At 45.3% G+C, this 57,315-nt stretch carries 52 protein-coding genes, 1 tRNA gene and 1 pseudogene; 25 read left to right on the top strand and 29 right to left on the bottom strand.

The window, feature by feature from the left end:
- Position 1: 1 nt before the first annotated feature.
- Both QUA99_RS18255 and QUA99_RS18250 read right to left on the bottom strand, forming a co-directional pair.
- On the bottom strand, positions 2–1,990 hold the full coding sequence (locus QUA99_RS18255) for a carotenoid oxygenase family protein (protein ID WP_333239382.1): 1,989 nt from the start codon (positions 1,988–1,990) through the stop codon (positions 2–4).
- 170 nt (positions 1,991–2,160) lie between these two features.
- Positions 2,161–4,227, bottom strand: a complete 2,067-nt coding sequence (locus QUA99_RS18250; protein WP_333239384.1) for a carotenoid oxygenase family protein — start codon at positions 4,225–4,227, stop codon at positions 2,161–2,163.
- 716 nt (positions 4,228–4,943) lie between these two features.
- Here QUA99_RS18250 and surE point away from each other — a divergent pair.
- The 3 genes from surE to QUA99_RS18240 all read left to right on the top strand — a co-directional run bounded on the left by surE (position 4,944) and on the right by QUA99_RS18240 (position 8,130).
- Positions 4,944–5,621: a 5'/3'-nucleotidase SurE gene (surE, locus tag QUA99_RS18245; protein ID WP_333239386.1), complete on the top strand. Its 678-nt coding sequence runs from the start codon at positions 4,944–4,946 to the stop codon at positions 5,619–5,621.
- 682 nt (positions 5,622–6,303) lie between these two features.
- Positions 6,304–6,423, top strand: a complete 120-nt coding sequence (locus QUA99_RS33200; RefSeq protein ID WP_445251025.1) for a hypothetical protein — start codon at positions 6,304–6,306, stop codon at positions 6,421–6,423.
- An 834-nt stretch (positions 6,424–7,257) separates the two neighbouring features.
- Positions 7,258–8,130: a pentapeptide repeat-containing protein gene (locus QUA99_RS18240; RefSeq protein WP_333239388.1), complete on the top strand. Its 873-nt coding sequence runs from the start codon at positions 7,258–7,260 to the stop codon at positions 8,128–8,130.
- Between the two features lie 147 nt (positions 8,131–8,277).
- Here the strand turns inward: QUA99_RS18240 and QUA99_RS18235 are convergent, their stop codons facing one another.
- The 9 genes from QUA99_RS18235 to QUA99_RS18195 form a co-directional block, all read right to left on the bottom strand.
- Positions 8,278–9,492, bottom strand: coding sequence for an FAD-dependent oxidoreductase (locus QUA99_RS18235; protein ID WP_333239390.1), 1,215 nt, complete (start codon positions 9,490–9,492; stop codon positions 8,278–8,280).
- Between the two features lie 179 nt (positions 9,493–9,671).
- A complete protein-coding gene (locus QUA99_RS18230) occupies positions 9,672–9,860 on the bottom strand; it encodes a hypothetical protein (protein WP_333239392.1) in 189 nt (62 codons plus the stop codon).
- 6 nt (positions 9,861–9,866) lie between these two features.
- Entirely contained in the window at positions 9,867–11,399 is a 1,533-nt protein-coding gene (locus QUA99_RS18225; RefSeq protein ID WP_333239394.1) for an NAD(P)/FAD-dependent oxidoreductase, read from the bottom strand.
- 368 nt (positions 11,400–11,767) lie between these two features.
- Entirely contained in the window at positions 11,768–12,253 is a 486-nt protein-coding gene (locus QUA99_RS18220; protein WP_333239396.1) for a CRR6 family NdhI maturation factor, read from the bottom strand.
- 212 nt (positions 12,254–12,465) lie between these two features.
- A complete protein-coding gene (locus QUA99_RS18215) occupies positions 12,466–14,436 on the bottom strand; it encodes a DUF3685 domain-containing protein (RefSeq protein WP_333239398.1) in 1,971 nt (656 codons plus the stop codon).
- 47 nt (positions 14,437–14,483) lie between these two features.
- Positions 14,484–16,703, bottom strand: coding sequence for a hypothetical protein (locus QUA99_RS18210; protein WP_333239400.1), 2,220 nt, complete (start codon positions 16,701–16,703; stop codon positions 14,484–14,486).
- 736 nt (positions 16,704–17,439) lie between these two features.
- On the bottom strand, positions 17,440–17,904 hold the full coding sequence (locus QUA99_RS18205) for a Fur family transcriptional regulator (RefSeq protein ID WP_333239402.1): 465 nt from the start codon (positions 17,902–17,904) through the stop codon (positions 17,440–17,442).
- Positions 17,905–18,151: 247 nt separating this feature from the next.
- The gene (locus QUA99_RS18200) at positions 18,152–19,216 is read right to left on the bottom strand and encodes an Hpt domain-containing protein (protein WP_445251024.1); all 1,065 of its coding nucleotides are present in this window, start codon (positions 19,214–19,216) and stop codon (positions 18,152–18,154) included.
- Between the two features lie 82 nt (positions 19,217–19,298).
- The gene (locus QUA99_RS18195) at positions 19,299–19,553 is read right to left on the bottom strand and encodes a hypothetical protein (RefSeq protein WP_172192057.1); all 255 of its coding nucleotides are present in this window, start codon (positions 19,551–19,553) and stop codon (positions 19,299–19,301) included.
- A gap of 179 nt (positions 19,554–19,732) precedes the next feature.
- On the opposite strand from QUA99_RS18195, the gene QUA99_RS18190 reads away from it, so the two are divergent.
- Together QUA99_RS18190 and QUA99_RS18185 are read left to right on the top strand one after the other, a co-directional pair.
- A complete protein-coding gene (locus tag QUA99_RS18190) occupies positions 19,733–20,944 on the top strand; it encodes a transposase (RefSeq protein ID WP_333239406.1) in 1,212 nt (403 codons plus the stop codon).
- A 129-nt stretch (positions 20,945–21,073) separates the two neighbouring features.
- Positions 21,074–21,733, top strand: a complete 660-nt coding sequence (locus QUA99_RS18185; protein ID WP_333239408.1) for a DUF1345 domain-containing protein — start codon at positions 21,074–21,076, stop codon at positions 21,731–21,733.
- A gap of 233 nt (positions 21,734–21,966) precedes the next feature.
- On the opposite strand, the gene QUA99_RS18180 is transcribed toward QUA99_RS18185, so the two are convergent.
- Together QUA99_RS18180 and QUA99_RS18175 are read right to left on the bottom strand one after the other, a co-directional pair.
- Complete coding sequence (locus QUA99_RS18180; RefSeq protein WP_333239410.1) at positions 21,967–24,018, bottom strand: hypothetical protein; 2,052 nt, start codon at positions 24,016–24,018, stop codon at positions 21,967–21,969.
- 260 nt (positions 24,019–24,278) lie between these two features.
- The gene (locus QUA99_RS18175; RefSeq protein ID WP_333239412.1) at positions 24,279–24,410 is read right to left on the bottom strand and encodes a hypothetical protein; all 132 of its coding nucleotides are present in this window, start codon (positions 24,408–24,410) and stop codon (positions 24,279–24,281) included.
- Positions 24,411–24,473: 63 nt separating this feature from the next.
- Here QUA99_RS18175 and QUA99_RS18170 point away from each other — a divergent pair, with 63 nt between their 5' ends.
- The 6 genes from QUA99_RS18170 to QUA99_RS18145 all read left to right on the top strand — a co-directional run bounded on the left by QUA99_RS18170 (position 24,474) and on the right by QUA99_RS18145 (position 28,922).
- Complete coding sequence (locus QUA99_RS18170; protein WP_333076422.1) at positions 24,474–24,734, top strand: sulfiredoxin; 261 nt, start codon at positions 24,474–24,476, stop codon at positions 24,732–24,734.
- A gap of 95 nt (positions 24,735–24,829) precedes the next feature.
- Entirely contained in the window at positions 24,830–25,381 is a 552-nt protein-coding gene (dps, locus tag QUA99_RS18165) for a DNA starvation/stationary phase protection protein Dps (RefSeq protein ID WP_333239414.1), read from the top strand.
- Positions 25,382–25,459: 78 nt separating this feature from the next.
- On the top strand, positions 25,460–26,164 hold the full coding sequence (locus QUA99_RS18160) for a helix-turn-helix domain-containing protein (RefSeq protein WP_333239416.1): 705 nt from the start codon (positions 25,460–25,462) through the stop codon (positions 26,162–26,164).
- 51 nt (positions 26,165–26,215) lie between these two features.
- Positions 26,216–27,106: a type IV pilin-like G/H family protein gene (locus QUA99_RS18155; RefSeq protein ID WP_333239417.1), complete on the top strand. Its 891-nt coding sequence runs from the start codon at positions 26,216–26,218 to the stop codon at positions 27,104–27,106.
- A 70-nt stretch (positions 27,107–27,176) separates the two neighbouring features.
- Positions 27,177–28,274 (top strand): MFS transporter, encoded by a 1,098-nt coding sequence (locus QUA99_RS18150; protein WP_333239419.1) that lies wholly within the window; start codon positions 27,177–27,179, stop codon positions 28,272–28,274.
- A 321-nt stretch (positions 28,275–28,595) separates the two neighbouring features.
- Positions 28,596–28,922 (top strand): STAS domain-containing protein, encoded by a 327-nt coding sequence (locus tag QUA99_RS18145; RefSeq protein ID WP_293148351.1) that lies wholly within the window; start codon positions 28,596–28,598, stop codon positions 28,920–28,922.
- 56 nt (positions 28,923–28,978) lie between these two features.
- On the opposite strand, the gene QUA99_RS18140 is transcribed toward QUA99_RS18145, so the two are convergent.
- Complete coding sequence (locus tag QUA99_RS18140; protein ID WP_333239421.1) at positions 28,979–30,115, bottom strand: SpoIIE family protein phosphatase; 1,137 nt, start codon at positions 30,113–30,115, stop codon at positions 28,979–28,981.
- Positions 30,116–30,536: 421 nt separating this feature from the next.
- On the opposite strand from QUA99_RS18140, the gene QUA99_RS18135 reads away from it, so the two are divergent.
- Entirely contained in the window at positions 30,537–31,007 is a 471-nt protein-coding gene (locus QUA99_RS18135; RefSeq protein WP_333239423.1) for an ATP-binding protein, read from the top strand.
- Positions 31,008–31,063: 56 nt separating this feature from the next.
- On the opposite strand, the gene QUA99_RS18130 is transcribed toward QUA99_RS18135, so the two are convergent.
- From QUA99_RS18130 to QUA99_RS18120, 3 genes are all read right to left on the bottom strand, one after another.
- Positions 31,064–31,831 (bottom strand): DUF1350 family protein, encoded by a 768-nt coding sequence (locus tag QUA99_RS18130; RefSeq protein WP_333239425.1) that lies wholly within the window; start codon positions 31,829–31,831, stop codon positions 31,064–31,066.
- A gap of 154 nt (positions 31,832–31,985) precedes the next feature.
- Positions 31,986–32,225, bottom strand: coding sequence for a hypothetical protein (locus QUA99_RS18125; RefSeq protein WP_333343460.1), 240 nt, complete (start codon positions 32,223–32,225; stop codon positions 31,986–31,988).
- Positions 32,226–32,420: 195 nt separating this feature from the next.
- Positions 32,421–33,464: a glycosyltransferase family 2 protein gene (locus tag QUA99_RS18120; RefSeq protein ID WP_333460391.1), complete on the bottom strand. Its 1,044-nt coding sequence runs from the start codon at positions 33,462–33,464 to the stop codon at positions 32,421–32,423.
- Between the two features lie 897 nt (positions 33,465–34,361).
- Between QUA99_RS18120 and ggt the strand changes: the two genes are divergently transcribed.
- Both ggt and QUA99_RS18110 read left to right on the top strand, forming a co-directional pair.
- On the top strand, positions 34,362–36,089 hold the full coding sequence (ggt, locus tag QUA99_RS18115) for a gamma-glutamyltransferase (RefSeq protein WP_333239429.1): 1,728 nt from the start codon (positions 34,362–34,364) through the stop codon (positions 36,087–36,089).
- 445 nt (positions 36,090–36,534) lie between these two features.
- On the top strand, positions 36,535–37,413 hold the full coding sequence (locus QUA99_RS18110) for a choice-of-anchor L family PEP-CTERM protein (RefSeq protein ID WP_333239431.1): 879 nt from the start codon (positions 36,535–36,537) through the stop codon (positions 37,411–37,413).
- A 432-nt stretch (positions 37,414–37,845) separates the two neighbouring features.
- Here QUA99_RS18110 and QUA99_RS18105 read toward each other — a convergent pair whose 3' ends face one another.
- Both QUA99_RS18105 and QUA99_RS18100 read right to left on the bottom strand, forming a co-directional pair.
- Positions 37,846–39,048, bottom strand: coding sequence for a pentapeptide repeat-containing protein (locus tag QUA99_RS18105; RefSeq protein ID WP_333239433.1), 1,203 nt, complete (start codon positions 39,046–39,048; stop codon positions 37,846–37,848).
- 108 nt (positions 39,049–39,156) lie between these two features.
- Positions 39,157–40,005, bottom strand: a complete 849-nt coding sequence (locus tag QUA99_RS18100; protein WP_333239435.1) for an alpha/beta hydrolase — start codon at positions 40,003–40,005, stop codon at positions 39,157–39,159.
- A gap of 123 nt (positions 40,006–40,128) precedes the next feature.
- Here QUA99_RS18100 and QUA99_RS18095 point away from each other — a divergent pair, with 123 nt between their 5' ends.
- The gene (locus QUA99_RS18095; RefSeq protein ID WP_333239437.1) at positions 40,129–40,599 is read left to right on the top strand and encodes an aspartyl protease family protein; all 471 of its coding nucleotides are present in this window, start codon (positions 40,129–40,131) and stop codon (positions 40,597–40,599) included.
- A gap of 125 nt (positions 40,600–40,724) precedes the next feature.
- Here QUA99_RS18095 and QUA99_RS18090 read toward each other — a convergent pair whose 3' ends face one another.
- Positions 40,725–41,450 carry a DUF3120 domain-containing protein gene (locus QUA99_RS18090; RefSeq protein WP_333239439.1) on the bottom strand — a complete coding sequence of 242 codons (726 nt, stop codon included), beginning with the start codon at positions 41,448–41,450 and terminating at the stop codon, positions 40,725–40,727.
- Positions 41,443–42,027, bottom strand: a complete 585-nt coding sequence (locus tag QUA99_RS18085) for a hypothetical protein (protein ID WP_333239441.1) — start codon at positions 42,025–42,027, stop codon at positions 41,443–41,445. Before QUA99_RS18085 ends, QUA99_RS18090 begins: the two co-directional genes overlap by 8 nt.
- Before the next feature lie 625 nt (positions 42,028–42,652).
- On the opposite strand from QUA99_RS18085, the gene QUA99_RS18080 reads away from it, so the two are divergent.
- Entirely contained in the window at positions 42,653–43,876 is a 1,224-nt protein-coding gene (locus tag QUA99_RS18080) for a ferrochelatase (RefSeq protein WP_333239443.1), read from the top strand.
- Between the two features lie 111 nt (positions 43,877–43,987).
- Here the strand turns inward: QUA99_RS18080 and QUA99_RS18075 are convergent, their stop codons facing one another.
- The 4 genes from QUA99_RS18075 to QUA99_RS18060 form a co-directional block, all read right to left on the bottom strand.
- The gene (locus QUA99_RS18075; protein ID WP_333239445.1) at positions 43,988–44,206 is read right to left on the bottom strand and encodes a hypothetical protein; all 219 of its coding nucleotides are present in this window, start codon (positions 44,204–44,206) and stop codon (positions 43,988–43,990) included.
- A gap of 72 nt (positions 44,207–44,278) precedes the next feature.
- Positions 44,279–44,680 carry a hypothetical protein gene (locus tag QUA99_RS18070; protein ID WP_333239447.1) on the bottom strand — a complete coding sequence of 134 codons (402 nt, stop codon included), beginning with the start codon at positions 44,678–44,680 and terminating at the stop codon, positions 44,279–44,281.
- A 27-nt stretch (positions 44,681–44,707) separates the two neighbouring features.
- On the bottom strand, positions 44,708–45,028 hold the full coding sequence (locus QUA99_RS18065) for a hypothetical protein (RefSeq protein ID WP_333239449.1): 321 nt from the start codon (positions 45,026–45,028) through the stop codon (positions 44,708–44,710).
- A 1-nt stretch (position 45,029) separates the two neighbouring features.
- On the bottom strand, positions 45,030–45,422 hold the full coding sequence (locus QUA99_RS18060; RefSeq protein WP_333239451.1) for a hypothetical protein: 393 nt from the start codon (positions 45,420–45,422) through the stop codon (positions 45,030–45,032).
- Positions 45,423–45,865: 443 nt separating this feature from the next.
- Between QUA99_RS18060 and QUA99_RS18055 the strand changes: the two genes are divergently transcribed.
- From QUA99_RS18055 to QUA99_RS18045, 3 genes are read left to right on the top strand one after another with little or no spacing between them, the layout of a single operon-like run.
- Positions 45,866–46,360 carry a helix-turn-helix domain-containing protein gene (locus QUA99_RS18055; protein ID WP_333239453.1) on the top strand — a complete coding sequence of 165 codons (495 nt, stop codon included), beginning with the start codon at positions 45,866–45,868 and terminating at the stop codon, positions 46,358–46,360.
- A gap of 3 nt (positions 46,361–46,363) precedes the next feature.
- Complete coding sequence (locus QUA99_RS18050) at positions 46,364–46,642, top strand: DUF433 domain-containing protein (protein ID WP_333239455.1); 279 nt, start codon at positions 46,364–46,366, stop codon at positions 46,640–46,642.
- 26 nt (positions 46,643–46,668) lie between these two features.
- Positions 46,669–46,980 carry a DUF433 domain-containing protein gene (locus QUA99_RS18045; RefSeq protein ID WP_333239456.1) on the top strand — a complete coding sequence of 104 codons (312 nt, stop codon included), beginning with the start codon at positions 46,669–46,671 and terminating at the stop codon, positions 46,978–46,980.
- Positions 46,981–47,020: 40 nt separating this feature from the next.
- On the opposite strand, the gene QUA99_RS18040 is transcribed toward QUA99_RS18045, so the two are convergent.
- Positions 47,021–48,172: an aminotransferase class V-fold PLP-dependent enzyme gene (locus QUA99_RS18040; protein ID WP_333239458.1), complete on the bottom strand. Its 1,152-nt coding sequence runs from the start codon at positions 48,170–48,172 to the stop codon at positions 47,021–47,023.
- A 95-nt stretch (positions 48,173–48,267) separates the two neighbouring features.
- Here QUA99_RS18040 and QUA99_RS18035 point away from each other — a divergent pair, with 95 nt between their 5' ends.
- The 4 genes from QUA99_RS18035 to QUA99_RS18020 all read left to right on the top strand — a co-directional run bounded on the left by QUA99_RS18035 (position 48,268) and on the right by QUA99_RS18020 (position 53,073).
- Positions 48,268–50,118, top strand: a complete 1,851-nt coding sequence (locus QUA99_RS18035; protein ID WP_333239460.1) for a TM0106 family RecB-like putative nuclease — start codon at positions 48,268–48,270, stop codon at positions 50,116–50,118.
- Positions 50,119–50,206: 88 nt separating this feature from the next.
- Positions 50,207–51,334 (top strand): esterase-like activity of phytase family protein, encoded by a 1,128-nt coding sequence (locus QUA99_RS18030; protein WP_333239462.1) that lies wholly within the window; start codon positions 50,207–50,209, stop codon positions 51,332–51,334.
- 56 nt (positions 51,335–51,390) lie between these two features.
- Positions 51,391–51,464: transfer RNA gene (locus QUA99_RS18025), tRNA-Asp, on the top strand.
- Positions 51,465–51,918: 454 nt separating this feature from the next.
- Positions 51,919–53,073 carry a GTPase gene (locus QUA99_RS18020; protein WP_333460389.1) on the top strand — a complete coding sequence of 385 codons (1,155 nt, stop codon included), beginning with the start codon at positions 51,919–51,921 and terminating at the stop codon, positions 53,071–53,073.
- Positions 53,074–53,221: 148 nt separating this feature from the next.
- On the opposite strand, the gene QUA99_RS18015 is transcribed toward QUA99_RS18020, so the two are convergent.
- The 3 genes from QUA99_RS18015 to QUA99_RS18005 all read right to left on the bottom strand — a co-directional run bounded on the left by QUA99_RS18015 (position 53,222) and on the right by QUA99_RS18005 (position 54,312).
- Positions 53,222–53,431 (bottom strand): hypothetical protein, encoded by a 210-nt coding sequence (locus QUA99_RS18015; RefSeq protein WP_333239466.1) that lies wholly within the window; start codon positions 53,429–53,431, stop codon positions 53,222–53,224.
- Between the two features lie 85 nt (positions 53,432–53,516).
- Entirely contained in the window at positions 53,517–54,014 is a 498-nt protein-coding gene (locus QUA99_RS18010) for a DUF393 domain-containing protein (protein WP_333239468.1), read from the bottom strand.
- Positions 54,015–54,027: 13 nt separating this feature from the next.
- A complete protein-coding gene (locus QUA99_RS18005) occupies positions 54,028–54,312 on the bottom strand; it encodes a hypothetical protein (RefSeq protein ID WP_333239469.1) in 285 nt (94 codons plus the stop codon).
- A 50-nt stretch (positions 54,313–54,362) separates the two neighbouring features.
- On the opposite strand from QUA99_RS18005, the pseudogene gltX reads away from it, so the two are divergent.
- Positions 54,363–55,805: pseudogene (gene gltX, locus QUA99_RS18000) on the top strand (glutamate--tRNA ligase); the annotation flags it as partial.
- 363 nt (positions 55,806–56,168) lie between these two features.
- Positions 56,169–56,603, top strand: a complete 435-nt coding sequence (locus QUA99_RS17995) for a CAAD domain-containing protein (protein ID WP_333239471.1) — start codon at positions 56,169–56,171, stop codon at positions 56,601–56,603.
- Positions 56,604–57,315: the final 712 nt, after the last annotated feature.

Genomic DNA, 57,315 nt, shown 5'->3' with positions numbered 1-57,315 from the left:
TCTACTCAGTTTTTAATCGCGGGTACAACTCTTTAGCAAACAAATCTTCTATCTCTTTCTCAAACTCCGGATGGGATTGGAAGTTTTTTGCTAATTCCTCGTAATCTTCTTTCAACGAGATTTTGTATGTAGTTGAGTGAGAACCTATCTCTTGTAACCAAGCTGTGTGCAATGTGAAGGCAAAGTTAACGGGTGAATCGGATGAATCGTAAAGTTTGCAGATTGCTCCTTGCGATAAAGCCTCAGCATTGAAAATCCAAATTTCATTTCTTTCTGGAGCGAAAACGGTGCATACAATATAACCATCTGTTGAACTCCCTTGGTTTCCACGGCGCGGCATAAACTGTGGCGAACTCACCATGTAGCCCGGAGGAAACTGGTATTGATCGGCGATATCCATTGAGCAAGTTTGTAGTCGGAACAAACAAGGTGGTATACCCTTTTCAGCGAGGCTCAAAACTTGTGAGTGTGGCACTTGCTGGTACTTATAGTTCCGGTATAAGTAGCACATAAACTGCGTCATCAAATCCTTCCAAAGTCCAAAAGAACTCCAGTAAATATTATCCAGATGTCCGGGAGTCATGCCGGAAGGTAGTCTGTCAAGATAGGTGTATAATGATGGGCCCCAGGTGTATTTTTGATCTGAAATAACTTTTGACTCAATGGGTGTTTCCTCCTGGCTTTTGCCATCAATTACGTAGCGTCCCAGGCGGCTGATATCCATCATATTGAGTTCCATCCCAGGCCAGGGAGAAGACACGGGATCGTGGGGCGGATAGGCGGAAAGGTCATAGGTGCGGAGCCATTCAGCAACATCCCAAGCACAAATATGAGAGATGTGGAGCGTAATTTTGTCGTCAGGATTGTCATAGTTAACCAGAAAGTGAGAAGCTTCGAGAGGAATCACCACTTTTCGCACGACAACTTTAACTTCCGGTTCATTCATCGCAGGGTGTTGTCCCTTTGTCAATTCACTGCGACTGACAATATAAAGGATAGAGTCGGGTGAAGGCGCACTTTCTAACAAGTGTCTGAGAATTCTTTCTCGCTCCTTGTGGTCTGGAAAAGGATTGTTGAGTATCTGCGCGAGTCCAGTACTAAAGGATGTATCCATCAACACCACATAATCTTTGGTTACTCCCATCTGATGGATGGTTTGCTTAATGCTGACGGGTGAACCATCGGGGTTGACAAGTGTCCACCGCTCTAAAGGATTTACGCCATCCCAACGAATCAGATAGACGAAATCTTCTAAACCTTTAAATTGTTCCCAAAATTGACGGACTTCTGGAAAAAGTTTGTCTACTTCCTCAAGGGAAGGAACGGTGTCAATAAAATTTTCTAATGACCTGCCGTAATTGACTGCAAACATCTCGTGGGTGTAAGTATCAAAGGCAGGATGTGCGGTACTAAAAATGGGTGGAAAGAGATAGTGCAGATTAATCTCAGGACGCCACTCTTTATTTGACCCAACTGGAGTAATCACCTCAAGGGTATCTGTATCAATTTCATAAGGACGACCCGCGTCATAAGTTACTAGCAAGCGCTCCGGTTCGTCTTGAGAGAATTTTACGGGCAGAAAAGCTGTATTTAACTCGTTGCGAGCGCCCAGAAGTAAGGAAAACCTTAAGATCCCATGATTGCGAAATCCCAACTTAGTGCCTTTAGTTGCTTCGTCAAAATGGTAATCTAGTGGCTTGGTAATCTGTGTCTTCAAAGTTACTTTACCTTTTTGATCGAAATCAAGTCGGTAAACCATGCCGTCGCCATTCAAGAATGAGTCTCCGTCTTTAAAGGGGAGCCCGCCTGATTCAACGGTGCCCACTGGCCCAATGAAAAAGACGTGACCCTGTACGTCGTCTGGTAAGTGTCCTTCAAAAATCTCTAGTTGCTTGTCCAGTTCTTCCCGACTGGCGGTCATAATCGACTGGGGAACTGGCGGACAGCCGCTCGTTACTGCTTTGGTGTTGCTCTGAGTTGGTTCGCTCATGTGACTCTCCTGAGTTGAGGTGTGCTAATGGTAACAGTGCAGGGTTGGGTCGGATGCGATCTTCCTTCGGAGACGCTCTGGCATCGCAAGACGCAATTTATATTATTTTATGGGTTCAATGGCAGGGAAAGCTCGCTTTCAAGAATTTTGCTGTTGCTACAATCCCACTTTTAAGTAGATTTTGTATCTCCATCAAAGTGCGGATACACCTCATTATCAAACAACTCCTGGATCTCTTTCTTGATTTCTGGAGGGTAAGGAAACTGTTTTACTAAGTCTTGGTAATCCGGCTTCACCGGAACGTTATACCTAGCTTGGCGAGCTCCGATAGTGGGCAACCATACTGCGTGCAAAGTTAACCCAAAGTTGAGTGAGGGATGACTCAGTTTCCACTGTGGTCCCTGCTTCAAGTCCCATGCCTCAAAAATCCAGATTTCGTAACTATTGCCAAACCAAACAGTACAGAGAATATAACCATTCGTTGAACTGTTACCATCCCCGCGCGGTACGAACTGGGGCGAGAGACCAATATGACCCGGAGGAAATTCATAGCAGTCAGCAATCTTCATCGAGTTGGTTGACGCCGTGTCCACTCGAAATAAACAACTGGGTCTGCCCTCTTTTTCAGCAATTCTGAGCAGTTCTTGCAACGGTACTTTTTGATTTTTATAGTGCTTGTACAGGTCGCATATAAACTCTGTTATCAAATCCTTCCACAGTCCCAAAGAAACCCAGTAGATATTGTCAATTTTTTCTGGAGGTAAGGTTGGATAAATGGGTGAAGGTAGTCGCTCAAGGTAAGCATAGAGTGCTATTCCCCAAGTACACCTGCATTCTTCCGCTTCTGGCGAAAAGACCTCTGGGATGACTTTTTGCTCAACGATTTCTCCAGTCTTTCCATCAATCTCATAACGTCCCAAACGACTGATGTCCATCTCGCTCTGTTCCATTCCAAGCAGGCGAGACGGTAAAGGTTTATAGGGAGGATAAGCGGATACATCATAGTCCCTTATCCATTCACCTACATCCCAAGCACAAGTATGCACCGCATGGAGGACAATCTTTCTATTTGGATTGTCATAGTCCACGAGAAAGTGAGTACATTCGAGTGGGAGTTCTAGCTTCTGGACGACAATTTTTACTTCTTGCTCATTTCGTACTGGACGTTGTCCTGCTTTCAGGCGATCGCGACGCACGATATATATCGTCGTATAGGGTAACATTGGACGATCCAGTTTTTTTCTAATAAATCTTGCTAGATCCTTATTTTTAGGAAAAGGGTTATTGATTGTCTGCCACAGTTCGCATTTGAATGATGTGTCCATTAGCACTATGTAATCTTGAGTTACCCCTATTTGATGCACGCATTGCTTAATCTTGACTGGTGAGCCATCAGGCAAAACTAGCCGCCATCGTTCTAGTTCTCCTTCACCATCCCAACGAATTAGATAAAATAAATCCTCGAAAGGCGCGAACTTTTCCAAAAATTGAGGAGCTTCTGGAAAAAGCTTTTCTCCTTCTTCAATCAGCTTATTGACCGCCTCAACAAAAGGGAAAGTTCCGAGAAAGCTACCTAATGACCTCCCATAATTGACAGTAAACATTTCGCTTGTACGAACATCAAAAACTGGATGTGCAGTAGTTAGAACTGGCTGAAAAGGAAAATTTAGTTTAGTCTCTCCTCGCCACTCTTTGTTCCACCCCACGGGAGTCACAACTTTAAGGGTTTCTGTATCAATTTCATAGTGACGACCTGCATCGTAATTAACCAGCAAGCGTTCCTGGGAGTCCTCAGCAAATTTCATTGGCATGAAAGCAATACTCAAGTTATTGCGAGAGCCAAGAGCGAGAGAAAAGCGAATTATACCATGATTGCCGAATCGGTACTTGGCATACTTTTTGAGAGACCAGGTGGCTTGATCGGCATAATAATCTGGTGGTTTGACAATCCGTGTCTTTAAACGTACTTCACTCTTGTTATTAAAGTCCAGTCGGTAAATCATGCCGTCGCCATTTAAGAATGAATCTCCACTTTTGAAGGGAAGGCCTCCAGAGTGAACTGTACCGACTGGTGCAATTATAAAGACATGACCCCGCAAGTCATCTGGTAAGTCTTTCTCACCCATCTTGGTAATATTTAGTTTGATGTCGGTGAGTTCATCCCGTTTAGCTTTGACAAGCGATTCGGGAACTGGGGGACAGCCTGCTTTGGTATTGCTTTTAGTGGGTTCGCTCATGTGGCTATCCAGAGTTAAAATGTAATAATGGTAACAGTGTAGATAAGTATTTGATTTATGAATGGGAAATGAGGGCTGTAACTTAGATACTATCTTTGATAAAGATTTAATATCTATTCTCCCATCCCCTGCGTCAAAGCGCAATTGGAATCGACATTAACTTATTATCGGCTCTCTCGTATTTATGGTGATAACGTAAGCTAATAATTTAGCACGATCGAGGGTTTGAACGTTCAGTCGTCAGATACTTAGTATCATCTGCTACTTTTAACACCAAGCATCGGGGAGAGCCGAGGAAAAAATGATGTGATTAGATGTTTGCATCGACACTGATGTCATGAATGCTGCACAGGGGCAAGCGTAACAAGTCGCTTTAGCTGTCATATCAAGGTGCGACAGGGCTAAAATGTGGCGCGCCACATTTCTGGGGCAACTGTTCAATCAATGCCATGATATAAATGTGTGGCAATGCTCCTACTGACAAGCGAATTTCAAAGGTGGTACCCGCCACGTGATTTATCCGTGGAATCAATCCCAAATCGAAAATCGAAAATCCTCAAGCCCCCGCATTTATCCGTGCGGTCAATCTAAAATCTCAAATCTCAAATCTAAAATCGATTGACTCCTGCCACCAATCAACAACCAATTTGGGCTAGAACTATCAGAAGGTTGCCATCCTCTGCACTCTCAAATCGGTTCTATAAAACCGACACATAATGACGATAATTTTAACCAACGACGATGGCATCGATGCTCCGGGCATTCAAGCACTTTTGCAAGCAGTAAAAGGCAAAATAATTATGGTGGCTCCGCAGGGGCAATTGTCGGGCTGCGGGCATCAAGTGACAGCCCACAGTCCGATTCATGTCGATCGGCGATCGTCCGTGGAATATGCTGTAGGGGGAACACCGGCTGATTGCGTGCGCATCGCTCTTCATCACGTTTGTGCGAAGCCGGATTTGGTGCTTTCGGGGATTAACGCGGGTGGAAATTTGGGGGTTGACGTGTATATTTCGGGTACGGTGGCGGCTGTGCGCGAAGCAGCGATGCACGGTATTCCGGGCATCGCAATTTCCCACCGGATTAAAAGGCCGCTGGAAATAGACTGGGATGTCGCTACTCGTTGGACATCGCGGGTGTTGGCCCATTTGCTGAAGCGGGAACCAAAGTCGGGGTGTTTCTGGAATGTGAATTTGCCGCATTTAGCGCCCGGAAGTGCGGAACCGGAAATTGTGTTTTGCCGGCCTTCGACGCAGCCACTGCCGGTGGTGTACCGGAGGTCGGGAGAATACTTTTATTATGCGGGAGAGTATGGATCGCGCGATCGGGCGGCGGGGACTGATGTTGACGTGTGTTTTGAGGGTAATATTGCGGTGACAGAGATATCGCTGTGATAGATTTGATGGGATTTGATGCGATTGGGCGATCGAACTATATTTTTTTCAACCAAGTCAAAAAAAATGGTGTTAAATTCGATCGGCGACGGAAGGTTTCACATTCATGGCTAAAAACAGATTTCTTGATACCTTGGGTTTAGCACTGCATATTCCCTAGATATAATAAACCTGTTTTCGGATCATCCCAAAATAGGATATTTAAATCTGTTAAAAATGGAGAGTATTGACAATAGAACCAAATTAATCACTATTCTGAGAGTGGCAGCTATTATCTCTACTTGCGACCCTCGGTGCTACCGTAATTTTTTTTGTCATCCTTCGGCTTAGCAACACCATCAGGTTGTTTCTTTGGCTTTTTGATTTCTTTGTTACTTTTTCTCTCTTTTGACATAATTATTCCTCAATTTTGACTTAGCATAACATAGATTGGCAAATCTACCTAACTGCCAGTAGAGAGGGGTGATCCCACACAAATATTACTCACTGTTAGTTTTGTACAATCTGCAATATATTATCAGCTAGGTTTTGAACGAATAGCCTCTACCGTTAGGCATATCGGTAAATCCCTCATAAGTACAATGTTAGGACTTACGCAACGAATCATTTTTTACAACAATATCTGTAGTGGTAAGGTGCGGTGTGCATCGCCCTACAGGTAGAGTCTATGCGTAAGTCCTGAATGTCTGAAATTACTCTCAACCCCCAACGACTTAAGGAAAGCTTGAAAAGCGCGATCGTAGAACTGCTGCAAGACAACAGAGAAGAATTATCGCTTGCTGTTAAGCTGTTTTACATCTAATTTTAATGAAAAATAACAGTAGATAAAATAGGGAGATACGACTATGCCAGCCTTCGCGACAACTGACGCCAATATCACCCATGAATTTGCAGTCTCAGTTTAAAAAAAGTTGTTCTCCATATTTGAAAACAAGGATATTGATGGTGCTATTAATGATGAAAAAAACTCTCAATAAATTAGTAATTTTTTAGGTTGTAAGCTAATCCGCATTTAAATTGCATAGTAAAATAAATCTTTCCTTTTGTGGGGTGGGCATCCTGCCCGCCCTCAACATATAAATTAAATGCACAACAGCTTAGCCATAGCACGGTAGTATATGGGTGTGTAGATCGAACGCCGAGCATCTAGAATCACTCCGCTACGAATGTGAAAAAGGTAATTATACAAAAGTCACCAATGAATATATAGCAATCCTCGCATCATTTGCATAATTATTGTAGGGGCAATCCCACGCCCGGTTGCCCGATAGATAGGGGGTAGGCACGGGGCACTACCCCTACAAATTTATCTGAATCATTTAGGATTGCTATATAGAGTTGTTAATCCAAAACTTCGGACAGTTTTTGATCGCCACCCGTAAAATAACGGTTTCAGCGCTCTCACTACGAGGTCAACCCTTGCCGATGCACAAAAGCTGCCAACGGTAAATCAATGGTTTCAGACTAAGACATCAAAACTATTGGGACTTGGGAAAAAGCACAAAGTATCTTTATAAAGATAAAGTTAATATTCAGTTTTCTTGAAAGTGCGATCGCGTCCGCTCACTTTGATATAAAATATTTATCAAGAGTGTTTATTTCTAAATAAATTTCCGCTATTAGGAATCTAACCCGTATGGAAGTAACCGAGCTGCTCAAAGACTACGAAAATGGAAACAGAGACTTTGCTGGCGTCAACCTCGCCGGAGCCAACCTCAGCGGAGTCATCTTAGTTGGGGTAAACCTTTCGAGGGCTAACCTGTCAGGAGCTAACCTGAGTCGGGCGCATCTGACCAAAGCAGAACTTAACGGCGCAAACCTTTACAGGGCAAATCTAAGTTTTGCCAAAATGGGTCAAGTCAGACTGGCGGACGCAGATTTGACGAAAGCCAATCTCAGCGGATCTTTTCTCGTTAAAGCAAAACTCCCTAGGGCAAAGTTGAGCGGAGCCCAACTAATAGGTAGCAACCTGCGCAGCGCCATCCTCTGGAATGCCAATTTGTGTACAGCCGACATGAAATTCATCAACCTGCGGGGCGCGAACCTCACGGGGGCAAACCTCAACTGGGCCAACTGCGGAGGAGCAAAACTCAGCGGTGCAAGGCTCTTTGGCGCTCAACTAACAGGCATCTATCTCAGGAAAGCTTACATCAACGGTATCGACCTGAGCAGGACGGATCTCAATGGCGTCAACCTGAGCGAAGCCAAACTCAACGCGGTCAACTTGGAAGGCTCGAACTTGATAGCATCCAATCTCAGCGGAGCTCAGTTGCGGGGCGTCAAGTTGATGGGAGCAGATTTAAGCAGAGCAAATCTGGTGGGAGTTTCTTTGGTGCAGGCAAATCTTGATTGGGCTAGGCTGTGCTATACAGACTTGAGCGAAGCCGACTTGACCGGGGCAACATTAATGGGAGCCAACTTTGAGGGTACTCAGTTAGCGGGAGCCACAATGCCGGAATCTGTAAGCAATGATGTCTACTTAACTGCGACGGGTACTGTCGCAGCTTAGCAAACGGCAAAAATCAATCTCGCATCCGAGTCGGCGACTCTGGCATTTGTCTAACTTTTGATGCAGACATCGTTACTTTCGGTGAGAGTGCTGCACCACCAAGAAATGTACCGATATTTGGGAGAGTTTGTAGAACCTTTATTGAGCTTACCCGATCAATTTTACGACTCGCAAAGCAGATGTAATAGCTCCTTCGTGCAAACCATCCCCCAAGTAAGCTCCCGCATGATAAGTATTGTTCTCACCATTAGTATCGATAACTTCATCTCGATATCGAAAAGACTCGACAGTATATAGTGGCGTGTGATGTTTCTGAATGTGAATAATGTCTTTTTTGGCGATCGACTCCTCAAGTTGAAAAGCTAAACTGTACTCTCGGGCCGATGAGATGCCGCAAAGCTGATTCAAGCTAGCATTATAGCCCCATCCCTTGTCCGTCTCGAAAAAATCAAATTCAGATAACTTGCGGATGCCGTAGCGATCGTACATTGATGTATCCGAATGCAGTACAGTGGTGGCATAATTGGCTTTCCACGCCGAAAACCGCTTCGTTTCCGCCTCGGTCGGATCAGACAATAGCCTCATAACTTGATCTGGTGGCATCGCAAAAACCACCTTATCAAATTCCTGGATTTCCCCATCAGAAAGCACGATTTTTACAGCATCTGCACTTCTAAAAATATTGGCAATCTCCACATTTAACAGTATATCGCCCTTAAATCGCTCCAAAATCTTTTCAATGTAAGAATACACCCCGCCTTTAATCCTCACCCAGTTGACCGACGCATATTCGCGCAAAACAGGCATCGCTAATTCTGCCGGAAAATTGTCGAGCAATTCAAACGGTATCGAGTAGCTGTACATGGTCAGCAACTTCAGCCAATAATTGCGGACGCACGAGCTTTTCAAAGACTCCGAAAGTGGCACATCGTAAAAATCGTGCTGTTTAGCAAACCGCATTTTTAAAATAAATCCCGCCGAACGAGCGTAAAGACTATCAAGTCGCAAATACTCGATCAGGCGTTGGATTCCGGTGAAATTCTTTCGGATAGAGACCGCAGACAAAAAGTGGGTGCCATCTTTAAAAAACAGCGCGGAACCAATCTGCACCGGTTCTAATTCAACGCCTAGCTCCTGCATAAAAGCCACGAAATTGTAAAACACCGTGGGAAATTCCAGCACCCCATTTTCTAATATTTCATTGCACTCCGATTGATTGGGTACAACATTTTTGTTCAGCGTCCGAATGTGTCCGCCTAAAATCGGCTGCTTTTCCAATACAGTGACGTGATGTCCCTGTTTATCGAGCCAGTATGCTGCTGCCATACCACTGGCTCCGCCCCCAACAATTGCAATTCTCATAGTTCACTCCTAGATTGATAGAAGGAAGAAGGAAGAAGGAAGAAGGAAGAAGGAAGAAGGAAGAAGTAAGAAGGAAGAAGGAAGTTCGGCAACGGATTCTGTAACGGATGTAACGGATGTAACGGAGGTCAGGAAGAAGGAAGAAATTCTTGTTTCCAGGTTCTACCTGGAAACGCATTTCAGTCTTGCTGTGCTTCGTCATTTTTAAGAGGAGGCAGAGCCTCCAGAAATTCATTTCTTGGCACAGCCAAGGAACGAGATAATGAGAGCAGAAACGAGAGATTTTTAAGAGCAGGCAGAGCAAGAGTGAAATTCATTCCTTGGCTTTGCCAAGGAACTAGAGAAACAGGAAAATAACCAATTGCCAATTTTCCTTAGCCTAAAATCGCATCGCCGGATAAACGTTGATAAAGCAGCGCCCCCGTCCAAAATGTCGGCGCAAAGCCTGGATAGCCCGATGAGGCGTTGCAGAAATAGAAATTGTTGAGGGATGTTTCATGATTTAGTCGATCGACCCCCATGTTGCGCGGCGTCAGGCTGGAACCGTAGGAATTACCGTTAGGACACCAACAGAAGCGCTCGTTAGTCGTCGGACTTCCGGTAATATGAAACACCATGTGTTTGCGGAAATTCGGAACATAGTGTTTTTCCACAACATCTAAAATCGAGTCCAGAATTTCTTGTTTCTTCTGTCTGTAAGCTTTGCGATCGCTCTCCCAAAGCTGTTTAAAATAGCTGTAATTAGCAACAGTCAGAAATTCGACAATTTGGCAATCTTCTGGACAATCCCCCCGTGCTTCCGTCAGTAAAGTTGGCGTTGTAATTGCAAAACTCGGACGAGAAAAATTATTGTGATCGTACATTTGAGCAAACGCTTCATTTAGATCCAAGTGTTCCGAATGAAACGTATTCCACTTGCCAAATCCATAGTCTCGGAGATCGATATCTTTGACAACGCAGTACACCATGTAGTTAGATGCAGAATACTCATAGTTGAGTTTCCGCCGCACTTTTTTAGAGAACAGTTCCTCTCCAATCATTTTGGCCGCTCTTTTCGGGTCAAGGTTGCAAATCACCGTGTCGCCCGTGAATTCACGGGTTTGATGGGTGGTCAAATCCATCGCTTCAACACCAGTTACAGTTCTATCTGTCACCCTAAAATTTGTGACTTCATGGTTTAGTAGAACTTTCCCCCCGTTGGATTCAATGACATTAACTAAAGAATTGATGACATATTCAAAATGCTGCGTCGGGTAAAATGCGCCTTCTTGATAGCCTCTAAACAAGGCAATCCAAGCATAGAAAGAAAGCTGATTTGGAGGCAGCAAAAAGTCCGGCCATTGCAGGGCTAATAGGGTTTGGGCGGCTTGCGGGAGTTGGAACTTGTCGAAAACGTCCTGAAGTGTACTATTGAGGTGTTGGACGGCACAGAATACGTCACCGAAATTTTTGAGCAATTCAATTGGTTTGACGGGAGGAGCGAGTTTTCTGAGTCCTTCGCCGGTTTTCTCGACTTCGTTGACGAATTGGCGAATTCTCTCGCCCGCTTCGGGAAACAGCGCCGACAATCGCCGGATCAGTTCCTCTGGTTCCGAGGGAATATCGAGCGCATACCCAGGCATTCTCATGTGGTCGTAGCCATTCGGATCGTACCGTTCAAAGGTGACATCTCGATCGAGACCGAGTTTTTTGAGAACTCGATTGACTGTATGTCCTTCGCCGCAGTCCCAAACGTAGTGGAATTGGGCATTAAACGTGTATTTGTTGGCCATCGTAAAGGTGTGACCAAAGCCTCCGGGATGCTCGTGAGCTTCGAGGATGTGTACGGTTTTGCCGGAGTTTGCCATCAAAGCTCCGAAAACCAGTGCTGATAAACCACTGCCGACGATGAGGTAATCTGTTTTCATGGTAAATTTCCTCGATCGATTGAATCGGGCGATCGTTGTTTATTTAAAGTAACTCTCAATTCTGAGAAAATTGTGAAGAGGGTTTACCACGCTATTTGTGGGGTCAGCACTGCGTACCTTACGCCTTTTTGGGCGGGCTAGAAGCCCACCCCACAATTGTGTGAAGCATCTAAATTTAACACTCAAGTTTGAGCGAATTCTTGTGGGGAGTAGGGGTTGGGCGTCCCGCCCGCCCAAAAAATACAACACCCCACAATTGTGTGAAGCATCTAAATTTAACACTCAAGTTTGAGGTAATTCTTGTGAGGAGTAGGGGTTGGGCGTCCCGCCCGCCCAAAAAATACAATTTAGGTGGGCTTACTTACAGCTTATTTGTGCGGCACAATCACATCAAAAAAAGCATCCTCCAAATCATAACCAAACATCTGCGACATCGCCATCAACTTCGATTTACTGGGAATTCCCTGCTGATTAAACCAATCAGTCAACACAAAAATTTTGTTCATCAAAAACATTTCCAAAGCTTCAGGATTGTACTGAATACCTTGAGTGCGGTGGAACTGGTGCGGCACTAACATCGCGGCATAGCGTGCCAATTCTCCCGCTTTCCAATCCAGCAAAAATGGCAGCCAAGGATAACAAGCATCCAAGCGAATAAACCACAGCCGCACTTCGGGAATTTCCGAAATTTCTCGCGGATCTAACTCTTCGCGCGGATACTCAATTTCAAATTGTAGCTGTTGTTCATTTTGGGCGATCGCTCCTTCGGTCAGCCACTTTTCAATCACAGTCCGCACCGGAGACAAATCTAAACTGTTTATGCGATCGGCATCTATCGCTATCATAATACTCATAAAATTTCAACCTTATAGCATTAAGTTTTATCTATAATACCACCAATCACCAATCACCAATTATATCAAATCCGTTAACTTCCCTACACCATAACGATTGCAGACATTCCCCAAATATTTTGAAAAGCATCTGCGTTAATCCCGGCTAATCTGCGGTTTCCGTCTTGCCTCAAAGATTTATGCAATCTTTTCTACTACTGGTTGCCAAACCATCACCCATTTTTCCCAAACTTGCTATCTTGCAAAGAATTACCAATCCCCTGGATAATTCCCCGCCCGATCAAACCAATTCCCCGCCCTATAACCTGAGTCAAAACGTAAACAACCCCAGCACCCAACAGCGAAATAACCGCGCGAACTCTAGGTGCGATCGCATCTCTAGTCTCCAGCAGCAAAGTCAAGGCTAACTGCCACCCAGACAACTGTGCTAACTCCTGATTTCTCGGAGCATAAATAGAAATTCTCTTAATTCCCGAATCTCCCAAAACAAACAGCCAAAACCTGCTTTCAAAAATAGCTTTCGGTTCCACAAAATAGCTATTCCAGCGATATCTCCACGACAAATTATTCCGAAACCCCTCAATTTCTCGTGTCGAAATCAACTTACCATCGTAAAAAATTTGCTTGATTTCCTCAACATTCGCCAAATTATTTAGCAGAGGCTGTACCGCTGCGCTAGCAACTTGAATTGCCAAATTTTCTAACAAAGCTTCAGCTCGCTGCATCGCTGCCGGGCTGCCAGCAACACAAGAAATATTGTCAATTTTTAGAGGAATTTCAAATAGCAAATGTGCAAAAAAATCAACTCTCATCGGTATTTTGTCAAGGATTTGTGCTGCAACTACATCAGCATCTGCCAGCAGCACCGGCACAACTTCTACACCGCTGCCTGCGGAGATATCAGCAGCGCTTCCCCCTTGACTTTCTGCCAGTTTCAAGCTTGTTTGACTGCCATCAAAAACCCGAGTTTCTCCGGTTTGCAGTGTATAGTATCTCCCAAAAAAATCTATGATTGTCGCCTCCCACAAATCCCGTAAAATAGCAGGCATTTTTTGCGACAATTGAGTTTGCTGCACTTGCGAAAAGCGCAATTCCTCGAGCAAATCCTCTAACTTCCGCAGGATGGAACTCATCAATTCGCGCTTTTTGGTCGATCGCAAAATATCGATTTCCAAAGGCAAACCAGTCACATTCACCAACTCAAACTGCAATTTAGCCACCACCGAGTCAAACAAGCTACCTTGCCAATTAGTTGCAACCGCCAAAGATTCAGCCGAAACTTGGGAATTTGCTAATAGCGATTGAGCATTATTTAACAAATTCTCGCCTCTAATTTCTGCTTTCTCCCCTCTGCATTCTGCTTTCTCCCCTCTGCCTTCTGCCCTCTGCCTTCTGCCTTTTCCCCTCTCCTCTATGCCTTCTGCCTTCTGCCTTCTGCCTTCAAACAATAACTGACTGACAATCCAGCGAGCTGCCAGCAATTCTCGGCGGCGCCCGCTGAGTACAAACCCATCTAAAATAGACGGCAAATCTGTCGGAGCTGCGGCTCTGAGTTCTTGTAAATCACCTTGAACAACCGCCAAAGTTGCATCTATTTCCCGTAGTCCAGACAGACAAAAACCAGCCAGTATTTTTTGGTGTACGCGCCTATCAACTGTCAGATAATCTGCATTTTGCTCTGTACTTACTGGTGAGTTTTCTACTGTTTGAAGCACCGCTGCATTTTGTTCTATTTCCGAGTTAGATGCCACATCTGTCGCCCAATAAGTGCTACCAGATGCCACCGCGCGAATAGCTTCGATGGTCACAGAAATATCTCTACCTTTAGGACAATAGCCATTCGCGCCTGCAGCCTGTACCTCCGCTAACAGCTCCGGTGTCAGCGGCCCGCCTAGCAACAACAGGGGTAGGTTGGGGTACAAACTTTTGAGTTCGCCACACAATGCCAGCGCCTCTATTTGACCCGATCGCCAATTTAAGGTCTCAACAGCCAAAATGGCCAAATCAGCAGGCTTCTTGGCTGTTTCAGAGCCTAGCGAGCGAGCCTCTAGAACCCGCAAAGCCTCGTTTCCCGTTGAAACGTCTGCGACAACTTGCAAGTCTGGATACTGCTCGCAAGCGACTCTCAGCCCCAGCCGGAAAATGGGGTCGGCATCGATCGACAGCAGTTGAAAGTTACTCACTCGATTTTAGATTTGAGATTTTAGAGGTCGATCGCGCGAAAACCCAATTACTCGGGGATCAAATTAGCATCAGGAGGCCCGGCCGATTCAGGAATCGAGGGCGGTGCGGGTTCCGGAGCCGGAGCCGGAGGAGCAGGTTCCGGAGCCGGAGCCGGGGCTTCTTCTCTCGCGGGCGGATAGTAAGGTTCCGGCTCCCTCGCGGGCGGATAGTAAGGTTCCGGTTCCGGCTCTCTAGCAGGCGGATAGTAAGGTTCCGGTTCCGGCTCTCTAGCAGGCGGATAGTAAGGTTCCGGCTCGGGAGCCGGGGCCTCTTGGCTGGCTGGCGGATAGTAAGGCTCGGGAGCCGGAGCCTCCTCGGGAGGAGGCGCGTACTCCTGTTGGGGAGCTGGCGCGTATTCCTCCTGTGGCGGAGGAGGCGCGTACTCCTGTTGGGGAGCTGGCGCGTACTCGCGAGCGGGTTCCGGTGGCGGTGCAGTGTTAGCTCTAAGTTCGGCACTCCAGCGCCCGATCGCACCTGCTGCCTCTGAATACAGCGCCCTACCGTAACCGATTTGGGAAGCCGTATCGATCGCCGCTCCTAGACTGCCTTGAGAGGCCAATTCCGAAGCTCGATCCAGAATCGGTCGGTCTTGAGCAACTTGCAGTTCGCTCACCCACTGATAGACATTATCCTGAGCTTTGGCGTACAAAGTCCTACCGCTCTTAATTTCCGAAGCTTTTTCAATAGCAGCGCTAAGTTTTCCTTGCTTCGCCAGGGCGATAGCTTCATCTAAAAAAGGCTGATCTTGAATAACTTCTATGCGTTTCGTCCACTGAGCCAAGAGAGTTTGCGCCTCTATCCTGCGGGGGCGGTTTTGAGCGATCAGCAGTACCTGAGCGATCCCGCCCTTGAGTCCTTCAACCGTTTGCGGTTCTGCCAACTGCTTCGCCAGGGTCAGAAAAGATTGGTCTTCGAGCCGCTGAATTTCCCGCCGCCAAGCAGCCACCAAAGTTTGAGCGTGAACCCGCCGAGGCTGTTTGAGTCCGATGGTTTGCGCGTGTTCGATCGCGAGTCCAAACGTCGCTATCTGACCGAAACTAGCGATCGAGCTCGCCACTTGCAGCCGCAGCAAATCTTGAAACTGCACCTGCAAATTTTCAATTTGAACTTGAGCTTGCTTGTACAGAGGGCGACCCGGAGCAATTTGGCTAGCAGCCCCCTGCCCTTCGAGCAAGCTAAAAATGTGTTGCGGCAGCGGAGTTGATATCGACTGGTTCCAAGTCACCGCCTGAGCTCTACCCAACTGCATCAAATCTTGAGCTTCCGCAAACAGTAGCGAATCCTGCGGCACAACAGAAGCAGCCTCGATCGCTCCCGGCAAATCTTTGGCCGCCAATCGCTTAGTAGCCATTGCCAGCAAAGTCCGGCTCCAGCCCTCAATTTCCTTCTCAGCTTTAGCGCGGGCAAAAAGCTGCGAGTCTATTTTACGAGCCAGGACGATCGCCTCAGCGAACTTTTGCGGAGTTCCGTCTTCCGCCAAATCTCTAGCCTCTTGCAAGCGCTGCCAGCCGTTTCTTTCCAAAGAAATCTGCTGGATCAGCTCGTTGTAACGCTTCTGACTCCAGAAAATATTTTCCAGCTTAAATAGAGCTTGAGCATAATCCCAGGCTTTCCTTAAATCCTCACTTTTCAAAGCTGCTAGGGCTGTATCGTAGAGTTTTTGGCCCTCCTGCCAATTTTTTTCCCAAGCAGTAACCGCCTCTTCTACCTCGGGGTAAGACGGACTGGTTTTCGGAATTTTCGCCACAATCTCCAGAGCACCCTTCAAATCGCCCCTCTCAATTTTTGCCCTGGCAAATCCCAGAATGGCTTTCGACCATTCCCCTATCAAATGTTGACCCTGCGAGTATAGCGGATGTTCTTTCGGCCAAGCCTGCACCAGTGCCATTGCCGATTCTAGCTGTTCTAGCTTGCCCGACTTAGCTGCTTGCTGAGCGCAGTAAAGTCGCTCTCCGTCCGCCGCCAGCGGCGACAGTTGCTGGCAATTGGGAGGCGGCGGCATCGTCAGCAACCACAGAAATGCAGCGGCACCGGTTACTCCAAATCCCACCAGGAGACTCAGCCAGATTAGCTGCCACTGCCAAAAAGTTCTTTTCCCCTCTATCGGTGACGCCGTTGCTGAGGAACTCGCATCGCCTGTCGCCTCTGCACTCAAATGTGCCGTCGGTTTGGGGGATGGGTTGTATTGCGGTGGTGTGTGGAATTGGTCAGATTGTCGTCTCGCCATTACTTCAGCCTGTCCTGTAATGCGCACTCTTCACGTGACACTCCCACATCAAATCATAGATTGTGATGTCGGCTTCTGACTCCTGTTAAGGAGATCGAGAACTTCCTTCAAGGTACTGGCAATTTTTCCCTCTACGGCGTTTTATAGTGAGGTTCGTGTCCGGCCCCACTGGTTGCTTCCGAGTATTTTAGGCTCTCGAAGCACGTAAATCATACCAGTTATCACACAGTTATTCACAGATACCGGGGTCGTTTAGCAGAAAAAACAGTATAAAGCCCCCGTCTGTCGAGCAATTTTAGATTTTAGATTTTAGATTTTAGATTTTAGAATTGACTCTGCACATGAATTGTGGGAGGGATTCAACTAAGGTCTCATATTAAGTCCGGGTCAGAAATTGCCCGATCGGACTCAGCGCTTGAAACCGCGACTACACAAAGTTTGATCCGCTCCAAGCCGATTAAAAAATAAAGGGGCTATTAAAGCCGGATTTGGTCTACACTTTTACCTGTAGGGGGTAGGATTGATTTTTTGGGTTTAGTCGTAAATTTTATTCCCGATCGCCAAACTTGCCGATCGAGTTTCATTTTTTTGTTTTCCTTTTTTTCTATTGTGCCGAATTCCGGCTGGCGACGGCAAAAAAAACGATCGCACCCAGCAAAATACTTAAATCATTTTATACGACCGACCGGCCCAGCACAAAGATCGGTTTTGCTTCCAACAGCCGCGACTTTATCCGTTACGAAGCCTTTGGCGTATCGCTGACACTTGATGCCTGGGTGGCGGACTCTGCCGATCGATACCCGTAGAAATCTATCCGGTAGTCTACAATTCTGACACCAGTTTGCTGTTGGATTTGCTCGATTAAGTCGAGCGGCAATTCCACATGAACGTCCAGAATCTGAGCCGTATCAAGACAGTTGACGTGAGAGTGAGAGTCGCTGACATTGCCGTACAAGCGTCCCTCCGAGCGTTCTATGCACTCAATAATCCCTGCTTTCGACAAAGCTTCTAGATTTTGATAAACAGAAGTATGACCGATCGAATGCGCTTGTTGGTTGAGGCGATCGTAAATTTCGCGAGCCGAAAGGTGTTCTTTTGCCTGCCACAAAAGTTCTAGAATAAATCGACGCTGGCGGCTCAAGCGCATTCCCATCGCCTGACAGCGGTTCAAAGCATCTTCTAATGAACGAATTGGTTTCACAGCTACCGCCTTCTAAAGCCTGCTCGATTTTTAATTTTTGTACATTTTAATTTTTGTACAATATTGCACGCCTATCCTGTATTCACTCATTCTAACGCAGGGTTGCCCAACAGTAGAAGTTAGAAGGCAAAAATCTCGAATGAGTGAATTTTTTATAGTTGCTGCGGAATTTAGGCTGCCAGCACGCACCACAAAATTTTCGGTCTCACAAATATTGCTGCGACTCTATCTTCTACTGCAACAACTCCTAGTTCGAGGATTTGATGGCGTGAACCAATAACTTGGCGATTTCCGAGAGTTGCTTTTTGTTGAAGGTTTTCAGCAAAAGCCTCACTACAGCCTTCGGTTCGCCGGGAAGTGCTACTTGCTTCGACGCTGCTGCTGGGACTGCTGGGGCGCTTGCCTCTACAGGTTTTGGGCTTGCTGCCAAAAGTAGCAAATTTTTACTCGGAACGATCGTCTTGACTTTCCCCCCTTGCACCAAATCCCCAGCCTCCTTGAGTTCTTTGATAATCAGCGGAGCTAAGACTTTATAAGAGTTTTTGGGATTAACTATCGCCCCTCTAGCTGTTTTAACTAAATTTTGCCAAGTCTCAATTTTACCTCCCAACTTATAGAGGCGAACGCACACAGCCGTCAACTCCTGGCGACTAGCAGCCGATTCTTTCTGCTTGAACACCTGCAACATTTCTTTAAGTAAAGCCATAACCTCGATCGCAAAATTCGCCGGCACAGGGCCCGCTGTTTGAGCGGGGAGCGAACCAGACCCAGCAGCAACTGCCAGAACTTTGCCCGAGGCCAAGTTATTGAGGTGAGTTTCCAGTTGAGCAAAAACTGGCATCACCTGCTGCACGAGTTTTTCTCCCTCTTCATTCCTCAAGCCGAAAGGCCCCTCCAGTCGCCCCAGCAAGTCCTTAAGCGTATCAACTCCCTTTAAAAATAGGGATTCTGCCGTTTGGTCAACCTGCTTGACGGGCCCGTCCTTGAGCACCTTAAAACAATCTTCCAAGCGGTGAGCGGTTGTTTTAATACTATCTAAACCCAGCATGGCCGCCCCTCCTTTCACGGAATGGGCGGCTCGAAACATCTCTTGGACGCTTTCGGGGTCTTTCATCGTGGACTTCAAATCCACTAAACCATTTTCTAGAGTATCGAGGTGCTCCTTAGCCTCCTCTATAAACAAACGCATAATTCGGTCTTGCTGATCTGACACGACAGTCCTCCTAACAATCTCAGCACCCTCCAGAAAGCACCCTGTTCGCGGGAGAAAACGCGACTCCTGGCTAAAGTCGGAAGCTCCCATGCAAAACATTCTAGCCTGCCTCAGCTAGCAGACTCAAAATATTGGTGTCGGGGCAGTCTTAACTCTAAAACTGGTGCGGTGGAGATTGAGTCTAGAGTTCTGAGGGAGTATCTGGAGCGATTTCAATCCCCATTCCTTCTTTCATCATCTGCTGATCTGTAATCAAATCGCTCAATTCCTTGACTTCGACGCCGATGTTTTGGCAAGCCTGTTTCAGTTCCCGCTCGAAGGTGTTGAGGTCGCCTCCGTAGCCGCAAAGCTCAGCGGCTGTGGCGATTCCTTGTTGGGCGTTAGCTTTGGCGCAGTCGATCAATTCAATGCCTTTGAGGGGTTGGGAGGATGCCATAGTGTCAAACCGCAATTTATCTTTTCTCCTACTGTACCTAGAACGTTGAGGTCGATCGATCTATCGAAAGGCATGAAAAGCCTGGCTGTGCTGCGTGTTACCAAAAAGTTAGGTCTAAAGCCCCTTCTTCAGTGGCCGGCTTTGTGCTACCATTTTAACGTAGCGACTTCTCACGTAAAATGTTCGTCAGAGAATTTAAGGCTAAAGGAAAACCAAATCAGTACGCAGCAATAGACGAGGCGATTAGAACTGCTCAATTCGTTCGGAATAAATGTGTCCGCTATTGGATCGACAACCGAGGCGTGGGGCAGAAGGAGTTGTACCGTCACGGCACATTGCTCAGAGAAGAGTTTTCCTTTGTTAAAGCCTTGAACTCTAGCGCTTGTCAGGCTTCGGTAGAAAGAGCTTATTCTGCGATTGCTCGGTTCTACGATAATTGCAAAAAAGCTGTTCCCGGAAAGAAGGGATATCCGCAGTTCAAGAAGAATTGTCGCTCAGTTGAGTACAAAGTCAGTGGCTGGAAACTTTCACAGACGCGGAAACAAATCACTTTCACCGACAAGAAAGGAATTGGCAAGCTCAAACTCAAGGGAACGTGGGATTTAAACTTCTACCAACTCGATCAGATAAAGCGAGTGCGGTTAATACGTCGCGCTGACGGGTACTATGTTCAGTTCTTAATTAGTGCTGAAAATAAATTAGATGCAGTACCGACAGGCAAGACGATTGGATTAGATGTAGGGCTTAAAGAGTTCTACACCAACTCTGACGGTCACGCCGAACCTAATCCCAAGTTTTACCGAACAAGTGAAAAACGGTTGAAGTTCAGACAACGCCTTGTTTCTCGTAAAAAGAAAGGCTCTGTCAATCGCAAGAAAGCCGTTAATCGACTAGGGCGAGTACACCTCAAAATAAGTAGGCAACGTGAAGAACACGCTAAGAGACTAGCGCGTTGCGTAATCCAATCTAACGATTTGGTCGCCTACGAAGATTTGAGGATTAAAAATCTAGTAAAGAATCATTGTCTTGCTAAGTCGATTAATGATGCAGGCTGGTATCAGTTCAGGAAGTGGCTAGAGTATTTTGGAGTGAAATTTGGCAGGGCAACAGTTGCCGTTAATCCTGCCTATACCTCTCAATTATGCTCTAACTGTGGTGCAATAGTCAAAAAATCTCTGTCCATGAGAACCCATGTTTGTGAATGCGGGCTTGTCATGGACAGAGATAGGAATGCTGCTGTTAATATCCTGAAACTAGCATTGAGTACGGTAGGGCATACCGGAACTTGGGTCTTAGATCCGAACGCTTTGGGAGATTCGACCTCTACTTTGGCTGGAGCAATCCTGCCTGAGCAAGTTGGATCTATGAACAAAGAATCCCCACGCCTTTAGGCCCGGGAGTGTCAACAATTCATACCTATTTTTTGCGAGTTCCTGCGAAGATGGCAGTAGTTGAGATTTTCTACCCTTACTGTGCCTAACTTAAGCTAGCTTACTGTGAGAAATGTTTCCAAATCTCATATGCACTGGGTCTGGAGCGTCCGGCACCGCCTATTTGTGTCTGTTCTGTTTGCTATCGCAGTCGCTCTTTTCCTGCCGCCTGACTATCTCCCCCTGACTCGGACGCTGTGCATTTGGAATGCGGGCGCTGTGAGTTTCCTGCTTTTGACTTGGATGCTGATGCTGCAAGGCACTCCCGAAATGATGCGCCAACACGCTCAGCAGTTGGATGCTGGCCGCTTAACAATCTTAAGTACGATCGTGGCAGCGGCTTGTGCTAGCTTGTTAGCCATTTTCTTCCTGCTGCGCGATACCAAAGGTCTGTCACCGAATTTGCTATTTCTGCACTTGGGGCTTTCTGTCTTAACAATTGTTGGGTCTTGGATGCAGGTACACACTATCTTCACGATGCACTATGCCCGCAGCTACTACAAAAACCGCAGCAAGCAGCACGGCAGTTACTTACAGGCGGGGGGTTTGGATTTTCCGGGCGACGAGGAACCAGATTACAAAGATTTTTTATATTTCTCCTTTGGTATTGGCATGACTTGCCAAGTTGCAGACGTGCAGATAACTTCTCGTTCCATGAGGTATCTCGTGCTTTTTCACAGCGTGCTGTCGTTCTTTTTTAACACCGCTATTCTGGCTATGAGTGTCAATATTATTGCGGGATTGACTTGAGATGATTCTGTCGCAGATGCGGCGATTTTTTGTGAATGGGCGATCGATCTTGTTTTAGGGCGCTGCTTATTGCCCGAATTCCAGAGTGAGAGGCAAGAAAGTCAGGCTAATCACCAAATTTTGCATAACTCAATAGAAAATGTTAGTGTTCACGATCAAGTTAGGGTGAGGTTAGAGATAAAAACAAGCTAAAAACAGCTTGGTGTAATACTCTGAGGATACCTATGAAAGCCCTACAGATTCTCTGTAGTAAATCTAAAGTTATCTACTAACTGCTCAAAAAACCTCTCAGGACTAAAAGAATACGACTCTTGAACTAGAGATTTATTCTTCAGTTTAATTTTTTGCTCAATTCTTATCATAGAATTGAAATAGCACTTATGAAGAGAATCTTCTTGAATATAACCCAATAAATCTTCTGCCTTTAATTGGTCTTCCTTCCATAGTTTAAATTTGATAATGCTCTTCTTACCTGCATCTTGGTCATAAATATTATATGAATTAAGTAGAATTTCTCCTTTAGAGATGATGTAACAAAGCTCCCGGATTGGTCTGACGCTATGCCCTTGTTCACGTAAACCTGAAAACATTCGATTTCCCATGACAATACATGAACATAATTGGGATGGCAAATTAGGCTGTGTTTTAATCTTCTTTGCTAAATACGTTCTGAAAGGTTCTTGCTGCCATAAATCTTGGAAGCGAGTCAATTGAGTTGCGGCTTTCTGAATGCAATCATAAGTGGTTCTCAATTCAAATACATTACAAGGATGCAAGGAGTTTTTGCATTCAAATATAAATAGGCAATTATCTACAACAGCTAAGACATCTACCTCGCCTTCAATGCCCTTAAAAGAATATTTTAAATTGGTTGCAAATATTGATGATACTGGTTTTAAGCATCTCTCCATCTCCAGAACAAGTGGATCTGCAGATGATTCTGAATCAAATCTAAAATTAATTGATTGAAGAATGTTTCTACAAAGATCAGAGTTAGTTAAAATTCCCAGAGGTAAAAGTATCCAATCTTCAACATTAATAAATGGGTGCGTTTGTAAATCAAATCTCTTCTTGTCTAATCTCCAAGTAAATAACTCAAAAATTTCTTTTGCCTTTTGTTCTCCCAAAAAACTAGCCAATAAATCTTTGAGTTCATTGGCTTGTAAAACAGGCATAGATCGCCAAAATAACTTAGACTTAAAGAGATTTTTAGAGTCTATATACTCCGTAAGAACGAATAACATAAATGCAAATAACCGTTGTACTTTAATGATATCGAATAATGATAAGCTTTGGGAAACTGGGATTTCATTTACTTTTTTATAGTCAATAAATAAATTAGTTTCAAGTTGTTTGAGAATCATCTCCTCTTCCAAAAAAAGACTGTTACTGTCCAAAAACTTACTTAAAATTTGAGGGTGAAATTGCATGACAATGCGTTTTAAAGGACTGTCTATAATCTTAAATGTAGACTCTTTAAACTTTTGATAATACGCCTTTGAAAATTCCAATATAGAGGGGGTTTTTTCTGTTATTTCTGATAATTCTGACAGAGAATCAAACGAGTTAGCAATTTCTTGCATAGATTGTCTTGTGTAGCCGAGACAACGGCTCATCTCGAACTTTGGGTCAGGTGCTTTTAAAATAATTTTTGCATCATTTTGTATAGCTGTATAACCAAAACTATCTACAAGCACTTCAGACTCTTGAAAAAAAATTAATTTGTTAAAATCCTCTAATTTGTCAAGGTAATATTTATCGTTTAAGCGTTTTTCATTGACTTTATTAATATTTGATTTATCTATAACCTTTTTGTCATGGCTATGATAAAGATAAAAAGAAAAGGCTGAAGCTAGCTCTTCCTTACATACAGAGTAGCGATTAGCGTGGTCTTGTTGAAGATCGTCAAGGAGCCAGAACAATGAATCAACTGCAATTAGGTAACTTTTCATCTCAAGATAATCAACCTCTTTAAGTAAAGCCTTAAATAAGGTTTGAATATTTCTTGAGATGGAAAGAAGCGATTTTATAGATTCAAAGTAAACTTGGCTATCCTGGCTGATGTTTATTTTCCCAGTTTCATTTATCAATAAATTAAGTATCTGAGATTGGAAATCATAGTTTGAGCATCGAAGTACACCAATTTTTCGTAGTTGACCTACAAATTCCGCCTCACTTTGTTGTAATCCCGCTCGAAATAAGTCTAAGGCTAGCTTTTGCTCTCTGTCTGAGATGGCTTGCTTTAAATTCTGTGCAATTTGCTCAATCTGGTTTTTACTTTTCATTAATTAACTGGTATGGTTGGAGCAACGAAGCTATCATTAATACTCTTCTAGTGGACTTCAAAAATTGCTGAAAGATTCCTCAAGGCATACCATTACATGGCAATGAAATCCCCTGTCTAAAAAAAACGCTAAAACCGCCTTTTTAGCGGTTATTTTTCAGCGGTTATGATGCGGCAGTCGTAACGACTACCCCTAGGCTTTGCCTAATAAATTTATAACTTTAGGGCATTCAAACGTCAAGACACCGACAATGAATTGAGCTACCCAGGTGATGGGAAGGAATTTTTAATGCTGATTTTCCTACCCAAAGCCGATCGCCCTCGATCGCTCGACACTACAGCAAACGGGCGATCGCACGCCCCCGTTTTGCCAATCTCAAAATTTCCTGACATTTTTCTTGCTAAAACGAAGTCATTACGAGTATGATTTAATAAGAAGCAAAAAAGAGAGCCGCCATGAGGATAGAAGAAATTCCCCTCAACCAGATTCGCCGCCCCCTGCCGCGAGTCAACGACCAAACCAAAGTCGCCGCCCTCATGGAATCCATCCGCGAGGTAGGTTTAAACGAACCCATCGACGTGCTAGAAGTAGATGGTCAGTATTACGGATTTTCCGGCTGCCACCGGTACGAAGCTTGCCAGCGTCTCGGTTTAGAAACAATCCGCTGTAATGTACGCCGAGCTCCCCGTGCCGTGTTGCAGATGCACTTAGCCTGAGCCTCTCAATAGCAATTCACGACAGGCAAACATTCGATCGCCCAAACCTTTCTAAGAAGTTCGATCGACAATCACTACTAACAAGCTAAAAACCTATGACTGCCAACAACCACAAACAACATCTTTACCCCACCCGCATCGATATGTCAGCCGCCACCCGCTCTCAAGTAGTCGGGCTGCTCAACGCCACGCTGGCAACGACTCTGGACTTAAAAACTCAAGTCAAACAAGCTCACTGGAATGTTAAAGGCATGGACTTCTACCAGTTGCACTTGCTGTTTGACGAAATGGCAACAGAACTCGAAGAATACGTTGATACGGTTGCCGAACGGGTCACAGCTTTGGGCGGTTTGGCTGTAGGAACAGCCCGCACAGCCGCCGCAGATTCGATCCTGCCAGAATTTCCTTTCGACATTGTAGACGGGAAAGAATACGTGACGGCTTTGGCCGATCGCTACGCACCCTACGCCCAACACCTGCGAGTCGCGATCGACAAAGCAGCGGAACTCGGCGACGCCGATACAGCGGATCTCTACACCGAAATTTCGCGCACAATTGACAAGCGTTTGTGGTTCCTAGAAGCGCATTTGCAAGGTTCTGCGACAAGTGCAACAGCCGCAGCCCGGGAAAAAGTAGCCGTCAAATAGCAAGCTTTCAAGAATTGAACTTGCATCTTCATAAATTGCGAAACTGCTGTGGGGCGGGCCGAACAGCCCGCCTCAAAAATGTATTTCGTTAATGCTCCTGAGAGCTTAGGATCGAGAATATGTCCATTTATTAATTTGGATGAATTTTTCGTGGCAGCTAATATTCCAGATTATGCTCCTCAACTGCAACGCCTGATGCGACAGGCGGGGCTTTCGAGCGATCGAGAACTCAGCCAAAAAGCAGGAGTTTCCGAGATCCAGCTAAGTCGCCTCCGTCGCGGCTTAGCCCTGCAAACCAGAGCCGACATCCTGCTCAAAATCAGTCAAGCTTTACAAATTTCCTTAACCGAATTGCTCGCAACCTTGGCACCAGACTCTGTAGAGTTAGAACAGGCACCACCGACAGCCCTAGAACAAGAATATCAGCGCCTGCAAGCTTCGATCGAACAGCAGCGAGAATCTTTGATGCAGGAATTCCAGCTATCTAGCGTGCAAATTTTAGAATCTTGGATGTTGCAGTGGCCGACTGCTGCGAGCAAAGCTCAGGAAAATCACCACTTGCGGGCTCAGAAACTACTGCCCTTGCTGCGGCCAGTCGAGCAGTTATTAGAGCATTGGGGAGTGGAGTCGATCGCCCCAGTCGGAGCCCAGATTCCCTACAACCCTCAACAACACCAGCTTATCGAAGGAACAGCCCAGCCGGGAGAAACCGTCAAAGTTCGCTACACGGGATACAGACAAGGCGACAAACTCCTCTACCGCGCCAAAGTTAGCCCTATTTGAGCTATTGTTATTTGTTAATTAGCGATCGTTCTGAATAACAAGGACAACCTAATGTCTCAATTGATTGTAGCCAATGTAGCGGCCCCTTTCTTTCTGTCACAAACTGGTAATATCTGGCTTTTTGTGAGCATTATTCCCGTTGAGATGATAGTTGTTTTTCTGTGTTTGAAATCTGCAGAAATTGCCATTAGTTTTCCCAGGTTGTTCATCGCAGTTTTAGTGGCAAATATTGCGACTTCTATTTTAGGGATTCCTCTTGTGTTGAGCACTCTTATGCATAAAAATATTTTCTCCTTACCTCGCGATATTAATAACATCTCTAAAGAATCTTTAGCGATTTGCTTGATTCTTTCTTTTATAATTGAATCTGTAATTTATGACTGTTTTTTTGCAAGAGAAAAATTTGAATTATCAAGATGCCAAATAATACTATTTTCTTTACTTAGCAATTTAGCAAGTTACATGATTTTTATCCCGGCTCTTACCGGCTTTAATTATAACACTGGTGGAAATTCAGTTTTAATACCTAATCATCGAGTAGTAGTTAGGGAATTGAGAGGCTTCGCACACAATTATACTCGGATGCAAAACAGATCATACTACGAAAAAGGACGCTTTGCTGATAATTGGCAAGAATTAGATTTTGCTCTTAAAGAAACATCTTTTTATACTTGGTATCACAAATTTTATCGGTTAGATATTCAGGGCGATGCAACGACAGCTAATTTCACAGTGGCGAGCAAAACAAAGGAGCTCAAAAGTTACCGATTGACAATATTTATTGTTAAAGACAAGGACAATTACCAATTCATTCAAGGTATTTGTGAAACTGACAAGCCATCAATGATAGCTCCTGAGATTCCGCAACTGGTTAATGGTAAATTTCAATGTCCTCCTGGTTCCTCAGATAAAAGCGATAAATTTGGATTGCGCGATCGATAAAAAATCGACGGCGTAAAGAAATGAGGTTTATGACCAAAACTGTCAATTGTCAACTGCTATATCTAAGCTAATGCCAAACTCTCAGCATAAATTCCGGTTGCACCAACCAACTATTTACCTTTCTGCTATTTCCCTCTGCTTAATTCTTGGTATTGCTCACGGTTTAGCTGATGCAGCCGCCGGGTTTGTGTTAGGAAGTTTGCCCCGCACGATGTCTTTTGAGCAAGCAAGTTGGCTGATTATTCTCTACAACATTCTGGGTTTTGGGTATCAGCCATTGGCGGGAATGTTAACAGATAAATTTCAACGTCCTCGTCTAGCTGTTTTGGTGGGATTGTTTTCGCTTTTATTGGCATTGGCGATCGCTCAATGGCATTCTCCACTAGCTATAATCTTAGCAGGAATTGGTTCAGCAGCTTTTCATGTAGGTGGCGGCGCTTTAGCATTAACTGCTACTCCTAATCGTACTACTGGTCCGGGAATTTTTGCCGCACCAGGAGCGATCGGCTTAACACTAGGTATTGCTTGGGGATGGACGGGTTGTAAAATTAGCTTGCCAATCGCAATCCTGCTTGGTTTAATGATGGCGATCGTTGCCATAATTGACTTATCAAAATATGATGTTTTCTCCCATTCTCCGGCTTTGTCTGGGCAGGAAACAATTGAAAATCCCTTAGATGACGGGGTTTTGTTGGTATTGCTGAGCGCGATCGCGCTCACTTCCACAGTTTGGACTAGCTTCCAATTCCTCTTGCAAATCCATCTCAATCAGCTCGTTGCGATCGCCTTTGTCACCGGTATTGCCAAAGTCTTTGGCGGTATTCTCGCACAGCGCTGGGGCTGGAGGCGCTACACAATTGTTTCCCTCACAATTGCCGCAGTTTTATTATTATTTTATCCACCAAATTACCTCACTTTAATTCTTGGTTTAGCACTACTCCAGTCGAGTATTCCTGTCACCCTCGCCGCCACAGCCAAAATTATGCCACAACAGCCAGCCACAGCCACAGGTTTTGCACTCGGACTCGCGATTATTGTGGGCGGTATTCCAGTGATGGGTGGTTTGAGCGAGATCGCTGGCATACCGGCTGTTTCCGCTTTGATTGTTATGGTATCTGCTCTGTCGCTGTGGTGGGTGTTGAAATCGAAAATTATGCTAAGTCGATGAAAAGTCGAAGATGTCAATCTCCCCCTATGGAATGCAGACAGCCCCAATACCTATAAATTCAGTCGCAAACGTATCCATTGTGGACTTTACCGCACAGCTATTGGGTGGGCAGTCAACGCCGATGCTAAGGGCGCTCTGAAGATATTGAGGAAGCATACAAGTAAGCTGAATCAGTTTCTTGGACTGTTTAGAGGCTGCTGGGCGCTGCCTTTAAGAGTGAAAATGTCTTAGAAATCCTCACTCTCTTATTTGGATCGGAGTCCATCTCGCAGCTATACTAGCCTAGTCTGGCTAGAAATTCTGACATTCCCACCGCAAAATATGAGTCCTGTAGTTAAAATTATTCAGCCCTCTGGCATTTTAGACGGCACCAAGGCAAGTCAATTCCGCCAAGAGATTAGCGACCTAGTGGAAGCGGGAGCCGATGTGGTATTGATAGACTTCCAAGATGTGACATTTATGGATAGTTCTGGTTTGGGTGCTTTAGTCTTGGCGCTCAAAACAGTCCGGGCCGCTGGGAGTCAATTAGTTGTCTGTTCTATCAACGAGCAAATCCGCATCTTATTTGAACTCACCAGCATGGATCGAGTTTTCGAGATATTTCCGACCCGTGATGCTTTTAATAGCAAAATTCTCTCAACTAACTAAATTTTTTGGCTGCTGCCTTCTTGCTATTTTGTCGCGGATGCAATGCAAGAGGTCAGCTAGCCAAAGTTTACCTTGAGTAAAGACCAATCATCATCAAAAACTGCTTTAGCGTTCAACGTTTGAATGTAGTTCAAAACCAGCTCTAACTGGTCGGCAGTTGCACCGTTGTAAGCTGCTAACAGGTCTACGAAAGGGTCAAGCCCCCAGATATTGCCGTCTGGTTGGTGGATCTCGTATACTCCGTCGCTAAAGATGTAGAGAGTGCTCAAATCCTCGACATCGCAGCAATTATCGACATAGGGGGCGTCGGGGAACATCCCTACAGGCATTCCGGGGGTTTTTAATCGCTGGATTTTAGCGGTGCTCGCAGGCGACTGGGAAATCAACACGGCCGGGGGATGGCCGGCGCTGGCGTAAACTAGCTGGCGAGAAATGCGGTTGTAAACGCCGTACCAGATGGTGAAATACTTGTCATTTTGGTAGCTCATCTGGAAGGTGGTGTTGAGGGCGCGCAAAACGTCGCTGGGTTTGTAGTAGTCAATGTTGGGGAGGGCGCGCGATCGCAGCAAATTCAAAACTGCCACTGAAGGCAATGCCGCCCGCAAACCGTGACCAGCCACGTCTAGCAAGTAAATCGCCAAATAATCGGCGTCCAGCCAGTTGTAGTCAAAGCAATCTCCCCCCAACTGTCGGGAGGGAATGAACTTTGCTTCAATGCTGACAGGTTCCGTCATCGGATCTGGCAGCAGCGATTGCACGTACTCCGCCGCCTCGGCTAATTCTGCTTCCAGACTTTGCTTGGCTATTTTCAAATCTCGGCTGAGTTGGTGCAGCCGCAATCCGGCGCGTACTCTCGCTTGTAATTCGTTGAGTTCGATCGGCTTCGAGATAAAGTCGTCGGCACCGGCGTCGAGCCCTTTGACTCGATCGGCGATCGAACCCAAAGAAGTCAACAAAAAGAATTGTGTAGTTGACAGATCCGGATCTGCCTTAACTCGACGGCAGACATCTATGCCCGTCAAGCGCGGCATGATCCAGTCGCAAATTATCAGGGCCGGACGCAATTTTTGCGCCTGGGCTACACCGTCTTCGCCATTACTTGCTACTGTTACTTCGTAACCCTGTTTTTTCAGAGTTCTTCTCAGCAGTTCTTGAACAGCCGTATCATCGTCAATAACCAGAATTTGAAACATGGGCACTCAGGTACTACAAGTCTTTCAAGGTCTGGGGGTCATTAAAAATATATCCTGTCAGCGCGCTGGTCTGAGATTGAGTATACTCTAATAACATCGCCTTCGACGAGGTAAATGCTTTTGCCCCCGCACCGTGGAGTTTAATTTACCTCTAAATTTGATGAAAATTTTAGCGCCCTCAAACTTCACTCAGTTTATACTCAGAATATGAACTTCGATCGATTTTTATTGGCAGCACGGACAAGTTGACATGGCAGCACGATTTCTGGTATTCTAAAAAACCAATTAGTAGATTTGATATTTACAAACTAGCAGCAACAGCTAGTATCCTCAAATTTCCCTCAAATTTCCCTCAAATTTCCCTCAAATTTTGCCTTGTTTTATATTTCCCTAGACCGATAGAGAACTTCAGTGGCTGAGCGTGATTGAATTAAAAGGTTCCGAAAAGTTGCCGATGCTCAAAAAAGCGGATCTTCAAGTCAATACCGGTCTCAATGGATTAGACCATGTTTTGTCTTGGTTTTCACAATTGTACGACTCGCGAATTCCTACAAGTGTGTGGCTCAGGTGTCAGTTAGCTTTGGCTGAGGGCTTTACGAATGCGGTGCGTCACGCCCACAAGGGCAAACCAGCGGATTTGCCTGTTGACATTCAGGTGGCAGTGTTCGCTGAATCTTTAGAGATTAAAATTTGGGACTCGGGCGATCCGTTTGATTTAGAGAAAAAAATCCAAGATATTTCGGAAAAAGTAGATATTCACTCTCCGGGCGGGCGGGGCCTAAAATTGATCAAAGACATCGCAGACAGTATTCGTTACGAGAGAACGGCTGATGGACGGAACTGTTTGTCGATGGTCAAAAATTATTCGCCATGTCTCAATGCCGAAGGATGAAGCTGATATTTTGCAACTGCCGGAGGAACTTTGCGGTTAATGAGATCGATCGGCTTTTAAACGGGGGACGTAGGATTCAGCCACAGCAGAATTGTCCGTTTTAATTGATTTAATTCCCGATACACTTCTTGTTTGACCCATTGCCCGATCGCGTCGAAGGGCGTAAAAATTTGACCCACAGGCCAGCTAACATCTTGCCCCAAGGGCGTTTGATGGTTGCCAGTCAGAGTCTGAACTGTAATCATGTCGGGAAATCGTGCTTTTAGCAGTTTGGTCAACAGCAGGGTTTGGTCGATGTTGTCGCCGTTAAATTTGACTAAAAGATTGCGCCGAATTTGATAGCTATCTTGGACGAGGCGATTAGTTTCTTGGGGGGACGGGGTAAACTCAACGTTAAAGACGGGGGAAATTTGCTCGACGATCGGGATTGCTTCGGATGCCGCATAATTGTTGAAAGAAATCAGAATATTGCCTGCCCTTTCTACGTCAAACACAGAACCGATCAGCAAGTGCAGTTTGCATCCCATGCTGTGTCCCATTCCGTAAACGGGGAGATAGGAAGATTTGAGCAATTTAGTGGCCCGCAGGCGATCGAGGGCATTTTCAAATTTGTTGAGGACATCGCGGGCGATCGCAATATGATCCAAAGTATTGACAAACGGCGTTGCTACTACAAGATATCCTTGGTTCCCCAAAGCTTCTAACAGCCAGCGATAGGTGAGTTGCGGTGCTGTCGCCACAAATGCACCGCCGAGAAAATGTACGATCGCGATCGGTCTTGAAGGAATTAATACCCAGTTACCAGAAATTTCTTGCCAGTCCATAAATTCAATCTAATTCCAAATAAAAAGGCGATCGTCCTCTGAAGCTATAAGGCAGAACTTTTTGTAATTTTTTGCTTTTACTTTCTGCCTCAAAAATGGCTTGGCTACCCATTTTTCCATTCAAAAAACTTGGCTCTTTACTTATATATGATATTTAGTGTAACTGTTTTGGCGGCAAATAGCACGGGGGGCGAACGCTGTTATTTCTGCCCTGTATAGGGTTGAAGCTGGGGGCCGAATAAATCAAAGCTGAAATCCGATCGCGACTTTCAAAAATTTTTATATCGTTTCCCATCGCACTGCGGCAAGCCGCTGTAGTTGTTATTGCTGGTAATTGACCCGACAGGATATTAACATTCAAATACCACTTAAAACCCGAAGAGGGCCTATTCACTAGCCCCTGCGCGATCGGCTTTGATGCGGCTTGATTGGCATCACCTAGTTTCTGGGAGGATCTCAATGAAAGCCGCCAAGCTATAAATTGGACTTTTGAGGCAGGAAGCAGAAGGAAAGAGTCAGAAGGCAGAAGAAGTGTTTTTACAAATATGAGATGCTCCTTAATTTCTTGACTAAAACCTACATAAAAATATCAGCTTCTTGAGGATAACCCCCCGAATTCAGAAACTCGCGGGGGGTTTAATTCTGCCGAATTATTATTGATGCCTTCTGCCGTTTGATGACTCAACTTCTCGTGAGCCTTCATCCATTTCCACTTGTTCAGAGTAGCTTGAGGATTGAGCACTGTGGTAGCGAGGCCGTAAACAATAGTCGGCAAAACCTCCCGATTTAAAAAACTTTGCCCCAGCTTTCTCATGTAGTGCAGTGCCAAAACTTCTCGGAATTTGTTAATTTTTTTCAATAGGGGCAAATTCTTAAAGCGTATCTGTTCGTACTCGTGGAGTGATAGCTCTTTTTCTCCCCGCAAGCGCCGCAGTTGGTTTTCCTTGACACAATCAGAAGCTATGCGCTTTTTCAGCCAGTGCTTATCCGTGAGAGACTTTCCTCTAATTCGATAGTTTCCCAAAGGTTCTGTCGTAGCTAGCAAGCCGTACTTTTGAGCAAGTTTGGTAAATAACTCTGTATCTTCTCCTACCTCCCAATCTTCTGCAAACCCACCTTCTTTGAGAAGAATGGAGCGATCGACTACAACAGAAGACGGGAAAACCCAAGGGCTTTCGCCTGTCTCCTTAATCGCCTGCATTTCTGCTTTAGTTGTAGGATAGGTGGGAATGTAACTCAACTTGTTGCCGCGCTTGTCTAAATACCGCAAAGCGTGAGCCACAGCTTTGACTTCGGGATTGTCTGCGAGCATCTTCAAACAAACTTCTAGCTTGTTGGGTTCCCAGGTATCGTCGCTGTCGATAAACGCTACATAGTCGCCCGTTGCCCGATAGATCATTAAGTTTCTCGCCTTAGAAACCCCGTAATTTTGGGGATTCCGGAAGTATTGAATTCTCGAATCTTGTTCCGCCAGTTTAGCGGCAACTTTGTTAGTAGCGTCAGTAGAACAGTCATCAACAATTAAAATTTCTAGATTCTTGTGGGTACCGCTGAGTACGGAGGCAACTGTCTCGGCCAGAGTGTCGGCAGCATTGAATGCAGGAATGATTACACTGACTTGTTCGCTGTTCATAACTTGCATTAGGTGTGGTTTGGTAGTTGTTCGCCGAAGTAGAGTCTAGCAGCAGACACTCTGACTCCTTTACGTGTAAGTACCAGTATTCCCGAAACTTGCCTACATACTGCCAATATAACAGGCTTAGCACCTCAGTGTTATCTATCATAAGGGGGGGACACGTGTTAGGAGAGGGAGTGCAGACTGTTGGGCAACAATTTTTCTGACGCACAAGCCTCGGCTGCGAGGCATTGACGGTTTTGTCGGGGGATTGAAGTTTTCCTAGAGTCGATCGGATATTTTTGCTTTAATCGGACTTACCCAGAGAAACCAGGCATCCCCCAAAATTGTTGGTTTGACAACTAGATCTCTACTAATAAACCGACTTTATGACTCATAACTAGTCCGGTTAACCGCTGATAATAAAATTGTTTTTCCTCCGCATTTTTCTGAATATAAAATACTTTCATTACGCACTTAAAACCTAATTTGAGTTGTTTTAAAAACTCGATCTAAAGTTCGTATATCCTATTTTGTTGATTGACCAATTTGCCGCACAAATAATCAAAAAAACTCTATATTGTCTGCTATTATTTTCATAATATAATCAACAATCTAAAATTTATACTAATTTTTTTTGAGGTTTTATCAACTGAATTATTCTACGTTCATCAGCTTTGTTGAGATGAGTGATTTCTAAATAAAGATGCTTTTTCAAACTTATTGAATAATTAAGTTGCCCTAAGCTGTCCCTCATTTCTCTGTTTTTTGGGTCGCGAGAGCCTCCCCGGGTCAAATCGTTTCCCAGTCTGCCATAACAGGTAATTTATCTGCGGTTGAACTCAGTACCGCTAGATATTAGGGAAGACAAGCATAAAATTATACTGTAAAAAATCCACGAATCACCTGTAAAAAATGTTCCCCAAGTTCTTGAGCAAAGTGCGAATTTATACTTGTGTCCTAACAGTGTTGCTGTTCGGCGGTTGCCAGCAGCAGCTACAGCCAAACTTGCAGCAGCGCCGCAGCAAACAGGGGATGGCAGTTTCGGCTCACCCTCTGGCTAGCGCTGCGGGGCTGGCCCTGCTGCAACAGGGAGGCAATGCAGTGGATGCGGCGGCTGCTACGGCTTTGGCGATTTCGGTGGTGGAGCCTTTTTCGGCGGGTATCGGCGGCGGGGGTTTTTTGCTGCTGCGGCGGGCGGAAACGGGGACTGTGCAAGCGCTGGATTTCCGGGAACGAGCTCCGAAACGGGCTGCGCGGGATATGTACCTCGACAACTCAGGCAAGGTGCGCCCAAGGGCAAGTCTGGACGGGCATTTGGCGGCGGGTATTCCGGGTACTGTGGCTGGACTTTATACAGTGCACCGCGAGTACGGTAAGTTACCTTGGGCGGCTGTGGTGGCGCCGGCGATCGCCCTGGCTGAAAAAGGCTTTCCGGTAAGTTCGCGGTTTACCGCAGCTACCAGGCAACGACAGGATGCGATCGCCAAAAACCGGGCGGCGCGGGATGTTTTTACTCGCGGTGGCATTTTATACCAGCCGGGGGAGCTTTTGGTGCAGCGGGATTTGGCGCGGACATTGCGGCAGATTGCAGAAAATCCGCAAAGTTTTTATACCGGGGACATTGCGCGGGCGATCGCCGCCGACATGGCTAAAAACGGCGGCATTATCACTCTCGAAGATTTGAAAAACTATACGCCGATTTGGCGGAATCCGGTTTGCGGCAACTTTCGCGCTTACCAAATTTGCGCGATGTCGCCTCCTTCTTCCGGCGGGGTTCATTTGTTGCAAATCTTAAATATTCTGGGAGATACGGATCTCAAGAGTTTGGGAAGGCAAAGTCCAGATACTTTGCACTTGCTGGCGGAGAGTATGAGGATTGCTTATGCTGACAGGGCGGAGTATTTGGGCGACCCGGATTTTGTGAATGTACCGATCAAAGCTCTGACTAGCATCAATTATGCCAAATTGAGACGATCGCAAATTCAAATGTCAAAAGCCACACCCTCCAGAGATGTAAAAGCTGTTGACGCTGAAACTTTGAGCCGCTTCGTGTGGGAGTCTCCTGAAACTACGCACCTAACGGTAGTTGATAAAGAGCGCAATGTTGTGAGTTTGACGTTTACGGTGAATGGCGGTTTTGGGGCTGGCGCTGTGGCGGCGGGTACGGGAATTTTGCTCAACAACGAGATGGACGATTTTGCAGCAGCGCCTGGAGTGCCGAATTTGTTTGGTTTGGTGGGCGGGGAGGCAAATTCGATCGCCCCGGGGAAGACTCCTTTATCCAGCATGACGCCGGTCATCGTGACCGAAAATGGCAAATTCCGTCTGGCTGCTGGGGCTCCCGGAGGCAGCACAATTATTACCACGGTGCTGCAAATAGTGCTGAACGTGTTGGTTTACGACATGAATGTCGGGGAGGCTGTATCTGCACCTAGAATTCACCACCAATGGCAGCCCGATCGGCTGAGGGTGGAAGGGGGAGGTTTTGAGGCTGCGACGCTTTCGGAGTTGCGGCGGCGGGGACACCTGATTGTGGAAGATGACGGCTGGGGAAACGCTAATGCGATCGTCCTGACTGCTGACGGTTGGTTAGAAGGGGCTGCGGATCGGCGCGGCGAAGGAGAAGCAAGGGGGTTTTAGTCATCTGTGAACCGTAATTTTTCTAGGGGCGGGTTGTCATCATCTTGACTTCTTCACCAGCACTTGAGTAAACCCGCCCCGCCCTCTACCGGAATGGTCGATCGAGCCGACTTGATATAAATTGCGGACTTACGCAGAAACCGGGTTTTTCACCAAAATCCCACGCGAGTGCGCGATCGCCAACGATATAAAAACCCGGTTTCTTTTAGTATCCAGTGCGTAAGTCATGAAATTATTAGTCTGTGTACGTATATTTTGGCATCCATGTTTTTGTGGAGAGGTTTATTGACTGACTAACTGCCAAGAACTACAAAAAAAAATAACTACAAAAACCGTAAATATACTTAGATATAAAGTCATTGTAAAGGCACTAGACATTGATAGTTATATAGTGTGAAAATGAAGTTGTGTATTGAATCAGCTTTGTATTTTTAACAAAAAATTTATGATAAATTCTCACAAAACTGCTGCCTTAACTGCTACATTGACTGGTGTCCTGAGCTGGTTGGCAGCGCCAGCCATGGCATTTTCGGTAGGGGCAACTAACAACATTGAGACTTTGAAAAATAATTTGTTAGGAACTAATACAGCCGGATTGAGTGATTTCTCTGTTTCAATTACAGGAAATGAGGCTGCTTTTGGTACTTTCACTAATGACCCCTTCGGTTTGACATCAGGTGTTGTTCTGAGCACTGGTAAAGTCACTGATATACCGGGTAAAAATCGGAAAGATAATCTAATGACCAACGGCAGCGATTTAAACACGGACTTTGGGCCTAGGGGTGAACAGGGGGATTTGACTCAGCTCAACCTCAGCTTTTTTGCTAATAGCACGGTCGAAAAGTTGTTCTTTGAATATGTATTTGCTTCTGAGGAGTTTCCTGAGTTCGGCGGTTCTGAATTTAATGACAATTTTGAACTCCTGTTGAATGGCACTAATTTGGCAAAGTTGAGCGACGGGAAAACATTTACGATTAATAATCTGGTTCCAGATCCAAATAATCGCTCTGCAGATCACGCGGACTATATTGACAACTCAAGTTTGACAGGTATTGCTGCTAGCATCATTAAGCTGGACGGTTTTACTAAAGTTTTAGGTTTTGAGGGTTTGCTCAAGCAAAATCAGACGAATGTTCTCAGCATCCGCATTAAAGATGTGGGCGACGGCAATGTAGATTCTGCTGTATTTATTAAAGGTGGTTCTGTGGGGACGGAAAAAGCTGAGGCGGTTCCAGAACCGATGACTGTGGGGGGTTTGATGGCGGGAGGGGCTATGCTGGCTGCTGGACGAAAGTTACGCAATCGCTATGGCGGAAGTAATTAATAACGGAAGGCAGAAGGCAGAAGGCAGAAGGAAAAAGGAAGAAGGAAAAAACAGAACAGGAACCATTTTGGCGGTTGCTGTAATATGAATCTCGATTAGCTGTGTTGGAGACAGAAACGGGGTTTGATGAACGAAAAGACCTCGTTGCAGTTCTTGAACCGGGTAAAAAAACTCGGTTTTTGCGATCGCGATCGCGTAATATCATCTCAAGTAATTTAACCTATATGGGTGCGCAGCAAGGAATGCAAGTCCTCATATAATTCTGACGACGAATGCCCTCACTACGAACCAATTTTATTGCGGTTGTTCTAGCGGACAAAATATAAGTTTTTCTCCCAAATTCGCAAAGGGCGGATTTTTTTGTATTTGGAATTGCAGCAACTATTGCGGGTCAAACCCGCGTCTACAACGACTGACTAAAAACTAAATAATTTAGCTATGAACGGTACCGTCGGGTAAGATTGTACCTGTTAATGTAGTCCGGGTAAGTTTGACCATAACTCGATCGCCGTAACCGATTTTCGCTCCTGTTAAGTCAGCACCGCTCAAGTCAGCACCGCTCAAATCGGCTCCGATTAAGTTGGTTTCTCTCAAGTTGGCATTGATCAAACAAGCTCCTAACAAATTGGCCCGGAACAAGTTTGCTTGGTGCAAATTGGCGCCTGTGAGATTGACGTTGTGTAGAAAAGCATCACTTAAGTCAGCTTCACTCAGGTTTGCATTGCTCAAGTTTCTTCCTGAAAAATCCTTTTCTTTTAAGGAAGCTCCTTTGAAGTTGGAACCGCTCAAATCGGGAGCTTGCGGCCCAGCTTGGCGGTAAGACTGAGATGGCGGTGGCTGCGATTGGTAGCGCGACGCCTCTGAATAGGGCCCTGCAGGGTTTCCCCCATAGTTTCCCGCATAATTTCCAGGATATTTTCCTGAAGAGGGTTCAGAAGAGTAGCGCGGTTCTTTTGGGTTTGCCGACGGTGGCTGGGTGTTTTGGTGCTGGGTGTTTGGATACTGAGTATTTCTGTACTGAGTGTTTTGGTACTGAGTGTTTTGGTACTGACTATTGGGTTGCTGAGTGTTTTGGTACTGAGTGTTTTGGTACTGACTGTTGGGTTGCTGAGTGTTTCTGTACTGAGTATTTTGTTGCTGGGTATTTTGTTGCTGGGTATTTTGTTGCTGAGTATTTTGTTGCTGGGTAGTTTGTTGCTGGGTAGTTTGTTGTTGAGTGTTTCTGTACTGAGCGTTTTGTTGCTGGGTAGTTTGTTGCTGAGTGTTTCTGTACTGAGCGTTTTGTTGCTGGGTAGTTTGTTGTTGAGTGTTTCTGTACTGAGCGTTTTGTTGCTGGGTAGTTTGTTGCTGAGTGTGTTTGTGCTGGGTGTTTTGGTACTGGGTGTGTTTGTGCTGAGTATGTTTTTGCTGAACGTTCTGATTCTGACCTCTTGGTTGAATCGATCGCAATTGTTCGCGAGCTTGATTAATTTCCTTAATCTTTTCTTCAGCTTTCTGTAGTAGTCTGGGATTGTCTTTGGGGATGCGATCGGGGTGCCAAATGAACGCTAAATCCTTGTAGGCTTGGCTAATTTCTTCTCTGGAAGCTCCCGGCAACAGTCCCAGCACTTTATAGTATTGGTCGAGGTCGTTCATTGTACCACCTTTCGCTTTAAGAAATTAGGAATTAAAAATTAAGATCGGAGCAAAAGCCGTTCTCAAAGCTTGCTTGTCCGATCGTGCATTAGATGAACAATAACTCAGCTAAGCCGCTGCTGGCAAAAATTCTCGAATTCGCTGCAAGTATGTTGCGGCATCCTCCAGCATCGGAAAGTGAGCCGTATTCGGAATTATAACAAATTCTACTTTTTTGCTGAGGGAGGCTGCTTGCTCTCCCATGACCGCAGGGATAATTTGGTCAAATTCTCCGGCCACAAGCAGTGTGGGAACACTCAGCCGCGCAAATTCTTGGGGCATTTCCTCGGCGGCTCTTTTGCTGACGGCCGTCACCATTGTACCTATAGCAGCTTGCTCGTCTGCCATTAAAAAATCCTTGAGAAACGCCAGACTGACCTCTGTGGGCAGGGAACGGCGCAAAAACCGGGCCATAAATAGCCGATCGGCAAAGGGGATCGATGCCAGCCAAGATGGCCTAAATTTTACCACATAGCCGCCGAATTTGTGAAAAGTTGTAAAGGCTTTTTCATCGTATTCAAAAATCCCGCTGCAAGTGAGAATTGCTTTTTCTACTTTTTCGGGGTAAAGGTTGAGAAATAAAGTAGCAATTGATGCACCTGTAGAGTGAGCATTGAGAAAGACGCGGCTTAAATTCAGAGATTCTAACAATTCAGCTAAGTCGCGGGCGTAGGTTTCGAGTTCGTAGCTGGACTCAGGAGGCTCTTTTGGCAAAGGCGATCGACCAAAACCTCTCATATCGTAAAGCAAACAATCAAAATCATCAGCAATAGCCCGTGCCGTACTTTCCCAGTAGCGCGCTGAACCCGCCCACCCGTGCAGGAATACCATCACTGGTTTCCCGCTAGGTTGGGCCGTGTTATCTGCCGTTATCCACTCGTAATAATGTTCTACACCGCGAATTGAAATGAAAGCCATGATTAAGTAGTTTTGAGTTTTGAGTGATGATAATTTTAAATCATATAGGAATGAGGGGCGATCGCGTCTCAGTTAGCAGAACTCGTATAATGTAAGCAGCAAAAGATTAAAAGGAAATTTAATATGAAAGAATTAAATAAATTAGAATTGGATGGAAGTAAGAACATGGGGGCAGTTAAGACTCAGGTAAAGCTGACCAATGCCATAGATGAAGCTCTAATTAGTCGGGGGTTGCTTGCGCCTCGGCTGTTGCGTGAGTGTGAAACAGAAGCTCTAGTAGATACAGGATCGGTTTACCTAGTAATTTCAGCAGAGATGGTACAGCACCTAGGTTTACGAATTATAGGACAGCAGCTTGTTAAGTATGCTGATGGTCGTCAGGAAACCGTAGGAGTAACGGAGGCTATATTAATTGAAATTGAGGGGCGTAGGACTACCGAGGATGCTCTGGTAACAGGTGATGAAGTGTTGATTGGTCAGGTGGTTTTGGAGAAGTTAGATTTGCTTGTCGATTGTAGGAATCAGCGGTTAATCGGGAATCCCACTAATCCTAACTATCCTGTAACTTATATCAAGTTAACAGGCGGATGCTAAAAAAAAATACCCATATTCCCGACTTCTTAAAAAAGTCGGAAATCTCAAAAAAATCTGCGTTAATCTGCGTCAATCTGCCCACATCTGCGGTCACAACTTACCAACATAGAAACCCATCATAAATCTTAAGCAGCAGAAGCAGCCAGCCAAAATAAACCATCTACCAAAAGCGTGCTTAACACAGCGCCGCTGAAAGCACGCCAGTGCAGTTCTCGATCGCGCAAACTCAGCAAACCGACTGTTAGCAACACAGCGATTAAAACTAAAGCGCAACCTATGCCCCAAGGAGTTTCGATTTGACCGATCGCACTTTGAAAAATCGGCATTGCTAATTCCGGTTCCGCGTGCATCACTTGTCGCCAGTAAGGCATCAACCCAGTTAAGTAAAAATATAAATCAGTAATGGCAGTACCGAATAGCGAACCCAAGTAAAAATAGCTACCAACTTTTCCCCAAGATTTGCCCAAGCACCAAATAGCAAAAGGCAAGCCAATTGCTTCTATAGGTAGATGTAAAATTGGTTCCCATCTAAACCAGCCCCAATAGATAGAACCTGCCAGCCAGCATCCGGCAAATCCTAATAATAAATCTCCCCAAAGTTGTGTTTTGGGGCGAAAAATTAGAATTAAACTCAGAACAAACCAGGGGATAGTTGATAGCAAACTGATGGTTGGATATAGACGCACTAACGGTGCTTGCACGAAGACTGGAATTGAGACTAAAAATGCAGAGGCGCTAAATATTAACCACTGTTTGATGGTGTTTGTTGTGCCTGAAGTGACAGAATTGTCGAGGCGGGCGATGGTGGCAATAGGTGCGATCGCGGATGATACTAAATTAAGATTAAACAACTGATTGGACTCCGTATTGTTTCAATAGGTGGACTAAAAATTTTGCTGCGGTTGTGGGTGCGACAGTCTCAACGCCGGCGGCGGTTTGGCTGACGTGCCAGCCCTTTGCCGTTTGGGGAGCTCGCCATAAATCCAAATGTTCGATCGCCGGATCTGCATAAAAGCTTTCTCCACCGCCACCGAGAATTGCCGAACTCCAGTGCGTAAAGCGATCGTGGCTGATTCGGTGGATGGGAAAATTGCCCCCCAGGGGTACTCCCCAACCGTCTAAGGCAAAAAAAGCCCCGACTTTGCCGCCGAGTTGCTGCCACATCCAAGCCGCCCCGATCGCCCCGGCTACTCCTGCCGAAAAGCTGACAAATACTAGATTTTCTCCTGCCAACTCTTCGGCCCACAAAAAATGCAATATGTCAAGAGCTGAAAAAGGGGGATGTTTATGAGCGGGAAAAATCTTGACACGATCGACTATTTGCGGATTTTGCCGGGATTCTGCGTCTCCCCAAACTTCCGAAAGTCCCTCTAGGAAGCGATCGGTTAGTTTTGGGTCATGGATTCCGGGGCAAATTACCAGTCTCATCGTGCTTCAAGAAAATTAATTATGAGCTTAACATAACTTTACTTTATTGTACACCGTAATTAATTATATGCTATGCAGGGGGATAGGATGTTAAACTAATAACAGAGTCGTGTTTGAATGATATCCCCCCAAAATAAACGCTGGGAACGCTCCGAGACACCGAAACCGGAGGCAAGGTGAGGAAGTCTTAAGAAAACATAAAACTTAATGCCCTTTGTCCCAGACCCTGCGGCGTATTCTCTTGCCTTTCCTATCAGATTCCGATCCCCCCAGCCCCCCTTCTTCAGAGGGGAGAAAGAGTCTCAAAGTCCCCCTTCTTAAGGCAGGACTGTTTCATTCTCACCAAAAAACTCATCTTTATGAGGAGATGGGGGGAGAGGGGGATGGGGAGAAGGGCAGTCGGAGGGATGACTCAAAAGCTCAAAAATTAATCACTCTCTTGAAAAGGGCTTTTCTCCCCCTCTCCCCATCTCCCCATCTCCCCATCAACCGAGAATGAAACAGCCCTGCTTCTTAAGGGGGATGCGAGGGGGATCTCCGGGGAGTCTAGAAACGGGGTTTCTCTTCGCAATTCTGATTCATCCTTCCTGCGACTCTCCAAATAATTCAAATTGAGGAATACAAAGTGGTTGCTTCTCCAGAAAAAATCGATTTCAAAACATCTGCGACACCCGCAAGTAACGATCGCGTTGCTGTATTGCTGATGGGTTACGGCGAAGTCGAAAGCTACGACGATTTTGCCAACTACAACGAACAAGCTTTAAATTTGCTTACGGCAAAGTTTGCGCCAGTACCGCTTTGGATTTATCCGCCGCTGGCGAAGATTTTAGCAATCTTTGACTTGCACGAGTGGAGTCACCAACACGGTCAATTCGTTTCGCCGCACAATGCAATTTTTGAACAGCAGCGCGCCGGGATTGAAAAGAATTTACAGGAGAAATGGGGCGATAAAGTAAAAGTGTTCAAAGCTTTTAACTTTTGCGCGCCGTTTTTGCCGGAACAAGTAATTCCGCAAATTAAAGCAGAAGGATTTGACAAAATTCTGATTTATCCGCTGTTGGTAGTTGATTCTGTTTTCACCAGCGGCATTGCAGTCGAACAGGTGAATAAAGCTTTAGCACAAACCTTTGATGGTAAGGAACATTGGGTAAAAGGACAGCGCTACATTCCTTCTTTTTACGATGAACCTGCTTACATCGATTTGATGGCGCGTTTGGTTGAAGAGGAAATTAAGAACGATTTAGCTGTAGCGCATTTGCCTTCTCAGATTGGGATTGTGCTGATGAATCACGGTTGTCCGCACAAGGCGAAGGGCTTTACTTCGGGAATTGTGGAAAGTCAAGCTTTGTACGATCGCGTGCGGGAACGTTTGATGTATCGCTATCCTTTGATTTCGGTGGGTTGGCTGAATCACGACACGCCGCTGATTGAATGGACGCAGCCGGATGCGACGTTGGCTGCGAAGAATTTGATCGATCTGGGTGCAACTGCGATCGTGTTTATGCCGATCGGATTTGCCACAGAAAATCACGAAACTTTGTTAGATGTAGACCACATTATTGAGTCTTTGCAGAAACAGCGTAAAGGAGTAACTTACCGCAAATTGCCTTGCGTTAACGACCATCCAGAGTTTCTGAAAATGGCGGCAGAGTGGGCAAATCCGCAGATTGAAGCGTTGTTGAATGAGACTGCGGTTGCTGTTAATCCGAGTTTGGCTGCGGCGCACCGCGAGCACAGTCATTCTCACGGGGAACACGGGCATTCTCATGGAGATCACGGTCATTCTCACGGGCACGGGCATTCTCACGGGCACGAGCATTCTCATGGTGAACACGGTCATTCTCATTAATTGAGAGTTCAGAAACCGGGTTTTTTGCAATAATACTGCGTCGCAGCGCGCAGATTCGGTAAAAAACCCGGTTTCTTTTGTGGGAGTGGGTAATACTAAATCTTTTGTGACTTAACGTTGAGAGCGGTCATATTTAGACCAAGTTTTATAGTCAGCACTGATAATACTGCTATCAATCCTTTGATTGTTAATGAAAGTTTTCAGTGATTCGTCTAACTCAACGATGCCACCAATAAGTTGAATGGCAGGATTTCTATACTTTGTGATTTCTCCTTTTTTATTTTTAGATAAAGCCCTGCTTGGAGTCCGATCGTAGAAGTTCTGTGTCATGGTATTTTTGGTGAGTTGCGCTAATTTTTTGCTTGGGAAATGTGTGAGAAGTTGAGTTGATAATCTCTAAACTTAAGATTGTGTATACATTTGCTTCATGGCATCTAGTAGTCCTTCTTTGCCCTGTTGTTTAACTTCTTCTGGATAACTACTATTTACTAGCATATCGATTTCTTCTCCAAATCTCTGATACACGAATCGCAGCCTGTCTGCTTTTCCATCAACACGACGCATATGAACCTCACTTTTTATGTCTTGTACAATGTCTTCATAAGTTAAGCGTATATCGCGCACTCCACGCCCAATAACAATTACCAACCCTGTAACAGGACTGAATAGTGCGCTACCGATAAAGCTAAGAGCTATATCTCTTTCGACACTACTAGGTAGTATTGCCTTTCCACCCTCATTTTCATAGCGTACAGGAACGGCTTTTCCATTGATCCAAACTAGATCGTTTCCTTGACAACTCATAGTGTATATTTCCTCTGTAACTACTTGTTAGTTTGACTCAACAAAACTTACTAACCAAGAAATAACAAGCACCCAAATAATGACAGGAATCAATAAACGAGGCAAAAAAAGAGCTGTTATAATACCACAAATTATAACAGTGACTCTAACTGCGTGCCGAAGTTCCTCTGCACTCGCATAGCCAAATTTACCCTTGATATAACTTGTAGATGGCTTAACAAAGAGCCAAGGTAAAAAAGGCCAATTACTCATATTTTCGCTGATAAAATCTGCCAAAAATCGCATAAGTGCGATCGTAGGCCACACTAAAACTAGAATGCAGATAAAAGCTAGGCCAAAGTCTACCATTTTAAGATTTCCTGTCAGAGCGTGTTTTTGGGGATTTTTTAGGCGATTTTTTAGACAATTTTAACCAACCACAAAAATCAGGTATTATCCAAAAATTACGTTGCTCAGATTTTATTTGTATTTCCGCTATCCTCTTTTTAACAGATTCTTTGTAACTTTCAAACAAAGTATAAACATAGATTTCTGTTACCTCTTCTACCTGACTCGCTGGTGATTTTAGAGCATTTACAACTTCTTCACCTGTCACCTTTGCTTCTCTGATGATTTCCTCTATCTGTGTACGGGAAATTAGACCTTGAGCCAAAAGTTTATTTAGTCTTTGTCCAAGCTGAGCTTGATACTCATTTAGCTCTTGTCTAATCCGAACTGTTAGTTCTCCTAGATTGGTGTCCATTGATTTTGTCCAAGCACTACTTTATAGACTAACTGCTGATGTTAACTTGGGACTAATGCAATAACTGTAAGGATGACGAGCAGGTACAGGGTCAAATGTATTATTCGCTATAGAACCGGTTTGACATCTTTATATTCAACAATAAGACAGACAAATCAGCCGTCTGGCATCACTCCACAGCCACAAGACGATAGATCGTGTGGCGATGGTAACAAAAAAGCTGAAATCTATCTGGCATGAGGCTTGTGGCAACAACAATAGATATCAAAGGGGTTCTATAATTCAGCTAGTGCTTTGCACCCACAGCACTATTTACCTGTGCAATCATACTCAGCTATACCCTATGGTAAACCTGTTACAACATAGCGACAACTTACTAACACCTATCCAACACTACAAATTAAGCTATAATTTCACTAGAAATTTTCTAAAGAATCGCCGCAATGCCCCCTACCAACGAACAATTCACCCAAGCTGCAAACCACTGGGACTTGGAAACACTCTACACCGATCTAGCCTCCGCTAAGGGAAAGCGTCTCACACCAGTCGAAAAGCTGCACCTGCGCGGCTTGCTTTGTGGTTACAGCCCCGCCGACATAGCAAATAAACTCCATAAAAGCGTCAAAGGCGTTGAAAGTGAAATGTGTACTACTTTATATCCACACATTAAAAGTCTCGTTGGCAAAGCCAATGAAAAAGTAGAAAACTGGAGAAATATTACTGAGTGGCTTGACGAAGCTGGATATAAAACAGAGTTATTGCCTGAACCTCAAGGAAGTGATTCTTTACCTGTAGATACATGGGTAAAGATAGGCAGTATAAGTATTGAAAAAGATAAAATAATGATTATTGGTGTTTACATCCGAAATATAGCCGAAACGCTACCTTCACAACCTCCAAGAGAAGACTTAAATAACAACAACCACACTAATAACTAAGTTATGATAAAAAAGCGGCATGATGACCTTGCTTTTCCTCACATCACCTACGTGCGGGGTGCTAGTGGCGAATTAACTACCGTTTTGCGCGGTACTCGCTTGCGGGTACAAACAATAGCTATCGCAACCCAGAGATGGGGTTTATCTCCAAAAGAAATTGCGAATGAATATGATCTCAGTGAATCTCAAGTGAATGAAGCTCTCGCTTTTTATGAGGCTCACCGTCAGGAAATAGACGCCTCTATTGTCGCCGAACAAATTATCGAAGCTGCCAATGTCTAAACCGCTATTGCATCTGGATATCGATTATGACCATCAAAGAACAACTTCTCCAAACCATTGAAACACTGCCTGATGACTTGCTAGCACAAACGCTGCAATTCGTCCAAACCCTTCAACATCCCATTCACAAAACTCCAGGAACTTGTGGCGGTGCAGCGCGAATTCGCGATACCCGAATTCCCGTCTGGACGATTATCGCCTACCAACAACAGGGCGCAACTGAAGCCGAACTTCTCTATAATTATCCAGGACTCACCCTTCAAGATTTGCAAGCGGTTGCGAACTATTACGAACACAACCGAGAAGAAATCGAGCTGTGGCTTGCTGAAAATGAATAACTGCCGATGCTAAAGTTTTACTCAAAGGTAGCGACACACCCTACAGTATTGCGATCGCCCCAACCAACTTATCAATCTCCGCCTCAGTGGTAAAATAGTGAACACAAGCCCGCACACAGTCAATAGAAGGAATAGTCCTTACCATAATCCCCTGTTTTTCCCACAAAGCAACTAACTGCTGGTGCGGCATCTTATTCATCAATCGAAACGAAACTAAACCCGCTTCCGGTGGCGAAGTCCGCAAACATTCCACATCGGGAAGTTCCGACAAACGCTCCCACAGATACTTACTCAAGCGGCAAATTTCTGCATACCTTTCCTCGATCGTACCCCATTCATGTTGCAGGGCGATCGCACTCCGCAAACCCGCATACAAAGGATAAGCCGAAGTCGCAATTTCATAACGCTGCGATCCAGGCTTCCAGCCAAGGACTTTAGTATTAGGGTCCCGCGCAATTCCCCGCCAACCAATAAACACCGGATGCAAATCTGCCAAAGCTTCCGCACTCACATAAAGCCCCCCCAAACCTTCCGGGCCGCACCACCATTTATGACCAGTAAAAGCATAAAAGTCAACCCCCGACTCAATCAAATTTAAAGGCAAAACCCCCACAGATTGAGCCGCATCAACTAACACTTTCACTCCTCTTTCATGACAATCTTTCACAATCTCAGCCAGAGGCAAAACTTGGCCAGTATTCCACAAAATGTGACTGATAACCAACAAGCGAGTATTTGGCCGCAAATTATCAGCAATCACCGCCACCGGAGATCCTTCATTCAAAGTAGCCGCCAACGGACAAATCGAAACCTCAATGTTGAAACGGCGCTGAAGTTCCATTACACTAGCTACAACGCCGGGGTGTTCGCAGTCAGAAATCAGCAAATGGTCGCCTGCTTTCCAGTCAATGCCCCACAGCGCAATATTGCAGCCGACGGTGACATCTTCAGTCAGGGCGATGGTTTCAGGAGGTACTGTCAACTCAGATGCGATCGCACGTCGCGTCAGCATCGCCTCCTGAACCACCCAAGCCCCCATCTCCGCCGAAAACGGCCCCCCAAGCTGCACCCGTTTGTAAGCCTCATAAATCGCCTCTAAAGCAGGCTCAGGAAGCGGCCCTTGTCCGCCGTAGTTAAAATAAGCTTTATTGGCCAAAGCTGGGAATTGTTGCCGGTGATTGTCCTTTGTCATTTTTTTTGGGGAATTATTGATAGCGTTAATATTGAATAACTGATGGTGTGAATTTTATACCTTTTGCCTGATACTCTATGCCTTGCAAATACTAAATGTTAATAACTGACAAACTGCTACTTTCCTATCAGCGATGCCATCTCCGAGCATTTTTAGACACCTGCGGAGACTGGAAACAACTAGATCCTCCCAGCGACTTTCTGCTGAAACTGATGCGCGACAGCGCGACATACCAGCAGCAAGCTTTGGAACACGAGACTTACCAACAACCATATTATCCTAGAGGGGATTGGGAAGCTGGCGCGGCCGCTACATTGAGTTTAATGCAGCAAGGGGTCGATCGCATTTACCGAGGAGTTCTGATCCAGGGCGAATTCGGCAAAACCAACGCCCCAACAACTTCTCTGGTAAGAATTGACAGTCAATATTTCCCCGAATTTGGCGAAATTCCCGAAACTCCCGTTCATCTTTCATCCTCCAATATTCCCTCTTCAAACATTACCCTAATCAGCCGCCCCCATTTATTAATCAAACAGCCGGGACAATCAAGATTTGGCGATTGGAGTTATATTACTGCGGATATTTGGCTTAGCAAGCGACCAAAACAAGAGTATCAAATTATCGCAGCTTTTCACGCCCAAGTTTTAGCTTCCGTACAGGAAACAATGCCCGATACTGCGTGGCTGATGCTGCGAAAAAAAGGGCTGTGGCAGGTGAATCTCGACCAGCGAACTCCTCAGATGTTCGAGATTTTAGACAACTGCATTCAGATGATAGAAAATCGGGATAAACCAGAGGTGTTTATTTCCCGGCAAAAGTGCAATCTTTGCGGTTGGTATACTCTCTGTCACGCGGAAGCCGAATCTATTAAACATCTTTCCTTATTGCCGGGAGTTACTGCCAGCCGCTATGCTAGACTAAAAACTCTCGAAATTACTGATGTAGAAGCTCTCGCTAATGCTAGTTCCGAACTGCTGGCTGAGTATCCCGAATTCCCGGACAGAGTTGCTTTTGACGTGGTGCAGCAAGCTCAATCGCACTTGCTAAATCAACCGCTGTTGCGGGAGGAAGGAAGTTCGGCAACGGATTTTGTAACGGATGTAACGGATGTCAGGAAGAAGGAAGAAGGAAGAGGGAAGAAGGAAGAAGGAAGGCACGACAGGGATTTTGACACGGATACACGGAGTAACGATCGAGAAAAACGTAGAAGTGAGAATTCAGAAGAACTTAACTCATCTGAAATCGTACCAGATATTGTAGACAATATCTTGAATGACATCGCAGTTGAGGTAGTAAAAATTAGAGAAAATAAACCTGCCATATCTTCTATACCTGCGCCAATTCTCCGCAAGAAACCAATTCCGTATTCCCAATCTGTGTTTTTGCCGATCGCTCCAATAGAACTCTACTTTGATATTGAAGCGGAACCAGAGTTAAACTTGGATTACCTCCACGGAGTCTTAGTTGTTGACAGGTACAACAAGACGGAAAAATTCCACGGCTTTTTAGCAGAATCAGCAGCAGAGGAAGGTGCAATCTGGGAGCAATTTTTAGAATTAATGTGGGCTTATCCTATTGCTCCGATTTTCCATTTTTGCGACTACGAAGTCAAGACTTTTAAGCGACTGGCTAAACTTTACAATACTCCAGCTTATTTGTGGAAACCCGTGCTGAAACGGTTTGTAGATATTCACAAACAAGTGACGCAAAAAGCGATTATGCCGGTGGAAAGTTACGCACTCAAACCAATTGCCCGCTGGCTGGGTTTTGATTGGCGAGATGCTAAGGCTAATGGTGCTCAGTGCGTCTGCTGGTACGACGATTGGCTTAAAACCGGCGATCGATCGCTCTTGGAGGCGATCGTCCGCTACAATGAGGACGACTGTCGTGCTACTTATGTGGTTAAAGATTGGTTGACCAATTTTTTGCTAAATCATGAGCCGTGATTTTTAGATGTAATGAACCGCTTTCGTCGCGGCGCGAAGGAAGAAAGGGAAGAAGAAGAAGATAGGTAATAATGTATTTATTGGTAAAATGCGAAAGCTAGCAAAAGCAACTATATTTATTGTCTGTTTTTTGATGGCAGCAACTGTTGCTATTTGGGTAAACCAGTCAGCCAAATCTTTCGCCGTTACGAAAATAGATTTTATCGGCAGAGCAATATTTCCTACAGGTTCTCCGTTTCAGGGGACGGAAATTGGCGGACTTTCGGGCATTACTTATGATGCCGATAAACAAGTTTATTATGCCATTTCTGATGACCGCAGCAGCAAGGATCCGGCGCGCTTCTATACTCTCAAAATTAACTTGCAATCTGGTAAACTGGAAAAAGAGCAAATTACTTTTACTGGTGTCACTACTTTATTAGATGAAAACGGCAAAGGTTTTCCTGAATTAAGTTTAGATCCCGAAGGGATAGCTTTTACTGGCAATAGCGTGTTTGTTTCTTCTGAGGGAGATGTCGATCGCCAAATAAATCCTTTTATCAAAGAGTTCTCCCTCGATGGTAAACTCCTGAAGACGCTGGCAATTCCTGAACAGTTTTTGCCGGATGACAAAGGCAGTAAAGGCATCCGCAACAATCTCGCTTTTGAGAGTTTAACTTTAACGCCCGATCGCAAATACCTATTTACCGCTACCGAAAACGCCTTGGTACAAGATGGCACCGCAGCTTCCCTGGAAACCGGGAGTCCGTGCCGGATTTTGCGCTACGATGCGGTGAGCGGCAATCCAGAAGCGTCGTTTCTCTACATCACCGAACCGCTACCGGCTGGCGCGAATCCTGTGGGAAAATTAACTAGCAACGGTTTAGTGGATTTGTTGGCGATCGACGATCACCGCTTGCTGAGTTTAGAGCGTGCTTTCTCCCTGGAAACTGGCACAACTATCAGAATTTTTGAGATTTCTCTGGAAAAGGGCGATCGTATTGAAGCACTTGAAAGCCTCAAAAGCCGTCTCAGCGAGGTTTCTCCCGCTCAAAAACGGCTGCTGCTGGATTTGGAAACCCTGAAAATTCCCCTAGACAACATTGAGGGGTTGACATTTGGGCCGGTGTTAGGCGATGGTAGCAGAGGTCTGATTTTGGTGAGCGACAACAACTTCAGTCCCCTGCAAGAGACTCAAATTTTGGGCTTCCAAATAAAAGTTCAAAAAACCTCTTGACAAAAGGTGAAGTTATAGGCATAATAGAAATTGTGCCTGAAAAAACGGCAAAACGAGGGACAGTAGTTCAATTGGTTAGAGCACCGCCCTGTCACGGCGGAAGTTGCGGGTTCGAGCCCCGTCTGTCCCGTTCTCTCGTAAATAGAAAATGTTCAGATTGCTGAAAAAAGCTCTAGCAATTTCTTATTGATTATAAATCAATGGGTAGTTGAACATTTCACTACTCAATAAATGGGTAGAGATACTGAAGTCTCTGGATATCCTCTCAAATCAGGTGACATCTGGAGACTTTCCGTATGTCATCCGCTTACAGAAACAGCCTTGGACGCATCAAAACCAAAGCAACGGGGTTTTTTTTTGCCGTTGAGGCGGGCTGTAACGAATTATTCTCGCAAAAAAACCCGGTTTCTGACCACCCGGGAGTCCACGACTAAGAAAGAGTTGCGGAAACTTGATGTTATATTTTAGTTGTTGGTATATGAATTACCTAAATTTTAGCTACATAACGGGTTGATTAGGAGAATGCTTACCAAAACCCATTTATAGCAATCATTTGCGTAAACGATATTAGAGGAGGAGGGAAAATGCGTGACTCAGCCTTCGACGGGTTAGACGAAAAGAGCTTTTTTGACCGAGTACAAGCGAAATTTGTGGAAAAAGCACCTGATTTATCGCAATCTCTCAACATTGCGATTATCGGCAAGGTAAGTTCGGGCAAAAGCTCACTCATTAATGCTTTGTTGAAACTGAGCAGAAGAAAAGCTTTAGAAATTGCCAAGGTAGGAGCAGTTTCGGGCGTTACTAAAGATTTAACGATTCTAAAGCTTGATGAAAAGGTTTATTTAATTGACTCACCAGGTCTTGACGATGTGCGTGCAGAGAATAGTGAAGTCACCAAGAATTTTTTGAGGCATATTGATGTTGGCATATTTGTAGTAACTGGTTTCTCAGATGCTTCACAAAAGAAAAGCCTAGATGACTTGAGGCAGCATTGTGATTCATTTTTTGTCGTTCTTAACAAAATTGATGAGTGGGATGATCTCGATCCAACGGTTGTAGACGATGTAGTCAATCAGTGGAAAAACGATTTAAAGGTAGACAAGATTTATCCAACTTGTACGAAGGGTTACGATCCTAAAAGCCGTAATCCCAAGATGGATATTAGAGGAGTTTTTCCGCTACGCAGTGACATTGAGGAATTTCTTGAAAAAAAGGGAAAAGACCTGCTGCTAGCAAGACACATGGCTGAAAAGCAGTCTTATGCAGTCAAAATAATTGCGGTAGCTTTGATAGCAGTAGCAGGTCAAGCATTTATTCCGGGCAGCGCAGCATTTATTACCGCAACACAGGCAGTTGCCATAGGGTCTTTGTATTACTTATACACTGGCAAACTTTTGTCTCCTCAAGCTGCGCTTGCTATTTTGCCAACATTTTTAGATGAAACAGTGAGTTCCAGCCTCTTTTTGTTTGTTAAATCCTTTATTCCACCTACAGGTATTCTTGATGTGGCGGCGGCTGGGGTTGCAGTTATTCTCACTCTTGCAGTATTGGCAACCGTTAATTATATTCTTTCTAGTGATGCTAAGCTTGAGCAGGAAGAGCTTCTACGTTCAAAATTTAGAAGCTACCATAAACAAGCTAAAGATGTGTTGAGGGATTTAGCATTGACGGACATACGCGATCTGCGCGATCTGTCTGAATGGAAAGTGCTTGTTAGCAAATTTTTGGGTGGTCTCTAGTTTCCGCCTAGTCCAGCGCGAAGGTGTGGCACTCACTCCACCCCCATCAACGACTCCTAATATTCCTTGCCCTTTCCTAGAACTCTCCTAACAAGTTCCGCAAACTCTTTGCCTATAATTAAATTTAAACATCGACTCCCAGCAGCGCTCAAAGGTGTGGAATAATAAACGGTCGGGCTATCTGATATGTCAAAACTAGGACGATGGGCACCAGAATCGGAATCGCAACTAGCAATCCCCATTTGCCAAACCTAAGTTTTTGACCGTCCGATTTGAACAGGAAAATCACAGCGGCAATTCCCATCAGTACCCAGAGGCCGCCGAAGCCCATGAAAACTGTATAACCTGCATCTTGCATTTTCTTTCCCGCTTTTAATAGTAGTCAATCTTTTCTGTTTATGCTGACATTTTGTGATAGACCGATCGCACGTATTAAATATGACTCATTTTGAGTTGGGTTGGCAGCGGCCCTGACTTTCGCACTCGATCCGCACAGTTCGTGAGCTCATAATAGTTGCTAAATCCGGCCTTCCCGTCAGCTTCAGCCGCCAGTCTGCCCAAATTTCGTACAGCCAATTGGCGATCGCCCCGATCACTGGTAATTTAGTAACTGCATAAATCCATCCCATACCTAAAATCTCGTAGGTGCGACGAAAAACCTCCACATTTTTAACCGTAGTACCGTCGGGTAATATGGCGTGAATCCGACCCATCGCCGTTTCGTAGTCGATTCCGCCGTGGGCCTCCGGGTTGTAGCCATCATCCGCGATATCCACAAACGACACTAAACCTCGCCCCGCGTCCTGTTTTTTCAAGAAATTAACCTCCCGCACGCACAGAGGACATTCACCGTCGTACAGTAACTCTATCTGCCAAGCAGGCGCAACAGATTCGGGTGAGGGCGCAACAGATTCGGAAAACTCAGTTTTAGCAGCAGACATAGGGAAATATATTTTAATGTCGTCGATCGCACACAAACATTTTACAAGCATCAATAGTTATCAGGTGCGCCTTGGGTACTCCTAAAGCAGTTATTTGTGGTGTGAAAAATAGTCCCAAAGGTGAATCCAGTCTTGACCACCCGCAAGCTATTATCATCAAGATGCCCTCTCCTGCCATGCCGGAGACTTTCACCCGATCGCCCGATAGTCGAATATCAAACAAATCGAGGCAAAGCACCTGCCAAGCACAACTGTTGATTTGGCAACAAAATATAATAAAATTTAAAGTCTTAAACATCAGCTATTCCCCCAACCAGCAAATCGCCCAATCTAAAAGCAAAAATCTACATGAATGTCAGAGTCCGTCTAGCCCCCAGTCCCACCGGAAACCTACACATCGGTACTGCCAGAACCGCCGTATTCAACTGGCTGTTTGCCCGCAACCAAGGCGGCACATTCATCCTGCGGGTAGAAGACACAGACGTAGAACGTTCTAAAAGCGAATACACCGATAACATCCTCGAAGGACTCACCTGGCTGGGTATGAACTGGGACGAAGGCCCGAGTTTTCAGTCGCAGCGTCTGGAAATATACCGCCAAACAGTCCAAACCCTGCTAGACAAAGGACTCGCTTACCGCTGCTACACCACGCCGGAAGAACTAGACCAGATGCGGGAAGAACAAAAAGCCAACAAACAGGCCCCCCGCTACGATAACCGCCACCGCAACCTGACTCCCGAACAGCGAGAAGCTTTTGAAGCCGAAGGGCGGCAAGCCGTGATTCGGTTTATCATTGAGGACGATCGCACTATCTCTTGGAAGGACACGGTACGCGATACCGTAACCTGGAAAGGTAGCGACCTCGGCGGCGATATGGTAATTGCCCGTGCATCCAGCGGTGGCGTTATCGGCCAACCCCTCTACAACCTCGCCGTAGTCGCAGATGACATCGACATGGGCATCACCCACGTCATCCGCGGCGAAGATCACATCGGCAATACTCCGAAACAAATATTGCTTTACGAAGCTTTGGGCGCGACAATCCCAGAATTTGCCCACACGCCGCTGATTTTAAACTCGCAAGGGCAAAAGCTTTCTAAACGCGACGGCGTAACCTCGATTTCTGACTTCAAAGATATGGGTTACGTCCCCGAAGCTTTAGTTAATTACATGACTTTGCTGGGCTGGACTCCGCCGGACTCCACGCAAGAGATATTTACACTCTCCGAAGCTGCAGCAGTATTTACATTCGATCGAGTCAACAAAGCCGGTGCAAAATTTGATTGGGATAAACTCAATTGGCTTAACAGTCAATACCTGCACAAAATGCCAGTGCCGCAATTGACAGATTTGCTGATACCTTATTGGTGGCAGAAAGGCGGTTATGAGTTTGACTTGGAGGCAGACCGCCCCTGGCTCGAACAAATAGCTGCTTTAATCGGCCCGAGTCTCGTTCGCTTAACCGATGCTGTGGATATGTGTAAGGTATTCTTCTCCACCACCGTGGAATACGAAGAAGAAGCACTCGCACAGTTGCAGCAAACAGGGGCTGCACAGGCTTTACAAGCAGTTGTAGAAGCGATGGAAAGTCATTCATCCCTGACATCAGCGGAAGCTCAGAAAATCACTAAAAAGCTCAGTAAAGAGAAAAATCTTAACAAAGGGCTAATTATGCGATCGCTCAGAGCCGCTCTGACAGGTGCAATGCACGGCCCCGACCTGATAGAATCTTGGGTAATCCTTCACCAGCGAGGAACGGCTAAAACCCGTTTGCTTGATGCCATTAGTAGCTTGAATTTGCCGGCTGTTGGTGTCGCGGCCGAAACTCCTACCCCAGAACAACTAAAGGCAGAAACAGTCGCCGAAACTCCTGCTACAGAACAGCCAGCAGTCGCAACACCGATTGTTGAAACAGCAGTGGCCGAGGTGACAGCAGTCGAAATACCGGCTCCGGAAACAGTCGCAGCGTCGGTTTCAGCAGTCGAAATACCGGCGGCCGAAATAGTCGGAACGGAGGTCGCAGCAGTCGAAATATCGCCTGTGGAAACAGTCGGCACCGAGGTTTCAGCAGTCGATATTTCGGCAGTTGAAACAGCCGCAGCAGCAGTTGAAATACCTGCCGCCAACCAGCAAAAAACTATTGCGAGTGGAGAAATGACTTCATCAAACGAACCAGAAACAACCGTTATCATCACCGACATTCCTGCCGGAAATGAAGCAGACAGTTCGATCGGTACAACAAAAGTCATAATTACCGAAGAACCGCCAAGTCAGGCCCAGCAGATCAAAGAACAAATTATCGCAATTTTGTCCGAGTTTCCCGCTTACATCGGCAGCTTTTACGAACAGTACAAAAGTCCCCTGACTGTTGTAGGTGTAATTTTAGCCTCGATTATCTCTTTGAAAGTGCTTTTGGGCATAGTAGACGAACTCAACGACATCCCCCTGCTAGCACCCACATTTGAGCTAATTGGTATCGGATACACCGTGTGGTTTGTCTACCGCTATTTGCTGCGATCGTCCAACCGGCAACAATTAGCTCAAGAAATTCAAGCCTTGAAAGAACAAATTTTAGGCAAAAAATCCTAAACTCTTGCTGTAATTTGTTGAATTTGTACCCGACACTGACAACTTTAAATAAGTTGTTAGTGTCGGGTTTCTAAATGACTAATGACTAATGATATTAATTCCGGTAGCATCGGAATATAGCAATCCTAAATCATTTGCATAATTATTGTAGGGGCAATCCCCCCGTGGTTCCCCGATAGATAGGGGGTAGGCAAAGAAAGGCACTACCCTACAAATTTATCTGAATCATTTAGGATCGCGAATTAAATAATTTACACATATTTCTGGCCCATCCCACAAGAACAATAAATTGTAAGTTATTTAATTCTCATTCCTTAGTAGGATTGCTATAGTAAAATCCAGCCAACAGTCAACCGCAGATGGTGCAACCGGAATCTATCTAATTCATCTGCGTTAATCTGTGTTAATCTGCCCTCATCCGCAGTCAAAAAAAGAGAATGTATTAACCGCAGATGATAAGGGATTGACGCACATTTACGCAGATGAAGATCGCGGAGATAGGAATAATTCCGATGCTAACATACAGCAGATTCCACATTCATGAAGTACACCCGCCTATCGTGAGCTTCCCCGTAGGGACACGGCACGGCGCCGTGTCCCTACACTTCACAAACCTGGAATACGCTGTATTTGATCTGGGGGGGTGACAACCCGCGCCAAACCCAGAGAGCGTAAAGATTTAACCCACTTGTGCTAAAAAAAGATAGGCAGC

This window comes from Microcoleus sp. F10-B2 (assembly GCF_036704965.1).
Taxonomy (GTDB): domain Bacteria; phylum Cyanobacteriota; class Cyanobacteriia; order Cyanobacteriales; family Microcoleaceae; genus Microcoleus.
The sequence above is the reverse complement of the archived record's forward strand: the minus strand, read 5'-3'. Positions and strand labels throughout refer to the sequence as shown.

What these genes read in the sequence shown, in the direction of transcription:
- dps (WP_333239414.1), top strand. Translation starts at nt 24,830, where the DNA reads ATGACTGCCAACAACCACAAACAACATCTTTACCCCACCCGCATCGAT.
- QUA99_RS18175 (WP_333239412.1), bottom strand. Translation starts at nt 24,410, where the DNA reads ATGTCAGGAAATTTTGAGATTGGCAAAACGGGGGCGTGCGATCGCCCG.
- QUA99_RS18160 (WP_333239416.1), top strand. Translation starts at nt 25,460, where the DNA reads ATGTATTTCGTTAATGCTCCTGAGAGCTTAGGATCGAGAATATGTCCA.
- QUA99_RS18050 (WP_333239455.1), top strand. Translation starts at nt 46,364, where the DNA reads ATGATAAAAAAGCGGCATGATGACCTTGCTTTTCCTCACATCACCTAC.
- QUA99_RS18095 (WP_333239437.1), top strand. Translation starts at nt 40,129, where the DNA reads ATGAAAGAATTAAATAAATTAGAATTGGATGGAAGTAAGAACATGGGG.
- QUA99_RS18200 (WP_445251024.1), bottom strand. Translation starts at nt 19,216, where the DNA reads ATGTTTTGCATGGGAGCTTCCGACTTTAGCCAGGAGTCGCGTTTTCTC.
- QUA99_RS18235 (WP_333239390.1), bottom strand. Translation starts at nt 9,492, where the DNA reads ATGAGAATTGCAATTGTTGGGGGCGGAGCCAGTGGTATGGCAGCAGCA.
- QUA99_RS18055 (WP_333239453.1), top strand. Translation starts at nt 45,866, where the DNA reads ATGCCCCCTACCAACGAACAATTCACCCAAGCTGCAAACCACTGGGAC.
- ggt (WP_333239429.1), top strand. Translation starts at nt 34,362, where the DNA reads ATGTTCCCCAAGTTCTTGAGCAAAGTGCGAATTTATACTTGTGTCCTA.
- QUA99_RS17995 (WP_333239471.1), top strand. Translation starts at nt 56,169, where the DNA reads ATGACTTCATCAAACGAACCAGAAACAACCGTTATCATCACCGACATT.
- QUA99_RS18020 (WP_333460389.1), top strand. Translation starts at nt 51,919, where the DNA reads ATGCGTGACTCAGCCTTCGACGGGTTAGACGAAAAGAGCTTTTTTGAC.
- QUA99_RS18155 (WP_333239417.1), top strand. Translation starts at nt 26,216, where the DNA reads ATGTCTCAATTGATTGTAGCCAATGTAGCGGCCCCTTTCTTTCTGTCA.
- QUA99_RS18085 (WP_333239441.1), bottom strand. Translation starts at nt 42,027, where the DNA reads ATGAGACTGGTAATTTGCCCCGGAATCCATGACCCAAAACTAACCGAT.
- QUA99_RS18035 (WP_333239460.1), top strand. Translation starts at nt 48,268, where the DNA reads ATGTTAATAACTGACAAACTGCTACTTTCCTATCAGCGATGCCATCTC.
- QUA99_RS18130 (WP_333239425.1), bottom strand. Translation starts at nt 31,831, where the DNA reads ATGGACTGGCAAGAAATTTCTGGTAACTGGGTATTAATTCCTTCAAGA.
- surE (WP_333239386.1), top strand. Translation starts at nt 4,944, where the DNA reads ATGACGATAATTTTAACCAACGACGATGGCATCGATGCTCCGGGCATT.
- QUA99_RS18255 (WP_333239382.1), bottom strand. Translation starts at nt 1,990, where the DNA reads ATGAGCGAACCAACTCAGAGCAACACCAAAGCAGTAACGAGCGGCTGT.
- QUA99_RS18010 (WP_333239468.1), bottom strand. Translation starts at nt 54,014, where the DNA reads ATGTCTGCTGCTAAAACTGAGTTTTCCGAATCTGTTGCGCCCTCACCC.
- QUA99_RS18145 (WP_293148351.1), top strand. Translation starts at nt 28,596, where the DNA reads ATGAGTCCTGTAGTTAAAATTATTCAGCCCTCTGGCATTTTAGACGGC.
- QUA99_RS18060 (WP_333239451.1), bottom strand. Translation starts at nt 45,422, where the DNA reads ATGGACACCAATCTAGGAGAACTAACAGTTCGGATTAGACAAGAGCTA.
- QUA99_RS18190 (WP_333239406.1), top strand. Translation starts at nt 19,733, where the DNA reads ATGTTCGTCAGAGAATTTAAGGCTAAAGGAAAACCAAATCAGTACGCA.
- QUA99_RS18225 (WP_333239394.1), bottom strand. Translation starts at nt 11,399, where the DNA reads ATGAAAACAGATTACCTCATCGTCGGCAGTGGTTTATCAGCACTGGTT.
- QUA99_RS18195 (WP_172192057.1), bottom strand. Translation starts at nt 19,553, where the DNA reads ATGGCATCCTCCCAACCCCTCAAAGGCATTGAATTGATCGACTGCGCC.
- QUA99_RS18100 (WP_333239435.1), bottom strand. Translation starts at nt 40,005, where the DNA reads ATGGCTTTCATTTCAATTCGCGGTGTAGAACATTATTACGAGTGGATA.
- QUA99_RS18140 (WP_333239421.1), bottom strand. Translation starts at nt 30,115, where the DNA reads ATGTTTCAAATTCTGGTTATTGACGATGATACGGCTGTTCAAGAACTG.
- QUA99_RS18210 (WP_333239400.1), bottom strand. Translation starts at nt 16,703, where the DNA reads ATGGCGAGACGACAATCTGACCAATTCCACACACCACCGCAATACAAC.
- QUA99_RS33200 (WP_445251025.1), top strand. Translation starts at nt 6,304, where the DNA reads ATGTCTGAAATTACTCTCAACCCCCAACGACTTAAGGAAAGCTTGAAA.
- QUA99_RS18250 (WP_333239384.1), bottom strand. Translation starts at nt 4,227, where the DNA reads ATGAGCGAACCCACTAAAAGCAATACCAAAGCAGGCTGTCCCCCAGTT.
- QUA99_RS18040 (WP_333239458.1), bottom strand. Translation starts at nt 48,172, where the DNA reads ATGACAAAGGACAATCACCGGCAACAATTCCCAGCTTTGGCCAATAAA.
- QUA99_RS18070 (WP_333239447.1), bottom strand. Translation starts at nt 44,680, where the DNA reads ATGAGTTGTCAAGGAAACGATCTAGTTTGGATCAATGGAAAAGCCGTT.
- QUA99_RS18030 (WP_333239462.1), top strand. Translation starts at nt 50,207, where the DNA reads ATGCGAAAGCTAGCAAAAGCAACTATATTTATTGTCTGTTTTTTGATG.
- QUA99_RS18065 (WP_333239449.1), bottom strand. Translation starts at nt 45,028, where the DNA reads ATGGTAGACTTTGGCCTAGCTTTTATCTGCATTCTAGTTTTAGTGTGG.
- QUA99_RS18045 (WP_333239456.1), top strand. Translation starts at nt 46,669, where the DNA reads ATGACCATCAAAGAACAACTTCTCCAAACCATTGAAACACTGCCTGAT.
- QUA99_RS18240 (WP_333239388.1), top strand. Translation starts at nt 7,258, where the DNA reads ATGGAAGTAACCGAGCTGCTCAAAGACTACGAAAATGGAAACAGAGAC.
- QUA99_RS18220 (WP_333239396.1), bottom strand. Translation starts at nt 12,253, where the DNA reads ATGAGTATTATGATAGCGATAGATGCCGATCGCATAAACAGTTTAGAT.
- QUA99_RS18170 (WP_333076422.1), top strand. Translation starts at nt 24,474, where the DNA reads ATGAGGATAGAAGAAATTCCCCTCAACCAGATTCGCCGCCCCCTGCCG.
- QUA99_RS18110 (WP_333239431.1), top strand. Translation starts at nt 36,535, where the DNA reads ATGATAAATTCTCACAAAACTGCTGCCTTAACTGCTACATTGACTGGT.
- QUA99_RS18105 (WP_333239433.1), bottom strand. Translation starts at nt 39,048, where the DNA reads ATGAACGACCTCGACCAATACTATAAAGTGCTGGGACTGTTGCCGGGA.
- QUA99_RS18120 (WP_333460391.1), bottom strand. Translation starts at nt 33,464, where the DNA reads ATGAACAGCGAACAAGTCAGTGTAATCATTCCTGCATTCAATGCTGCC.
- QUA99_RS18150 (WP_333239419.1), top strand. Translation starts at nt 27,177, where the DNA reads ATGCCAAACTCTCAGCATAAATTCCGGTTGCACCAACCAACTATTTAC.
- QUA99_RS18185 (WP_333239408.1), top strand. Translation starts at nt 21,074, where the DNA reads ATGCACTGGGTCTGGAGCGTCCGGCACCGCCTATTTGTGTCTGTTCTG.
- QUA99_RS18075 (WP_333239445.1), bottom strand. Translation starts at nt 44,206, where the DNA reads ATGACACAGAACTTCTACGATCGGACTCCAAGCAGGGCTTTATCTAAA.
- QUA99_RS18180 (WP_333239410.1), bottom strand. Translation starts at nt 24,018, where the DNA reads ATGAAAAGTAAAAACCAGATTGAGCAAATTGCACAGAATTTAAAGCAA.
- QUA99_RS18015 (WP_333239466.1), bottom strand. Translation starts at nt 53,431, where the DNA reads ATGCAAGATGCAGGTTATACAGTTTTCATGGGCTTCGGCGGCCTCTGG.
- QUA99_RS18005 (WP_333239469.1), bottom strand. Translation starts at nt 54,312, where the DNA reads ATGTTTAAGACTTTAAATTTTATTATATTTTGTTGCCAAATCAACAGT.